The following is a 54,808-nucleotide window of genomic DNA, read 5'->3' on the forward strand; positions in this document are numbered from 1 at the left end:
TAATGTCGGCTGACGGATTTTTGGAAAGCTCCACCACCTGGGTCACGGCGGCAAGCATGGGCTCGCGATGCTTCTCCTGCCAGCGTTCGCACAACCTCGTCACCAGCATCATCAGCAAGTGCATGTAAACGTCGTACAGCTCGGAGGCGTGTTCCGCATCTAACCGGGTTGCCGAAGCGCCTTTACGGGGCGTGATGTCCACCAGATGCCAGCGCTCCAAGGTGTACAGGGCTTCCTTGACCGAAGCCCTGCTCACCTTCAGCTCGCCGGCAAGCCTGGCCTCCTGGATGCGCTCGCCCGGCCGAATTTGCCCGGTCATGATCCGCTCGGCCATGTAATTGGCTATCTGCTCGGCCAGGGTATTCGGCGCCTGAAAATCCATAAGGGCTCTCTAGCAAGGTACGTTCAAAAAAGGGGGCATCGGTGAGGGTGAGTCTACCACAGCCTCCTGTCACATGAGCCACAAGCCCCTGATCCGGCTGGGCTTTCGTGGGTGTGATCAAGAAATGGCCGAAAATGCATTGACGACTGATGTATTGTAGGACAATAATGCAGAAAACAAGAGGCGAATGACTCGTCGCCATGAAACAGTCGAAGGAGAGAGCCCAATGAATACCAGCCACCTGTCGATCAGCCGAGAGGCCACGCGCCGACGAATTCTGCTGACGCTGAAGAAGTACAGCTACCTGATCGCCATGCTTCCCCTCGCATTGCCGCCATTGCTGCTGGCGGCCGGGCAGGCTGCCAGCCTGGAGAACCTGTTCGCCTGGGGCGTGCCGGTGGTGGTGTTCGGGATCATCCCGGTGCTGGATCTGCTTTTGGGCAAAGACGCCCTGAACCCCGATGAAGAAGTGGATGTGCCGAAGATGAACAGCGAAGCCTTCTACCGGGTGATTACGCTCGGCTGGGTGGCCGGATATGCGGTGCTGCTGGTATGGAGCATGCTGGAGTTGGCCTCAGGCCAGTTCAGTGCTATCGGCGGCATCGGCTGGGTGATTTCCATCGGTATTGTCGGCGGCCTTGGCATCAACGTCGCCCACGAACTGATCCACAAAGACGGCAAACTGGAAACCCGGGCCGGCGGCTTCCTGCTGTCTCTGGTCTGCTACGCCGGCTTCAAGGTGGAGCACTTGCGCGGCCACCATGTGCATGTGTCCACGCCGGAGGATGCCTCGTCGTCCCGCTACAACCAGTCTCTGTACAATTTCCTGCCCCAGGCCTACCTGCGCAATTTCCTGAACGCCTGGAAACTGGAAGCCCAGCGCCTGGAGCGCAAAGGCGAAAAAGCCTTCAGCTGGCGCAACGAACTGATCTGGTGGTACAGCATCAGTGCCCTGGTATTCATTGCCTTCACTGTCGCATTCGGCTGGCTTGGTGCCGCCTTCTTCCTGGTCCAGAGCTTCATCGCGTTTACCCTGCTGGAAATCGTCAATTACCTTGAGCACTACGGCCTGCACCGCCGAAAATTGGATAACGGCCGCTACGAACGCACCACGCCTGAGCACAGCTGGAACAGCAATTACTTTCTAACCAATGTGTTCCTGTTCCACCTCCAGCGCCACAGCGACCACCACGCCTACGCCAAACGCCGCTACCAGGTACTGCGCCACCACGACATCGCTCCGCAACTGCCGGCCGGTTATGCCGCCATGATTGTGCTCGCGACCATCCCACCGCTGTGGAAGCGCATCATGAACCCTCGGGTTGAGGCTTATTATCGGGGGGAGGAGCATCAGTTGGCTTCTTGATTCTTTTGTTTTTTTGATTTGGGGGTGGGGCGGCGACCGGGGGTATTTTTCTCCAGAAGAATCGCAAACTCGCTGCGCTCAGACAGCGATTTTCTTCCGAAAAACACCCCCGATCCCCGCCCACGAACTGAACTAAAAGTTGCTCATTAAAAGAAAAATAAGTGGTTTTGATCGGCCAACAATGGAGTTATGCCAGCGGGGGTGTGGGGGTAGTTTCTGCAGGGAAAACCGGGTGTCTGAGCGCAGCGAGTTCCGGTTTCCCGGAAGAAACTACCCCCATACCCCTGCCAGCCACCCAAGCCGGACAATCTCCTCTCAGATTAATTTCCAGATCTCGGGCCACCCTTGAAATCCCTTTGAAACGCACACAGGTATATCCTCTGAATCCTGCGAATAACGAAGGGAAATACCATGCCCAAGCATTTCGAACAGGCCGCCGGCCTATATGAGGATCCCGTACCGGAAACCGAAGGTTACGTCTTCAACCAGACCATGATGCGCATCAAGGATCCGGAGCGCTCCCTGGATTTCTACACCCGAGTGATGGGCATGCGCCTCGTTCGCAAGCTGGATTTCCCGGAGATGAAATTCACGCTCTATTTCCTCGGGTATCTGGATGAGCGCCAGGCCAGTCAGGTACCGGCGGACGACGACCACCGAACCACGTTTACCTTCGGTCGTGAGGCCATGCTCGAGCTGACCCATAACTGGGGTACCGAGGACGACAACGATTTCTCCTACCACAGCGGCAACGAGGAGCCCCAGGGCTTTGGCCACATTGGTGTTGCGGTTCCGGATGTGTATTCCGCGTGTGAGCGTTTTGAAAAGCTGGATGTGGAGTTCGTCAAGAAGCCAGACGACGGCAAGATGAAGGGACTGGCCTTTATCAAAGACCCGGATGGCTACTGGATCGAGATCCTGCAGCCGAACATGCTGCAAAAGCAAAGCAAGAACAGCTGATCTCCATCAGCTCGCGGTATCGGCACCTTTCTCGGTGCCGGTGCCGGCTTTCCCTCCGTAGCGGGATGCCACGATCACCGCTGCCGTCAGAATGAACGCTCCGGCAATGCCGATGGGCCCCAAAATCTCGCCCAGAAATACCCACGCCAACAACGCCACGAACAGCGGTTCCAACGTCACGATGATGCTCGACAGCGTCGCCGGGGTGGTTTGCATACCGGCAAAGAAACTCACGTAACCGATGCAGGTGGGCACCACGCCCACGTACACCACCATTAGCCACTGATGAAAGGCCAGAGTATCCAGGCCTTCAAAGCCGCCGGACAGCCACACCACCGGGAACAGGATCAGGGCCGCGGTGAAAAAGCAGATGAACGCGGTTGTGAACACCGGTGTGCCTGCTGAGCTGTAGCGGCTGGTCAGGGTAAAACCTGTGTAAACCAGGGCGGCGAACAGGGCGATCAAAATGCCAGCGAGGCGCAGGGTGCCGGCGGTGTCCATGTCGCTCAGTACCAGCATTGAGGTGCCGAAGATGGCGGCGACCAGAGACAGCACAGTCAGTAGCCCCGGTTTTTCGCCGAGCAGCGGCGCGGCCAGCAAGGCAACGAACACCGGCGGCAGGCACAGGGCAATCAGGGTGGCGATACCGGCACCGGTGAGATCAACGGCCAGCAGGTAGCTGCCCTGGTAGAACGCCTGAAACAGGCCCAGCGCAGCCAGTGGGATCAGGGCTTTCTTGCCCAGGTGGCGCAGGGAGCTGCCAGGCACCCGGGCGCCAGGGTTGGCCCGTTCCAGTTTCCGCTGTTCCCGTCGCATCAGCAGCCAGAAAAACGGCAAGGCAACAGCCAAGCGAAGGAAGCCCAGGGTGATGGCCTCCAGCTCGGTACCGGTGAACAGGGATTTCGCGACAATGCCCGTGGTCGCCCAGAGCAGGGCTGCCAGGGCGATCAGTAGGGCGCCTCGAATCATTCAATAATCAACACAATCAATTTTTAGTGGCAGCGTTGTAAGCAAGGTGTGCTTTTTGCTCGCTGTTTTTTGATGGTCCGGAGACTAACAGGGCATTGGTTGGCGTGCCAGTTTTCGATGGGCTGCTTTAGATCGGAAGAGAAGGGAAGGCAGGTAGTCGTACATAGGCAGCGGTGAATACCGCTGCCTATGGCGCAAATTATTCCACGGTCAGGCGCGCTGCGTTCTTTTCAACCGTGCGTTCGCCAATACCTTTCACATTGGCCAGATCCTGCGGTGCGCTGAAAGGACCATTGGCCTCGCGATAGGCCACAATGGCTTCTGCCTTGCTCTGGCCAACGCCGGTCAGTTCGGCCAGGGTGGCGACATCGGCGGTGTTGATGTTGATTGCAGCGGGTTCAGCGTAAGCAAAACCGGTAACCAGGCTGAACAGCAGTACAAGGGTGGCGATAAAGGGAGTGCGTTTCATGGAAGAGTGTTCCTGATGCTGAGTTGTCGTCGTTATGGTTGTGTCGGGACGCAAACAGCCGGAACAAGTGCACGGTCAGGATCACACTCCTTGTGATCCCACGCCCGTGGCTGACCCCTGCCTGATCCTTCAGGCCATGTGCTCATCCTGAGCACGTCATCCGTGCGATCTTCCTTGCAAGCCCAATTCCTTCGGGCAACTCCAAATCCCTGGAGTTATCGTCCGTGAGCCAACGATCCTTGCTGGCTTGTCATCCCTGACGCTTCCCATTGTATCCAGGCCGGGTTCTGGCAGAACCGGACAATCACGCGAGGGCTTGTGCGATATCTCCTACGGTGGCGTAAGCGCTGGTAGGCTGGAAAGAAATGGTGCAGGCGTGCCGGTGAGGGGCGCACCAGAACAGGGCGAGCGCGCCAGGGCGGTGCCAGGAAAGAAGCATGTTGTTTACCACGGATGCGTCCGACTCGGTGTCGACTGAAAATATTAACTTGTTGTTTTAAATGAATTTAATAGGTGGATGAAAAGTAAGCGTGCACCAGCGGGGTGCGAAGGTGCACTGCAGGTATAGGTTTTGGTGCGTTCTGATGGGGCGTTAGTGGGCTTGGAAGCGCCTCGGTTTTTCATAGGCTTCTGAAAATAAAGGGGATATTTTGGTGCTGGAACAACTAATGCAGAGCAGGAGGTGCTTCAGACGAATTGCACAACCTCCCTAAGAACGAAAAGGACGACGAAATGAGCCTTAAAAAACACGTGAAACTGGGCCTCTCTGCACTGGCGCTATCCATCTCTTTTAACTCCGTTGCCGCCGAAGACCCGATCAAGGTCGGCATCCTGCATTCCCTGTCCGGCACCATGGCGATCAGTGAGTCCACCCTGAAAGACACCATGCTGATGCTGATTGAAAAGCAGAACGAAGCCGGCGGCGTGCTGGGCCGTCAGCTGGAGCCAGTCGTAGTTGATCCCGCATCCAACTGGCCGCTGTTTGCCGAGAAAGCCCGCGAGCTGCTGGCAAAAGAAGAAGTAGACGTTATCTTCGGCAACTGGACGTCCGTGTCTCGCAAATCGGTACTGCCGGTCGTGGAAGAGCTGAACGGCCTGCTGTTCTACCCGGTTCAGTACGAGGGTGAAGAATCCTCTGAGAACGTGTTCTACACCGGTGCTGCGCCCAACCAGCAGGCCATTCCGGCGGTGGACTACCTGATGAACGACATCGGCGTGGAGCGCTGGGTGCTCGCAGGCACCGACTACGTGTACCCGCGCACCACCAACAAGATCCTCGAGACCTACCTCAAGGATAAAGGCGTGGCCGCTGACGACATCATGATCAACTACACGCCGTTCGGTCACTCCAACTGGCAGGCCATCGTCTCCGACATCAAGAAATTCGGCAGCGCCGGCAAGAAGACCGCCGTGGTCTCCACCATCAACGGCGACGCCAACGTACCGTTCTACCGCGAACTGGGTAACCAGGGCATCGACGCCGCCGACATCCCGGTGGTCGCGTTTTCCGTGGGTGAGCAGGAACTGTCCGGTATCGACACCGGGCCGCTGGTTGGCCACCTGGCCGCCTGGAACTACTTCATGAGCGTGGACAACGACGCCAACTACGACTTCATCGACGCCTGGGTTGAGTACACCGGCAACGAAGACGCCGTCACCAACGACCCGATGGAAGCTCACTACATCGGCTTCAACATGTACATCGAAGCGGTCAAGAAAGCCGGCACCGCCGACGTGGATGCAGTAAAAGACGCCATCATCGGCGTGAGCGTGCCAAACCTGACCGGCGGCTACGCCACCATGATGCCGAACCACCACATCACCAAGCCGGTGCTGATTGGCGAAATCCAGGACAACGGCCAGTTCTCCGTGGTCTGGGAAACGCCGTCTACCGTGGCGGGTGACGCCTGGTCTGACTTCCTGCCGGGTTCCAAGGACCTGATCAGTGACTGGCGCAAGCCGCTGTTCTGCGGAAACTTCAACGTGGTTTCCGGTACCTGCGGTGGCAAGGCCCTGGCCGAGTAACGGTTAAGACGTTTTGCGGGCGGGGCTTGGTCCTCGCCCGCGTTTTACCCCCGTTTTCGTAACCCCCTATTTTCAAGAACAGGACGCAACCATGGGCATCTCCCGACTGCTCAGCCATCTGCTGCTCGCCTGCTGTGTGCTCTGGCCCGGCCATGCGCTGTCCCAGGTAGAAGACACCGAAGCACAACAGTTACTCACTGCGCTGGCCGATTCTTCCTTCGCCGAAAAGAAAGCGGTGGTTAACCGTATCGCCAGCAGTGGCGATGATCGTGCCCGGTACTGGCTGGAATCGTTCGGCGCTAACAAACTCGGGCGCCTCGAAGCCAGCGGCCAGTTCATCATCGTGCTGTCCAACCGTGGCCGTAACTGGACCGTGGAAGACGCACTGACCAGGGAAAACCTGGGCGAGATTTCCCGCCGCGATATCGACACCATTCGCGTCAACAACGCCCTGCGTAACGAACTCGAAGGCATCTTGTCGGTCATCGACCTGAAGAGCCCCGACGAAGACCAACGACTCACTGCCGCCCGCGCCCTCAAAGGCAGCGTGAGCGGCACCCTGGCTGAGCGCCTGCCAGAGCTGATCGAGGCCGAAGAAAGCGCCTCCGTATCTGAAGCGCTCACCGAAGCCCTGGCTATTTATAAGGTGGAAGAGCAGGGCGACATTGCCGCCGTGGCCACGCTCTCCGGCAGCCTCAACTCCGAAGCCCGCGCCGCCCTGCAGCAGGCCATGCGCAGCGACGATGTGGCGCTGGCCGCAGCCGCCGCCAAGGCCATGGACAGCATCGAACAGAAACTGAAACTGAACCGCGCCGCCGAAACCCTGTATTTCGGCCTGTCGCTCGGTTCGGTGCTGGTGCTGGCGGCCATCGGCCTGGCCATCACCTTCGGTGTGATGGGCGTGATCAACATGGCCCACGGCGAGCTGATCATGCTCGGCGCCTACACCACCTGGGGCATGCAGCAACTGTTGCCGGGCCAGCCCGGATTGGCGCTGCTGCTGTCGATCCCCGCCGGTTTCCTAGTGGCGGCGCTGGCAGGCATTGCCATTGAACGCTCGGTGATCCAGCACCTGAAAGGCCGCCCGCTGGAGACCCTGCTGGCCACCTTCGGGGTCAGCCTGATCCTGCAACAGCTGGTGCGCACCGTAATCTCCCCGCTCAACCGCACGGTGATTACCCCGGACTGGATGAGCGGCTCGCTGATGATCAACGAAGCCCTGTCCCTGACCCTGAATCGTCTGTACGTCATCGGCTTTGCCCTGGTGGTGTTCGCCGGGCTGATGCTGATCATGCGCAAGACCCGGTTGGGATTGGACGTGCGTGCGGTCACCCAGAACCGGGCCATGGCCCGCTCCATGGGCATCAAGGCCACCAAGGTGGACATCCTCACCTTCGGCCTGGGCTCCGGTGTCGCTGGCCTGGCCGGTGTTGCGCTGTCGCAGATCACCAACGTGGGCCCGAACCTCGGCCAGAGCTACATCATCGATTCGTTCATGGTGGTGGTGTTCGGCGGCGTGGGCAATCTGTGGGGCACACTGCTGGCGGGCCTGTCGCTCGGCACCATCAACCAGCTGCTGGAACCCTGGGCCGGCGCCGTGCTCGCCAAGATTCTGGTACTGGTACTGATCATCCTGTTCATTCAAAAACGCCCTCGGGGACTCTTCCCCCAGAAGGGCCGTGCGGCGGAGGGTTAAGCTATGTGGTTGACGCGACCTCTGCGTGAACGCTCCACGCAACTGTTCCTGGGCGTGCTGTTCGCCGCCCTGATTGTGGTCACCGCGCTGCACCTGCTGATGCCGCAGGACAGCGCCCTGTACGTGAGCTCCTACACCGTCACCCTGTTGGGCAAATACCTGTGCTACGCGCTGCTGGCGGTGGCGGTGGATCTGGTCTGGGGTTACCTCGGTATACTCAGCCTGGGCCACGGCGCCTTCTTTGCCCTCGGCGGCTACGCCATGGGCATGTACCTGATGCGTCAGATCGGTGATCGCGGCGTTTACGGCGATCCACTCCTGCCGGATTTCATGGTGTTCCTGAACTGGGACGCGCTGCCCTGGTACTGGCAGGGCTTCGACATGGCCTGGTTCGCTTTCATCATGGTGCTGCTGGCGCCGGGCCTGCTGGCACTGGTGTTCGGTTTCCTGGCCTTCCGCTCCCGGGTGACCGGCGTGTACCTCTCCATCATCACCCAGGCGCTGACCTTCGCGCTGATGCTGGCGTTCTTCCGCAACGAAATGGGCTTTGGCGGCAACAACGGCCTCACCGATTTCAAAGACCTGCTCGGCTTTGACCTGCGCACCGACGCCACCCGCCTCGGCCTGTTCCTGGCCACCGGCATCGCCCTGGCGATTGGCTACGTGGTGTGCCGCGGCATCGTTACCAGCAAGCTCGGCCGGGTCAGCGTGGCCTGCCGCGATGCCGAAGCCCGCACCCGCTTCCTGGGCTACCGGGTAGAGCGCGTGCAGCTGTTTGTGTTCGTGGTCTCCGCCATGCTCGCCGGGGTCGCCGGTGCGCTCTACGTGCCGCAAGTAGGCATCATCAACCCCAGCGAATTCTCGCCGCTGTTCTCCATCGAGATCGTGGTGTGGGTAGCCCTCGGTGGCCGCGCCACGCTCTATGGCGCCGTCATCGGCGCCATCCTGGTGAACTACGGCAAAACGGTGTTTACCGGCATCATGCCCGACGCCTGGCTGTTCGCCCTCGGCGGCCTGTTCGTGCTGGTCACCGTGTTCCTGCCCAAGGGCATTGCTGGCCTGCTGTTCGACCGTAAGAAAACCAAGGAAGAACCCGACACCCCAGCGCAGGAGGCCACTGCATGAGCATCTTTCAGCAACTGACCAACCGCGACCAGGTGTTCGATTTCCTGGCACCGGAAGTGTCACCGGTTGATGTGCGCCACGGCCCCATCCTGTACCTCGAGGACGTGAGCGTGAGCTTCGATGGCTTCAAGGCCATCAACAACCTCAACCTCACCATCGACGACGGCGAACTGCGCTGCATTATCGGCCCCAACGGCGCGGGCAAGACCACCATGATGGACATCATCACTGGCAAAACCCGCCCGGACACCGGCTCGGTGTGGTTCGGCAGCCGCCACAACCTGCTCACCAAGAGCGAGCCGGACATCGCCTCTTTGGGGATTGGCCGCAAGTTCCAGAAGCCCACGGTGTTTGAAGCCCTCACCGTGTTCGAAAACCTGGAACTGGCCATGGCCGCCGACAAGCGCGTGTTCCCGACCTTAACCGCAATCATGAAACCGGAATACCGGGACCGCATCGACGAAGTGGTGCAGATGATCGGCCTCAAGGACCTGCGCGGCGCCCCCGCCGGCATCCTGTCCCACGGCCAGAAGCAGTGGCTGGAAATCGGCATGCTGCTGATGCAACGGCCCCGGCTGCTGCTGGTGGACGAGCCGGTCGCGGGCATGACCGAACAGGAAATGGAACGCACCGCCGAACTGCTCACCAGCCTGGCCGGCAAACAGTCGGTAGTGGTGGTGGAGCACGACATGGGCTTCGTCCGTTCCATTGCCCGCAAAGTCACCGTGCTGCACCAGGGCAGCGTGCTGGCCGAAGGCACCATGGACCAGGTCTCCAACGACCCGGAAGTGATCAAGGTGTATCTGGGGGAGGAAGCCTGATGTCCATTCACAGCGAAAAGACGACTGACAACCTGATGTTGAAAGTCGACAAGCTCAACCAGTACTACGGCGAAAGCCACACCCTCTGGGACCTGGAACTGGACGTACCCCAGGGCCAGTGCACCTGCGTGATGGGTCGCAACGGCGTGGGCAAGACCACCCTGATGAAATGCATCATGGGCGAGGAAGACGTGAAAGACGGCTCCCTCGAGTTCGCCCAGGACGTGGAACTCACCCAGAAAAAAATCGAAGACCGCGCCCGCCTTGGCATCGGCTACGTGCCCCAGGGCCGGCAGATCTTCCCGTTGCTGACCGTAGAAGAGAACCTGCGCACCGGCCTGGCCGTGCGCAAAGACGGCAGCAAGAAAATTCCCGAGCGCATCTACGAGCTGTTCCCGGTACTGAAAGAAATGCGCCACCGCCGTGGCGGCGACCTCTCCGGCGGCCAGCAACAGCAACTGGCCATCGGCCGGGCCCTGGTGATCGAGCCGCGCCTGCTGATCCTGGACGAACCGGGCGAGGGCATCCAGCCCAACATCGTCGCCCAGATTGGCGAGGTCATCCGCAAGCTGATCAAAGAAGACGGCCTGACCGTGCTCTTGGTGGAACAGAAGCTGCCCTTCGCCCGCAAATACGCCGACCGCTTTGCCATCCTCGATCGCGGCCGCCGGGTGGCGGAAGGCGAAATCGCCGGGCTCACCGATGAACTCATCAAAAAGCACCTGACGGTATGACGGTCTTCGAGCGCATCGAGCCAACAGGGCGTAACACCCCGGATTCCGGCCACCGCTTCGACGCGGGCCGGCGCTGGGCCGCGTCCATCGAACTGGGCTTCCAGCTGCGCCCGGATGGCGACCACACCGCCACCCGCCTGACCGACATCAGCCATCAGGGGCCATTGAGAGTGCAGCGCCCGTTCTACCCGGAAGGCCGCAACGGCTGTTGCCACGTGTACCTACTGCACCCACCGGGCGGACTGGTCAGCGGCGATGCCTTGAGCATCGAAGCCCGGGTAGGCGAGGGCGCCCACACCCTGCTCACCACCCCGGCCGCCGCCAAACTCTACAAAGCCGACAGCCACGGCGTGGCCTGGGCCCAGCACACCAAACTCACCGTGGCAAAAGGTGGCATCCTCGAATACCTGCCCCAGGAAACCCTGGCCTTCGACGGCTCCCGGGGCGAACAGACCACCACCATCGAACTGGCAACCGGCGCCAAATGCCTGGGCTGGGAAATCCTCGCCCTCGGCCGCCCGGCCAGCAAACTGCCGTTCATCACCGGCCATCTGGAACAACGCTTCCGCCTGCTCATGGACGGCCGCCCCCTGTGGCTGGAACGCCAGCCCATGGACCCAGCCCACCCCCGGTTCAAAGGCCACTGGGGCCAGGGCGGCGCCACCGTTCAGGCCACCCTGTGGGTAGTCGGCCTGGACGACGAAGCCGGCGCCATCGAAGCACTCCGGGAAACCCTGCCGGAAAACCATCGCTGGGCCGTTACCCGACGCCGGGGTGTGCTGCTACTGCGCTACCTGGGGCAGGAACGCAACGAAGCCTGGGCCCTGTGTCAACAAGCCTGGGAATTGCTCCGGCCAAGACTCACCGGCCAGCCGGCCAGCGTGCCCAGAATCTGGCTGACCTGAATTCGATTAAGAACACCAACACAGAACAGACACAGAATAAGAGAGCCAACCGATGGAACTGACACCCAGAGACAAAGACAAGCTGCTGCTGTTCACCGCCGCACTGCTGGCCGAGCGCCGCAAAGCCAAGGGCCTGAAACTCAACTACCCCGAAGCCATCGCCCTGATCAGCGCCGAAATCATGGAAGGCGCCCGCGAAGGCCGCACCGTGGCCGAACTCATGACCGCCGGCACCAAGATACTCAGCCGAGAAGACGTCATGGACGGCATCGCCGACATGGTCGACGAAGTGCAGGTGGAAGCCACCTTCCCGGACGGCACCAAACTCGTCACCGTCCACAACCCCATCGTGTGAGGAGCGCGCCATGATCCCCGGTGAATACCAGCTAAAAGACGGCGACATCGAACTCTGCGAAGGCCGCGAGCGCATCGACCTGGACGTCTCCAACACTGGCGACCGCCCAGTCCAGATCGGCTCCCACTACCACTTCGCGGAAGCCAACCCGGCCCTGACTTTTGATCGGGATAAGGCAAAAGGCTACCGCCTGGACGTTGCTGCTGGAACGGCCATCCGCTTCGAGCCCGGCCAAACCCGCAACGTCACCCTGATTCCGTTCGCGGGCAAACGCGAAATCTACGGCTTCCGCGGTGAAGTCATGGGCAAACTGGACAAGAACTAACGCGAAAGGGAGCAGCGGGCGAGTTGAAGGCGGTGGTGAAGTCGGAGGGTCGGGCGGTTTGGCCCTTCCGGGAATGTGCGAAGCCATGGATGGCGAAGCTCAAGCGTCACATGGACGTGCCGAAGGAGCGTTTCCCGGAAGGGCTAAAGCGACCGGCCCAGACACCCAAGCTAAAGCGACCCGCGACTCAGGCACCCAAGCCCAATAACGAGGGATAGCATGAAGATAACAAGACAAGCCTACGCCGACATGTACGGCCCCACCGTAGGGGACCGAGTCCGCCTGGGCGACACCGAACTGTGGATCGAAGTCGAACAAGACCACACCCACTACGGCGACGAAGTAAAATTCGGCGGCGGCAAAGTCATCCGCGATGGCATGGGCCAAAGCCAGCTGGCGGACGACACCGTGATGGACACCGTCATCACCAACGCCCTGATCCTCGATTGGTGGGGCATCGTCAAAGCCGACGTTGGCATCCAGAAAGGCCGCATCGCCGCCATCGGTAAAGCCGGCAACCCCGACACCCAGCCAGACGTCACCATCGTCATCGGCCCGGGTACCGAAATCATCGCCGGCGAAGGCAAAATCCTCACCGCCGGTGGCATCGACCCCCACATCCACTTCATCTGCCCCCAGCAGGTCGAAGAAGCCCTGATGAGCGGCATCACCACCATGCTCGGCGGCGGCACCGGCCCGGCCACCGGCACCAACGCCACCACCTGCACCCCGGGACCGTGGCATATCGGCAAAATGCTCCAGGCCGTGGACTCCTTGCCCATGAACATCGGCTTCCTGGGCAAAGGCAACGCCAGCCTGCCCGAAGCACTGGAGCAGCAGGTAAAAGCCGGCGTTATCGGCCTCAAACTGCACGAAGACTGGGGCACCACGCCCGCGAGCATCGACAACTGCCTCACCGTGGCCGACCAGTACGACATCCAGGTGGCCATCCACACCGACACCCTGAACGAATCCGGCTTCGTGGAAGACACCCTGGCCGCATTCAAAGGCCGCTGCATCCATACCTTCCACACCGAAGGCGCCGGCGGCGGCCATGCCCCGGACATCATCACCGCCTGTTCCAAAGATTACGTGCTGCCGTCGTCCACCAACCCCACACGGCCCTACACCGTGAACACCGTGGACGAACACCTCGACATGCTGATGGTGTGCCACCACCTGGACCCGAACATCCCCGAGGACGTCGCCTTCGCCGACTCCCGCATCCGCCGCGAGACCATCGCCGCCGAAGACATCCTGCACGACATGGGCGTGATCTCCATGATCTCCTCCGACTCCCAGGCCATGGGCCGGGTCGGCGAAGTGATCTGCCGCACCTGGCAAACCGCCCACAAAATGAAAGTGCAGCGCGGCCTGCTGCCGGAAGACGAAGAGCGGGGCGCCGACAACCTGCGCGCCAAACGCTACATCGCCAAATACACCATCAACTCCGCCATCACCCACGGCATCGGCCACGAAGTCGGATCCGTGGAAGTGGGCAAACTGGCCGACCTGGTGCTCTGGAGCCCGGCCTTCTTCGGCGTAAAACCCGCCACTATTTTGAAAGGTGGCATGATCGCGGCGGCGCCCATGGGTGATCCCAATGCCTCCATCCCCACGCCCCAGCCGGTGCACTACCGCATGATGTTCGGTGCCTTTGGCAAAGCCGCCAGTGCCACCCGACTGACCTTCGTCAGCCAGGCCGCACTGGACGCCAACATTGGGGAAGAGCTGGGGCTGGACAGCCCGCTGTCCGCCTGCAAAGGCGTGCGGGACGTGCGCAAGGGCGACATGAAACTGAACGACGCCTGCCCACACCTGACCGTGGACCCACAAACCTACGAAGTGCACGCCGATGGCGAGCTGCTTACTTGCGAGCCGGCCACCGAATTGCCGTTGGCCCAGCGTTACCACCTTTTTTAAAGAGACAGCTCATGGCTGTTTTAGGAGCCCACATGCTTGAACTCACACAACGGGTCGGCCCGGTAGAGACCACCGAAATTCACGACCACCTCACGCTGCCGTTTGAACTGCGCATGCGCGGCCGCCTGCGGGCGAAAACCGACACCGGTTACGACGTGGGCCTGTTCCTCGATCGCGGCCCGGTGCTGCGCGAAGGCGCCTTCCTGCAGGCGGAAACCGGCGAGATCATTCGCATCCGCGCTGCCGATGAACCGGTAGTCACCGCCCGCATTGAACCCGGCCTGGGCCTGGCGCGGCTGTGCTACCACCTCGGCAACCGCCACGTGTCCTTGGCTATTGGCAGTGACGACAGCGCAACCGATGGTAAAACGGGCTGGGTCCGTTTTCCGCCCGATCATGTGCTGGAAGAACTGGCCGAACGCCTGGGGGCAACGCTGGAGCACCATCGTGCCCCGTTCGATCCTGAACCGGGTGCCTACGCTCAGGCAGGGCAAGGTCATAGCCACTCACACAGCCACTCGCATGACCATACCCATGAGCACGGCCACAGCCATGACCACTCTCATGCTCACTGACAGCAGCCAAACCGCCGTGGGCGATCTCGCTCTTCTAGGCCTGCTGCAACTGGTCAGCCCCGCGCTGCCCATCGGCGCCTTTGCCTGGTCTCAAGGCCTGGAAAGCGCCTTTGAGCTGGGCTGGGTGACCACAGAAGATGAGCTGGGTGATTGGCTGGAAGGCGTACTGGAAGACGGCCTGACCCAATGCGAACTGCCACTGCTGGTGCGCCTGCAACAGGCCTGGGCCAACCACGACGGCAACACCGTGGCCGACTGGAACGACTGGCTGCATGCCACCCGGGAAACCGCCGAACTGGTGGACGAAGACCTCCGTCTGGGCGCCGCCCTGGTGCGCCTGTTCGGCAGCCTGAAACTGCTGCCGGAGGAAGGCCTGCTGCCGGAAGAACCCGGCTACGTCACCCTGTTCGCCTGGGCCGCCCACGTGCGCAACGTGCCCGCCAGGCAAACCCTGCTCGGCTTTGCCTGGGCCTGGCTGGAAAACCAGCTGGCGGTGGCCTGCAAAGCCATGCCCCTGGGCCACACCGCCGCCCAGCGACTGACCGAACGGCTGCGCCCAAAACTGGTGATGGCCGTGGATAACGCCTTAAAGAAAGAAGACCACGAACTTGGCCCGGTACTACCCGGCCTGGCGCTCGGCAGCGCCCTGCACGAAACCCAGTATTCACGGCTTTTCAGAAGCTGAACAACAAACGCTGATTAGAACAGAAACGGAGAACACGCCATGAAACATTGTCTGAGAGTTGGAGTCGGCGGCCCGGTCGGTTCCGGTAAAACCGCCCTGTTGCGCCAACTGTGCAAGGCCCTGAAAGACCACTACGACATCGCGGTAGTCACCAACGACATCTACACAAGGGAAGACGCCGACTTCCTCCTGCGCCACGAAGCCTTGGACGCCGACCGCATCCTAGGTGTGGAAACCGGCGGCTGCCCGCACACGGCTATTCGTGAGGATGCCAGCATGAACCTGGCAGCCATCGACGACCTGCAAAGCCGCCACCCGAACCTGGAACTGGTGCTGGTGGAATCCGGCGGCGACAACCTCTCCGCCACCTTCAGCCCGGAACTGTCCGACCTTACCCTGTACGTGATCGACGTCTCCGCCGGCGACAAGATCCCCCGCAAGGGCGGCCCAGGCATCACCAAATCCGACCTGCTGATCATCAACAAGATCGACATCGCAGAACAGGTACACGCTTCCCTCGACATCATGGACCGGGACTCAAAGAAAATGCGCGGCGAGCGGCCCTTCGTGTTTACCAACCTGTACGACGGGGTAGGGCTGGAGACGATCATCAGCTTCATTTTGGAGCGCGGCATGTTGCCTGAGCGCCGGCCTGGGAAAGTGGCTGAAACTGCCTGAACGAATTAATTAAACGATTAACGCACTACGGAGATACAACCATGAAACTACGTAACCAACTCGCCCTGACTGCCAGCCTGATCCTCGCCTCTGGCGCTGCCTGGGGGCATCCGGGGCATGAGGCCGTTGGGGATGTTTTGCATATTGAGTATTTGGTGGCTGGGGCTAGCGCCGTCGCCGTTGGAATCTTCGCCTTGATGCGACGTAAGCGGGACGGGCAGGTCTAGCAATCGAATTCTAGGGGCCCTAGGCAGCCTAGTGTAGGGTAGACTTGGCAAGTAGCTTGCGGAAACAGAAAGCAACAGACGAAAGCTGCTTTTACGGAAACCGGAGCGGATTCAGAATTGTTCCCCTCCGGTTTCACGAGCTGGTCATCACTGAACGTCGTAAATCTCAATGATTGTTTCAGCTAGCTCCAGGTCGCTCTTGTTCGACAGTGCAAGCTGGTTCAGTGCCCGGATAGTGGTTTCTTTATGTGAGGCACTGATGCCCAGCAAGTGCACGATGGTGTCTACCTTCTCACCACCGCCGCTCGCTAACTGGTGGCGAAATTCTCCGCTAAACGCGATGATTATTTCCTTAATCTGGCGCGGCTTGGAGGTTGAGATCCCTGTGGGTGTGTCGGGCTTCAGCGTGACGAAGTACTGGTCAGGGGAATACTCGTGAATCGCCCCAGAGACGCCATCGGTGGTGGAGCCCACCAGCCCGCCAATTACGATGTTGCCGAAGAACCACGGATTGGTTGTGGTGGATAGTTGAGCGGTATAGGTTTTATAGCCTTCCTTCTCAAAGGTAAGGGACTGATTGGAGGCTCGGTCCACCGGTACGGTCAGCGGGGTTTTACCGAGCACCCGGCCGGAAACCGTAACGGTGGCTTCTTCAGGCTCGCTGTTGAAGGTAATTTTCTGATCGGTTCCAGTGACGACCGATGCGCAACCGGTAGATAGAAACGCGATGGCGGCCAGTGTTAGTAGTAGCGGAGACTTCATGGTGCTTCCTTGTCGTTGGTCTGATTTCCAGAAAACTTACTGTGCGAGGGAGATGTTGCCCGGCTGGATTTGCAGGTCGGAGAGTTTCTCAATGAGGCCCTGAATGTTGGCTTTTCCAGATCCTTCGTTAGCCAGTCTCAGGCGCTTGATGGCCGCAAAGGCGTCGCCAATGGTGGCGGTGTAGGGCGCGACAATCGTCTCGTTCAGTACAACGGCGCCATTGTTTTCACGGTCGGTCAGGATGTACTTAACGTGGGTGGTTACTTCGAAGTCCAGCCCGAACATGGGCTGATCCACTTCCAATAGCAATGCTTCCAACTGATAGCGACCACTGCCAGCGAGCAGGCCCTGTTTCTGTAGGGATTGTTTCAGCGCACCTGCAAAGGCGTCATTATCGATCTCGGAGGTCCATGCGGGGTTTGTTTTTTCACCGCCGGATACGTTGGTGACATCGACATTGTCTTCCAGGGCCGTGTCGTAAACCTTCACTGGTCCTTGGTACACCATGTTGCCCATTTGTGCGCCGGAGGCGCAGCCAGTGAGGTAGAGTAGCGCGGCCAGTACTGCCAGGATCCTTGCACTTTTCACAGTAGATTCCTTCTTACCTGATTGATTATTTTGATTTATTTCTGGCGATGGACCGAAGTTCATCGCGGTTCGCCATGATAACTGAGCATTGATGAGCTTGCTATGGAGCGGAGGAGGGGAGGAGTAAAACTTCGTCAAATTGGAGAAAACCGGGACAGATCTATTTCCCTTTTTTGAATTTCGCTTTGCAATTGCCACTCATGCACATTGCACCGTAGTGTTCACGGTCCTCGTGTTTTTTGCCCTCAGCGATCACAACGCCGCAGCCGTTGCAAAGAAGGACTCCAACGTCTCCTTTAAATTTCACGATGGCGTGTTCGTATTTCATAAGGCGGCTCTCCTCTCACGATTCTTTCATTACTACGAGGCCTGAGTCGGGCCAGACTGCCGGTAAGCGATCACCCAGGCAACAGAAACCCGGAACAGATTCATTTTTTGGATCCTATACTGAAGAGAGACTGAATGCTGCCAAGTGCGGCCAGTTACTGAATTCTCGTTAGCCGGGAGTTGTCGATGGGAGAAAGCTGGCAGGATTTGCTGGTGGCCGTTCAGGAAATAAGCGTGCTGGATGTCATCCCGCAGGCCGCGGTTCTGGTGGTTGCGGGGATGGCCGCGTTCTATTTGCATCATCTCATTGCCCGGCTTACCGCTGCCGAGTCTCTGGGCGTGCGACATCTTACCCAACGCACCCTCCAGCGCCTTGCCTTTCCCATCTCGATGCTGCTGGTGGTTCTGCTGGGCCGCTCGTTACTCGCTGCGCTGGATCAAGCCCACTGGGCGCTCGATCTCGCGGTCCCGCTGCTGATCTCATTCGCCCTGATTCGCACCCTGGTTTATATGTTGCGCAAGGGCATGCGAAGCGGGCCCTTGGTCAAGGCTTCGGAAAATGTCATCAGTACCCTCATCTGGCTGGTGGTGGGTTTGCATCTCGTGGGCTTGCTACCCGGGTTGCTTGAGGCCATGGATAGCCTGGCCTTCTCCGTGGGCGACCTACGCATATCCCTGCTGGCGGTCGTAAAGCTAATCTTGCTGATGGGCCTTGTGTTGGTGGTTGCCATTTGGCTCTCGGGCATTATCGATCGGCGACTGACACAGTTGCCGTATCTGAGCCCCGGCGCAGCCGTGGGTTTCTCCAAAGTCGCCAAGTTGGTGCTGATCACCGTTGCTGGGCTGTCGGTGCTAAATCTCGTCGGTATAGATCTCACTGCGCTCGCGGTGTTCGGCGGTGCCCTGGGTGTTGGCCTTGGCTTCGGTTTGCAGCGTATTGCCAGCAATTTTATCAGCGGTTTTATCCTTGTGTTCGACCGCTCGATTCGCCCCGGTGATGTGATCAGTATTGGTGAGAAGTTTGGCTGGGTGGTCGCACTGCATGCCCGTTATGTGGTGGTGCGCAACCGCGATGGTGTGGATACGCTCATTCCCAACGAAAACCTTATTACCACTGAGGTGATTAACTGGTCTTATTCGGACCCTAACGTGCGCCTGAAGATCCCGGTTTCGGTAAGCTACAGTGACGACGTGGAGCGTGCCATGGCCATCATGTTGGAGATCGCCCGGGACCACCCCCGGGTGATTTCAGAGCCAGAGCCTGTGTGCCGGTTAACGCAGTTCGGCGACCACGGCATTCATCTGGAAGCCCGGGTCTGGGTCGCAGACCCGCAAGCAGGTTTCGGCAGCGTAAGCTCTGACATCAATCTGGAAATCTGGCGCCGGTTCAAGGAAGAGGGCATCACCATCCCATTCCCGCAACAAGACCTTTACATCAAGGAAGTGCCGGCGAAATAGAACACCGGGACAGATCTATTTTCGCGGATCGTTTCTAGACCATCACACCCGATCAATAATCCCACACAACGCATCCAGCCCATCCGTCAGCGCCGCCGGGCCAGGCTGAAGAATCAGGGGTGACTTGATCTCGTGCAGGTGACCGTTTTTCACTGCTGGAATCTCACCCCACCCAGGCCGCTCGGCTACTTGCTCTGGCCGAAACTTCCGCCCGCACCAGGAGCCGATGATGATGTCCGGTTGGCGCTGGATGACGTCCTCGGGATTCTCAATGATGCGTTCCTTGGCGCCGGGCTCGGCGGCCCGTTCCGGGAAGATATCCTCACCGCCGGCAATGCCGATCAACTCCGACACCCAGCCGATGCCGGTGATCATCGGGTCGCCCCATTCTTCGAAGTAGACACGCGGGCGGCTTGCTCTCGCTCGTTCGGCCCGGATTCGCTCAATTCGGTCTGATAGTTCCTGCGCATAGGCGTCGGTGTGCTCAGCCAGGCCCAGCATGCCGCCGAGGGTGCGAATCATCGAGAGGATTCCGGGCACGGTGCGCTGGTTGAAGATGTGCACGGGCACGCCGCTGCGCACCAGTTCGGCGGCGATGTCTGCTTGCATGTCTGAGAAGCCCACCACCAGGTCTGGCTTCAGTTCCAGGATCTTCCCGATCTTGGCGGAGGTGAAGGCGGAGACTTTGGGCTTTTCCTTTCGGGCTCGCTCCGGCCTGACGGTGAACCCGGAGATGCCGACTATGCGGTCCTCGGCGCCGATGGCGTAGAGGGTCTCGGTGGTTTCTTCGGTGAGGCAGACAATGCGTTGGGGATATTTCATAGGGGCGCGGGCTCTAAATGATTGACGACACGGGACGCGAAGGATTTTACTAGGCTTTGCGGCACCATTTCTTTCAGGATCGGAGAACGCTATGGCAGGTGGATGGTCACGTGATGGAGCGGTTCAGGATCAAATTGACGCGAGCGTCGACGACGAAGTGCAACGCGCACGCAGCCAGCTGGGTAACGGCGAGAGCGCGGCGAATTGTGATGAGTGTGACCGAGCTATTCCCGAAGCTCGCCGCCAGGCCATTCCGGGCGTTCGACTGTGCGTTGCCTGCCAGTCTGCTCTTGAAAAGGAGGAAACGTCGTCACGTGGCATTAATCGACGTGGTAGCAAAGACAGCCAGCTGAGGTGAGCGCATTTCGCGCCAGCCCTGTTTTATCGAGATATCAAACGTAACAACAGGCTCTTATTATGCAGTTAGATAAAGCAAAGAAGCGTATTGCCAAGCAGGTTAAGAAGGGCTTTCACGGTTATCCGTTAGTTTCACTGGAGTACTTCGGTAACACGCCGGATTCAGCCACTGAGGTCGTTATCTCATTTACCGAGGAGGAGGGCGCAGAGCCGCAGAAGCAATCGTTTGTCAGTAGCGGTGATGCCCGGGAAGATGAAACGATTCAATCCACCCTTCTGAAAGTTATTGAGCGGGCGGGTGCCAAAACGGTAACTGAGGTAGACGGCGTTTCAATTTTCCCTTCTTGAACTTCGCTTCTGCGTACGGCAACGCCGCTACGCACGGTGAACCCGAGAGCGGATCTTTACTGGTTTTCCGTTCCAGGACGCAAGCAGGCTGGTACGCCAGCGTCGGCGAAACCAGCCAATCTACACCTAAGGTCATTCAGCGATGAGGGGAGCACAGCTTAATGGCTCGTGGACAGCTTTGGCAGCTTCACGTGGAAGAAGGATTTGATGCTGGCTTTCAGTGACGCCGCCATCTGCGCGATGTGCTCACTGCGCTGTTGCTTTGCAAGCTGGGTGTAGTAGTTCATGTCGATGGTGCCGTCTTCGTTCAGTTTCGGAGCTTGGTAACTCATAGTGTTGTGTCCTCAGTCGAGAATTGAATATTTATCGTACGGACAATGATAGTGAGTAGGACGCTATTGAAAAAGCGATCGTTTCTCAGCAGACTGTTGAATTAATCTCATCAGTCGAGAAATGTTATGCGCCACCTGCCACCCCTCAATGCGCTTCGGGTATTTGAGTCAGCCGCACGGAACCTCAGCTTTTCCGCAGCCGGCAAGGAACTGTTCGTGACGTCATCTGCGGTCAGTCATCAAATTAAGACGCTTGAAGAAAATTTGGGACTTGCACTCTTTGACCGAAGCAAGCGAACGGTGTCGTTGACCCCGGCAGGCGAGCAATACCTCTCATCTGTCAGGCACGCGTTCGACGAGATTGAGATGGCCACACAACGACTGACTGCGAACCAGGAATCCAACGTGGTCAAGATCAGCGTTGCCCCTAACTTCCTCACCCGCTGGCTGATGCCACGCATGGCGCGATTCCAGGCCCTGTACCCCGATATTGAACTGGAAATTAACGCGTCCATGGGGCTGCTGGATTTCGACCGCACCAGTACCGATATGGCGGTCTATTTCGGGAGTGGTGAATGGGACGACATTGAAGTGCATTTTCTGCGCAGAGTGATGCTGGTGCCAGTGTGTAGCCCGCAGCTGTTGGACGGTGAGTTACCGCTGGAAAAGCCTGAAGACTTGGCTAAACACACGTTGATCTATGTCAGCAAGCGGAAGTGGGAGTGGGAGAACTGGCTGCAACAGTCAGGCGTTGATTTTATATCCGCCCGGGGCAGCCTACAGATGTCCAGTGGGCAACTGGCCACGGCGGCGGCCCAGGAAGGCTTGGGAGTTGCGCTGGCTGATAGCACCCTGACGTCCCGTGAGATTAAATCGGGGCAGTTGGTGGTGCCGTTCGACATTCAGCTCGATACGAATCGGGCTTTCTATCTGGTCTATCGCAAACAACGTCCGCTGACCGTCGGGATGAAAGCCTTCAAGGAGTGGCTGATGAGCGAGATGTAGGGCAACCGAAAACTGGGGTTCAAAAACCGATACAGATTCAAATTCCACACAACGCCAGGGATCTGGCTTGCTGCTTGATTTCCAGCCATGTGCCCTGATTATTTCAACCATTCGACAACGAAAGGCCGACCAACCATGACCGACATCAAGCACCTGGTGTGCCCCCATTGCCACAAAACGAACCGGGTACCTGCCGACAAGCTGTCTGCCGGTGGTAACTGCGGTGCCTGCAAGCAACCGCTCTGGCCGGATCAAGTGCTGGAGTTGTCGGAGCAGAGCTTTGCGGCACACACCGGGCGCAGCGACGTGCCGGTGCTGGTGGATTTCTGGGCCAGCTGGTGCGGCCCCTGCAAGGCGATGGCGCCACAGTTCGAGCAGGCTTCAAAGGATTGGCGGGGCAATGTACGCTTTGCCAAGCTCAACACCGAAACCGCGCCTGGGCCGTCCGGCCAGTTTGGTATCCGCAGCATACCGACGATGATCCTGTTCCAGAATGGTCGAGAAATCGCCCGCCAGAGCGGCGCCATGAATCAGGCTCAGATTAGCCAGTGGCTGCAGTCACAGGGTGTTCGTTAGGGCGTCGTGTGTGGTTTTCGCAGCCTGTTCTAAACTTTAAAAACGACCATATGCTGTTGGCCGGGTTCATGGATTGTTTGATAACCAAACATCTCAGGCTGGCCCAGAATCATGCTCCAGAAGGGGCTTGAATCTCCGGGCGGGAGGGCACTGATGAAAAGGCATTCAACCATTGTTAAGCCGGGGGATTATGAGCGTGCGCTGAGTGTAGTAGGCACCGAGGTTACTGTTCTCGCCGCAAAGAATGTCACCCGCGGGCAAGAGTTTACATTTCAGCGAGGGGAGAAGGGCATGGGGCCTCCCCCGCACAGTCATGAGTGGGACGAAGCGTTTTTTGTCCTTGAGGGGAGCGTTGATTTCACTTGCGACGGTAAATTGGAAACCTGTGTTCCTGGCACCTTTGTTTTTGTGCCTGGCGGAACGGTGCACTCATTCGAGTATGGCCCAGATGGCGGCGAAATGTTGGAGGTGACGGGTGCCGGGAGTAAAGCGACCCAGATGTTTGCCGCTGTGGATAAGGAAATTCCTCCAGGCCCGCCGAACATTGAGACCATCACGGAAGTACTGAGTCAGAACGGCGTGACGCTGCACTTGTAGAGCGAAGTTGGGACGCATTTTCTTAAGATTTTATTGCCTGTGGGAAAACGGCGGAAAACCTGTTTCTCTGATGGACATAACACCATAGAATTGATTCACCGAATCAACGGGTTGTTCACCTGGGCCCCAGGTAACCATCTCAGAGCCCCCCATAGGTATCCTTTGTGAATAGGCATTTTTTGAACGGAATGGCGGCGCCGTTGCAGATCGCGCTCCTGATTGCAGTACTTGCTTTGCCCGGTGTTTCGCAAGGCAGCACCACACTGACTTTCGCGTTCAGCGAAAAATCAGCGCCGTACAGTTCGTTGCTTGACGGGAAGGCCGTCGGGCTGTTCCCGGATGTGGTGCAACTGGCCTTCAGTTTTATTCCCGACTACACCGCGGCAAGTTTGGTGACGCCCTGGGCGAGAGCGCAATACAACGTCAGACATGGCATCAACGATGGCTTCATGACCTACCCGTCGGAAAGCCGACAGGATTACGCAGTTTTTTCAGCGGAACCGCTCTTCACGCAGGACTTTGGTCATTTGGTGTACTCTGCTGATAACCCGAATATCGATGTGATCGAATCTGCAACCAGCTTTGCTGACTTGTCCGGTCTGAGGGTGATCGTCGAAAGTGGGTCCAAGTGGGAAGATAACAATATTCCCGGCTATCTGGAGCGTGTGCCGGGCCAGCACCTGGATGCGATGATGCATCTTCTGATGCTGCGTAAGGCCGGGGATTTTTTGGTTCAGCCAGCGGAAGACGCTCGACTCATTGCTCGGCAACTTGGCTATTCGCAGAAGCTGAAAGTTCGCAAGGTAGATTTTATCCCAAACTCCCAGATCCCTTTTCACATTGGCGTCTCGCGAAAGCTTCCAAATGCTAAAGAGGTGATCAATCAAATCGATGCGGTCATGCAGAGCCCCGAATTCCAGTCTCAATCGAGCACCCTGATGGAAGGGTATCGATAACACGACAATTCGGTTCTGATTACCAACAAAAAAGGCAGCCCAAGGCTGCCTTTTTTCATCACGTATCGGCTGTTATTTACAGGCCGATAACGTTCTCTGCCTGCGGGCCTTTTTGGCCTTCGGTCACGCTGAATTCCACTTCCTGACCTTCGGCCAGAGTTTTGAAGCCACTACCCTGAATAGAGCTGTAGTGAACAAAGACGTCTGCGCCGCCTTCACGAGTGATAAAACCAAAACCTTTTGCTTCGTTGAAGAACTTAACGTTACCGGTAATTGTAGACATAAATAGCTATCCTGAAATTAATCAATAAAGTGCCGCCAAAGGATCGTTGTGATCTTTGGTCAACGATGCGCGGGAAATAAAAAACGTGCGGGATCAAAAACAGGACAAAAGGTGTGGTAACACAAGAGGTCTTATTCGTGAAATGCTTTGCTAAATCTTTCCAACGACGAAGACGGTACGCTAATTAAGCGGCCCTGCATAGCAAAGCTTCGAATATAAGGAAAATACTTATGTCATGCTTCCTCCCTGCAGTCAGCACCACAGCTGGCTATAATGGCGCACCATTTACCGTCGCAGAGAATCCTATGCCAATCGAAAAGAATCAGGTGGTCTTGTTCCACTACAGCGTCCGCGATGAACAGGGCAACGAAGTTGAAAACTCCCGCGGTGGCGAGCCGAACGCCTATCTGCACGGCCACGGCGGCATTATCCAGGGCCTGGAAGAGGCCTTGGAAGGGCGCGAGCCCGGCGATACCTTCAGCGTTACCGTCGGCCCGGAGAAAGCCTATGGGCCGCGTAAAGCCGATGCCATTCAGCGAGTCCCGATCAAGCATTTGATGGGCGCCAAGCGCTGGAAGGCGGGCATGATCGCCCAGGTGAAAACTGAGCAGGGCCCGCGCCATGTGCTCGTTGCCAAGGTCGGCCACAAGTTCGCCGATGTCGACACCAACCACCCGATGGCCGGCAAAACCCTGACCTTCGATATCGAAGTCATCGAAGTCCGCGCCGCCGACCCGGAAGAGCTGGCGCACGGCCACGTGCACGGCCCGGGTGGACACCATCACTAACGCATTAGAGCGAGCCTAGGGAGGGCGATGGTGTCGATTGTGGATCCGGACAGCTGGACGCTGTTACAGAGTATTGTGGTGTTCGGTATCTGTGCCTTGGTGATTGCGATCGCGGGCACTCGCATCACCCGCGTGGTTGACCAGCTAGCCGACAGGACCGGGCTGGGTGAGGCGACAGCGGGAGCCGTGCTTCTGGGGGCAGCGACCTCCCTGAGTGGTTCAGTGCTCTCGGTAACAGCAGCCTACCGGGGGCACCCGGAGTTGGCTGTCAGTAATGCCCTTGGGGGCATCGCGGTGCAGACCTTTTTCCTGGCCATTGCCGACATGGTCTATCGCCGTGCGAACCTGGAACACGCGGCAGCCTCAGCCCCCAACATGATGCAGAACGGACTGCTGATCGCGCTTCTGGCGTTGATCCTTCTGGCTCCGAACTTGCCGGATGTGACCGTCTGGGGTATCCACCCGGTTACCCCGATACTGCTTGGCTTCTATTTCTACGGCACCCGGCTCATCCAGAGTGCTGGCAAAGACCCCATGTGGCGCCCCTCCATTACCGGTGAGACACGGCAGGATGAGCCGGAGAGCGAGAGCCAGCTGCCATCGTTGAGCCGTCTCTGGACAGAATTCGCGCTGCTGATGGCAACGCTTGGAGCGGCTGGCCTGGTACTCGAGCCCGCCGCCACGACAATCAGCTCGGAAGCCGGGTTGAGCCAGACAATTGTCGGTGTTCTTCTGACAGCGGTCAGTACGTCCATTCCGGAGCTGGTTACCTCAGTTGCCGCGGTAAGGCGGGGTGCGCTCACACTCGCGGTGGCAGGTATCATCGGCGGGAATGCTTTTGATACGCTTTTCATGGCTGCCTCGGACATCGCCTACCGGGATGGCTCGATTTACCACACGATGACGGCCGACTCGGAACGCTGGGTGGCACTGACCCTGCTGATGGCGGCCATCCTTATCATGGGGTTGATACGTCGGGAACGCTATGGCGTCGGACGAATCGGAGCAGAGAGCCTGGCAATCATGGTGCTCTACGGGCTTGGTGTGGTGTTGATGTTCACTGGCTGATTTGGGCGTTCAGCTGCAATTCTTTGAGGAGTAAAACTGCGATGAGCTGGGAAGGCAAAACTGCACCCGATTTCACACTGCAAGACCAGGCAGGCAAAGAACACACGCTGTCGGATTATCAGGGACAGAAGGTGTTGCTCTACTTTTACCCGCGTGATGCCACGCCGGGTTGTACCACGGAAGCCCAGCAGTTTCGGGATCGCTTGGAGGAGCTCAAGAGTCACGGAGTGCAGGTATTGGTGGGTGTAAGCCGGGACACGGTCAAGTCACACGAAAAGTTCGCCCTGAAAGAGTCGCTGAATTTCCCGATTCTGGCAGACCCTGAAGAAGTGGTGGTGAACCAGTACGAAGTGCTCAAGCAGAAGAATATGTACGGCAAACAGGTGATGTCCGTTAACCGGGAGTCCTTCTTGATTGATGAAAAAGGCGTGGTTGTGCGCCATTACGGCAAGGTAAAACCCGCCGAGCATGTGCAGGAAATTCTGGATGACCTAGCGTAGCGACCGCCCTCTGCACGTGGCCAAAGCCGGCCACGTGCATGCCAGGCTCAGCTCCGATCAAGTCACTCCTCTTCGCTCATAGACGACGATTCCATCTCATCCTTTTTCTTCATGCCTGACTGGACGCTCTTTTCCGAATCATCCAGGCCCGTTGTATCGGCTTTATTGTATTTGGACTTTTTGGCCTCTTGGTAAAGCTCAGAATCCTGCTTCCCGGGTTTGGCGTGGTTATCCATATCCTGTTCGCCCAGATCTTTATTCTCACTGCCGTGATGGGAGGCGAGCAGAGTGGTTGAACCCAAGGCTATAGCGGGTGTGATCAGGGCATAAAACGCGAGTGCATGTAGCTTTTTCATATTGTTCTCCTTCGGATACGATGTCTCGATTGTTTATTACGCTAGGCTGAGGACATTATGCCTATGATCAATTCTCTTCGAGTGGAATAACTGAGCTTAGACCAAACCATGAACATCGGCGTTATCGCAGACACCCACAGCAAAATGCGTCCCGAAGCCCTTGAGGTATTGAAAGGCTCGGAGCTGATCTTGCACGCCGGTTTGATCAGGCTGACGCTAGTCGAACTTGCGGTTCCATGATACCCATTTCGGGTATATTGTTACCCAAAATGGGTTTTGATAAGGCCTCATCAATATGACTGAAGTTACAACGTTAAATCGCACTGGCTTGGCGAATGCCCTGTTCTCAGCCACTCGGCAAAAGGTCTTGCGCTTGTTCTTCACACGACAGGGTAGGGACTTTTCGATTAAAGAGCTTATTGAGGCGGCCGAAGCAGGTTCGGGTGCTGTGCAGCGAGAGCTTCTGCGTCTGGTTGATAGCGGGTTGGTACAAGTCAACCTTCAGGGGCGGCAGAAGCGGTATAAAGCCAATCCGGACTCACCGGTTTATCCTGAGCTGTTTTCTCTTGTTACCAAGCTTCTCGGCCCGGAACAGCAGGTTGAAGACGCTCTCCGGCCAATTCGCCATAAAATTGATCTGGCCTTGATTTATGGTTCTGTCGCCAAAAGAACCGAGCATGCCGATAGCGATATTGACCTGATGTTGGTGTCAGATACTCTTACCCTGGAAGAAGTCTTTGAAGTGTTGGGGCCGGCAGAGAGCAATCTTTCGCGGACCATCAACCCAACCCTCTACAACAGCAATGAGTTTAAAAAACGTCGAGCCAATGAAAACCCTTTTTTGAAGAAAGTCCTGGAAGGACAGTACATATTGCTGAAAGGAAGCATCAATGAATCAAGAAGCACTGGAGAACCTGGTTCGGATACACAAACTCCACCATGAGGCGGCGGACTCGAACGAGGTCCAAGGACTCATTCAGTCTGGTAACGTTCGATTGAAGGATGCAGGCCTTGAAGCGCTAAGCCTGGAAAGCCGCTTCGATTTGTCTTACAACGCTGCGCACGCGCTTTCTTTGGCGGCACTTCGACACTCTGGCTATCGATCTGACAACCGATATTTGGTATTTCAGTGCTTGCAGCACACGCTTGATTTGTCTCCAGCTAAATGGAGGGTTCTTGATCAGGCCCACCGAAAGCGGAATCTGGCGGAATCTGGCGGAATATGAGGGCGAAATCGAGGTAGACGAGGCCTTGGTGACAAGTCTCATGGAAATAACAGAAGAAATCAGGCGGGCTGTGGTTGCGCTGACAGCTGGGTAGATCTTTGTAATGCCCTAATGCACAACTGCTAACTGGAGTGCTTAGATAATATTGGCTAGCGTGACGCATTCGGTAGCCATTGAAAGCAACCTGCTGCAAGATTGCGAACTCCCCTTCAAGGATCGAAGGAGCAACGGAGCAAAGGAATGACAAAGAGCATCGTATTATTGGGCGACCTAGGCACGGACCATGCCGGTTTCCCCCCAACACCGGTGATTGCCGGTTCCCCTGATGTATTGATCGACGGCAAACCCGTCGCCCGCGTTGGCGACCCCCTCGCGCCTCACACTAAGCCAAAGCATCCGACGCATTCCCGTACCATCGCTGCCGGTTCGTCCACGGTTCTGATCAACGGCATCCCCGCTGCCGTAACCGGCGGCGCGATTTCATGCGGCGGTGTCACCATCGGCAGTGGCAGCGTGGTCATTGGTGACACTCATTCGCCAGCCACGTTCACCGGTAATTCTCCGAGTCCGGCAAAGCCAGCTACACGGGCGAAAGCCTCCTTTGCGCGTGCTACTGATAGCAAAGCCCCGGAGCAGGTGCGTGCCGAGATGCCCAGCGGGCTAGTCGGAGATGGCGGCAGTGGCGTTGCAGCAAGCTCGGCTGTGCCAGGCTTGTTCGGTGGGAATTCCAGTAAACAAACCCAGAGCGTCAGCGTGGAGCCTGGTTTCCACGTAGCCCAACGCCCAATGAGCCGAAATGCCCTGTTGGCCTCGCTCTATGGTGACGCCTCGGCAAAGCCCGACAGCTTTGATCGATTGAATCCTGGCTTAGGCGACACGGTGCTGCCCGGTGAGATGATCGTTTTGGGTGACCCTGAAGCAACGGAATGCAGCGTTGAGGAAGCAGACCTGATGGCGGTGGCTGAGCAGGTGAATGCCCAGGTGCGGTCGCTCGACGAAGACGAAGCACTGTTTCTAATCAAGAACTACGACCTTCTGGAGGTCATCACCTCAACGAGTTCTGCCGGAGTTGGCGCTGGTTCAGTGATGGTTGGCAAGCAGCTTGATCACATCAAGCAAGTGTTGGTGGAGGTGGAGCGCCTGCATCAGGACAGCTACCGCAAGCATGGGCATCTCAATCATCAGGATTTCTTCGAGAAACGCCGGGCGCTGTTCAAGAAACTGGATTTTGCGTTGGGGAGTTTGGCCAAGCGTGGTATGTCATTGGACGATGATGCCAAGCTGAAGCGCGGGTTGGGGCTGTCGTCAAAAAGTATTGTTAGTCACTGGAAGAAGGCGGGCGTTGGAAGTATTCCCGGGTACGCGACGCACTACGGAAGATTGGCGACTGGGGCAAAGCAAGTGACAAGGATGGGTTATGCCGGGATTGCTCTGGACTCCTTCGCCTCTGGACGCAGTATTTATAAGGCGTGTACCGAGGGCAGTGATAAAGAGTGTGAGGTGGTGTCTTATCGGGAAGGTGGGAGGCTGACTGGTTCCGTGGGTGGCGGTACTATTGGCGCGGCTGCTTCGGGTGTGTGTGTTGCATTTGCAGTTACTTCTGTAGGAATCGGTGGTGTGGCCTGTGCAATTATCCTCAGTGGTTTTGGAGCGGCTGCAGGAGGCTATTCCGGCGGAGCAGCTGGCGAGGTTGTTGGTGAAAAGCTCAGGGAAATCATTCATGAATGAGGCGAGATTGACAGAGGTGGCGGCGATCATAGGAGCTACCTCCCTTGGGGTTGGCCTCATCCTGTTATTCCTCATGGTCACTCTTTTTTTCCGAAAAACTGTGGAGGTGGAGCGCCGCATTGCCACCCCTGGCAAACAATTAGACGGCATTCGGCTCGTCTGGGGTAATGGCCCTATCGGTCGCTGGATGAGGGTGATCCATGTGTACGCTTTCTTTGTTTTCCGCAACCTCCCTCGTATCGGATCGCGCATTGAGGCCAGAATGGGTGACGAACAAGAACCCCTGCCACTTTCTCTTAAGCTTTGGGTATTAGTGCCATTCACGGTGTACGCGTTTTTAATGTTCCTGTTTTTTCTTTCAGGTTGGTATCTTGAAACGTTCGACTAGCCAATACACGGGTCGTAAAAGCGGAGCATTGGTCATCAAAGGCCGAAAGAACCCTAGTTCCTGTTTTCTCGATCCGCTCTTGTGCCGAAGTGGCATAATTCAGCCCCCCACCACCGTCAACGGAGCGAGTTCATGTCTCTGGCTGAGAAAATCTGCCTTTCTGCGGCTTTTTTGTTTTTCATGACAGGGCTGATCACCGGCATCTGGAAGTATCGGCACATGGCACGCAGCGAAAACGCCACCGCGCCGGTGTATGTGGATATCGCTCACCGCAGTTCATTGCTTTATAGCTTTGCGGCGTTGCTGCTGACGGCGTTCAGCGCCCACAGCGTGTTCGCGGGTTGGGTGAATACTATCGCAGCGCTGGCTGCACTGGTGTTCTTCGCTCTTGCGATTGCCACCTACGTTATCCATGGCCTGCTGCAGGACACCGACAACCAATTGCGTCGTCCCCACCGTTTGGGCAAGCGGCTGCTTCCAGCCTGGGTGACCGGATTGTTCATGACGTTGCTGATCGCCGGGGAAGTGGGCGGTGCGCTTGTATTAGGCACAGGTGCGATGCTGGGGGTATGGAGCAGTTAGAGCGAAGCAAGGCTTGGGCAGGCTTTCTGGTATCATGCGCGTTTAAACGTCCTCACAGGAAAGCGTCATGTCTCAACTTCCGCCGTGCCCCCAATGCGGTTCTGAATACACCTACGAAGATGGCGAACAGATGGTGTGTCCCGAGTGCGCCCACGAGTGGAATAAAACTGAGACGGCCGCCGCAGAAGCCGCGAGCCTGATTCGCGATGCTAACGGCAACGAGCTTCAGGACGGTGACACCGTTACCGTAATCAAGGATCTGAAAGTCAAAGGGTCCAGTTCCGTGGTCAAGGTCGGCACCAAGGTAAAGAACATTCGCCTGGTAGACGGCGACCACGACATTGATTGCAAGATCGATGGTATCGGCGCCATGAAGTTGAAGTCGGAGTTTGTAAAAAAGGTTTGAAGAGACCTGTTCCAGGCATCTCTCCAATTATCTTTTCACTGCGAGCCTAGACACACGATCGCTGGCAAGGGGTCAGAGCCCCTTGTCAGCAACCTGTTTAATGGGGAGCCATTCGGTCTCGCCCTCGATACGACTTTTTGTGTCTCCAATTTTAATGGGGATTTGCCAGCGCTTGATTACGCCGGGCTCGGACGGGTTTTTCACCCGGTCGGAATAGCCTGCCCGCGGCTCGATCCAGCCGTAACTCTTGCCGCCTGACACCTGTGCCCAGCTTGCTTTCGCTGCGCCGTTGTTTTCGACAAACGAAGGAGCTCCGGCTGGGGCAACGCTGGCCCAGGTTTGGCTGTGGCGGTTCACGTCCACACCCTGTTGCGAGAAACGCAGGAAGGGCTCGCCTTGCTCGCCCATCAGGGTGAGCGGCGACTCGCCGTTATAGGACAGGAACAGGCCCGGGCGGGAGCTGCCGGGCATGGCGCGCACCAAAGCCTGGCCTTTCAATGCGCCGAGATCGGCCACTTTTGCCTGGATGATGCCTGCGGCATTGGGGCGATACTCGAAATGGCCGGAGATCACGCTTTCCGTATCTCCAAGCCTTACGGGAATCGACCATGCTCCAATGGATGCGGGTTCACCGCCGTCGACCACCTGGTGCGGGATATTAACTCCGTCGGTACGCAGCCGAAGATCGAACCAACCCCAGTTGGGGCTGGATTCAACTACGGCCCAGCGCGGGTTTTCAGACGCTTCTGCGGGAATCGCGCCGGGTGCCATGATGGTGTTGGTGCGGTGGAATTCAGCAGCGCCCAGATCGCCCTCGGCCTTGTCAGGGCCAATGCGCAAAAAGGGTCTGCCGTTTTCATCCTCTACAATCAGCATTTTGTCGGTTGGGTTGCCCACGAGTAGCTGCGGCGCGAGGGTTCGGCGTAATTGCACGCGCAGTTCCGACAGTTCCGGAGGTAATTGATCGAGTACCGCATGAACGCTGCCTTTTTCATCGCCAGAGCTTTCGCCATGACCATGAGCAAAGACTGTCCATAGCAAGGTGAGGGCAGTGGTTACCAGGACGACGTAGCGCCGGCCCCGAAGGGGCCGGCTAAGGTTAAGGCAACGCATTACTGGCCGTCGACTTGATTGGTGAAGTCAACCAGCAGGTTCTCCGTCACGCCCGGAATGCTGGCGATAGTGTCTCCAAGGACTGATGTGCCGCCTTCAACCGCAACACCAAGCTCGTTCAGCAGTTGTGGTGAGCCGTCCCGAAGCTGCCCCAGAGTCGGCACGGCGCTGGTGGCACCTGAACCCAGATCGAAGATCGGATCCAGTAGCGATCCGCCATTGTTGCCACTGTTCAGCAGGCCGCCGACCAGGCCACCAATCAAGCCGCTATCGTCGCCATCTCTTTCAGGAGCCGGCTCAAGCTGAGTGACAAGCGGGCTGCCTGAATCGCTGGGATTGGCAATTACGCTGACCGGTGTAGACGTCGAGGGCAAGCGCATACCATCTTCGGCTTCATAGCTGACAAACAGCATGTATTGTCCCGCCGGAAGCACCGCACGGTTGCCCGTCATCTTCACTCTTACCTTGTTGTTTCTGCGATCGACGATCGGCAGTTCAACGGCGCGTTGGTCGCCGTCAATGAGGTGAGTGGTTGCCTTGCGGCGGATGAGCATAACCTGGTCGATGTCTGACCGGTCTGTGCGGATGTCGAAAACACCGCCATTGGTCAGCAGCGCGACAGGCGCTTTCTCAATCACCGGACGATCGCCACGGGTTGCGTACGGGGGCGTGTAGATCTCGAATGACGGATCGCGCCCGGCATAGTCGGCAAAGCCCAACTCGTCGAGATTGATGAATGACGCGTAGGCGGTGTTGATAGGCGAGTGGCCGCCGATCAGCACACGTCCATCCGGCATCAGCACGGCGGTGTTGTGATAGGTGCGTTCACGGTTTGCTGAGGCCATTGGCTTCCAGGTTTCGGTTTCAATGTCGAAACGCTCGGATTGAATGATTGCGCCTTCCAGGCCGGTTACGGCCACACCATCACGCGTGCCACCAGAAAAGACCATAACGCTGTTGTCCGGCATCATGACGCCTGAGCCGTACCAGCGCGGCTGGTTGAGCGAACCCGTCAAGCGCGACTCATACGCCATGTCGTCACCGTTTGTGGCAACGGTATCGATGCGCGACGATGAGACCGGCAGATAGCCGCCCGGGCTGCCGGCTGCAACATAGGTTGGTACGCCGCCTGCAGTCAGGAATTCAGAGGTGTGGTAACCACCGTTCGCGTCCGGGCGCAGCGGAAGCTGGATCGAGAAGGTCGAGCCGCGCATCCCGGCGCCGATGGCGCGCTCAAGTGAGCGATCATCAACGGGGGTTTCGAGCAGTTGCCCGATGGCCGCGGTCGGATCGCTGAGGGTCTGACCAACCAGGTCGCCCAAAAGGTTCTGCACCTGTTCCGGATCCATATTCGTGGGGTTCAGAGTTGTGCTCAGCTCTGAAAGGCCCAGTTCGTTTACGCGAAGTGGCAGGCCGGCATAGCCCAGATCCGTCCACCGTTTGGTTTCAGGGTTATAGGTTCCGACGATGTTCCACAGTGCCTGATCGTAGGCCTGGCCGAATGGGTTAAAGGCTTGGCCGCCGGCGTTGTAATAAACATGGCCGTTAGGTAGCAAGTGCATCCGTGGGAAAAGTGGAAGCGAGCGTTGCGCCGCTGAACCGTTGTTGGTCCAGGTGCCGTTTTCGATGTCGTAAGTTTCAGTCTGTGCCACGTTGCGACCAGACTGAAGCGGGTCTTCCGGGTAAACCGGCTTGAGCAGCTTGGTGACACCACTGGCGACAAAAATGTCGCTGTTGGCCAGGCTTACCAGGCTCGGGTACCAGCGACCAAATTCCATGTCGCCACTCTGGGACCAGGTGTTGGTCGCAGGGTCGAAAATGCGAGAGGCTTTAAGGCCTTCGAGTTCTACAACACCCACAGGCAGGCCATCAATGCCCGGCTCGGAGTAGTAGTCGGTACCGCCTACGGCCATCATTCTGCCATCCGGAAGAAACACCACGTCCGCGCAGAAAAGCGCGCCGTCGTTGATGTCGGTATTGTCAGCGGTGTCCAGCAGACCACCGGTCAGTGTGGTGCTGTCGTTTCCGTCGGGGTTGGCGCCGCCGTCAATGGGGGAGGGCTTTACCCAGCTGGCCTGATCGTTGCCATCCAGAGTCATAACGCGGGACTGGTCGTTGACAGAGACCTCGCCGAACTGGGCGATAACTGCCAGCTCTGCGTTCTCTGTTCCTTCCAGTGCATTCAGGTAAAGGAAGCGGCCGTCGCCAAGCACGGCAATGGTGCCTGCTGCCGGTTTGCATTGAAGGCTTCCGCTGGCATCCACAATGCACCGGTCACTTGTCGCAATCTGGGTGCCATCCACCTGAATGGTGGGCTCTGCAAAAGGATCGCTGAAGAAGCCAACGTTGCCGCTGGTTTCAGATGGCCGTCCATCGCCGGCACTGCTGCCGTCACCTCCCAGTAAACCGCCTAGAAGTCCGGCATGGGCCGGCATTGTTCCTGCGATGACAAGTGTGATTGCCGATGTTAAAGCTGCTCTCTTATAAGTTTTGTTGAGTCGCATACTGCTTGCTCCAGGCAGAGGCCGTTTTTGACGGTTCCGCCTTTTTGTTGTGTTTGTCGTTACGCTGACTAGCCGTAACGCCCAACTCGACTACGGATCACGATGCTGAAAAGTTGCACAGCCATGATCTTTTTTGCATTTATTTTAAATACCCCGCGGTCATGGGTATGGCTCCATGACCGCGCATCGTTTTGAGATGCTCGGACAGGGTGCCCGGCCTCGTAAGTGAAGATCAAACCTGCTGTCCAATACTGGCCCAAATTGAATGTCGCTTTCGTGGACTGATCAGGCCGTCAGTTGAGCCGCCAAAAGGCGGGGTGGGTGGCGGCCTCCAGTGAGGAGGAACGAGGTTTCTATGGCGGATTAGTATTGGTTGGGGACGTGGGCGGGGCGCTCGTGCTGGGAACGGGTGCGATGCTGGGGATCTGGGGCAGTTAGGGCGGAGCTCTTGGCTCCGCCCGACTGTTGTTATTCGCGCACGAGCAGGTCGGCGTTGATTTCGCTGATCGACTTGGCGCCTGTGAGTACCATGGCAACGCGCATTTCCTTCTCGATCAGATCCAGCAGGTTGCTGACACCGGCCTGGCCGTCGACCGCCAGAGCGTATATAAAGGCGCGGCCTAGCAAGGTGCAGTCGGCACCCAGCGCCAGCATGCGCACCACATCAAGGCCGTTGCGGATGCCGGAATCCACCAGGATTTTCAGGTCGCCTTTGACCGCATCGGCAATGGCCGGTAACGCGCGGGCGCTGGACGGAACGCCGTCGAGCTGACGACCGCCGTGGTTCGACACCACGATGCCGTCGGCCCCGAAGCGAACGGCATCGCGGGCATCTTCCGCATCCAGAATGCCCTTAATGACCATCGGACCATCCCAGAACTCGCGAATCCACTCCAGATCTTTCCAGGAGATGGACGGATCGAAGTTGTTGCCCAGCCAGCCTATGTAATCTTCCAGGCCGGTGGTTTTGCCGCGATAGGTGGAGATGTTTCCCAGATCGTGCGGCTTGCCGCGCAGACCCACGTCATAGGCCCAGCGCGGGTGCATCATCGACTGCAGGTAACGGCGCATGGCCGCATTGGGGCCGCTCATGCCGGAGTGCGCGTCCCGGTAGCGGGCGCCGGGGGTCGGCATGTCGACGGTAAACACCAGGGTGGTGACGCCGGCGGCCTTGGCGCGCTCTAGGGCGTTTTTCATGAATCCGCGATCTTTCAATACATAGAGCTGGAACCACATCGGGCGGTTGATTGCCGGCGCAACTTCTTCAATCGGGCAAACTGAAACCGTGGACAGGGTAAAGGGAATGCCTTTTTCATCCGCTGCGCGCGCCGCCTGCACCTCGCCCCGGCGAGCGCACATGCCGGTCAGGCCGACCGGCGCAAGGGCCACCGGCATGCTCAGGGTCTCGTCGAACAGCTTGGTTTCCAGGCTCAGGTCTTCCATGTTTTTAAGCACCCGCTGACGCAGGCCGATGTCAGCCAGGTCCGAGACGTTGCGCTTGAGCGTGTGCTCGGCGTAAGCGCCGCCATCGACATAGTGGAACAGGAAGGGCGGCAGGCGGCGCTGGGCGGCGGCGCGGTAGTCGGTCGAGGCTGAAATGATCAACGCGGATTCCTCATGAGTTCTTGAGCGTGCCATGGTTAGCAGGTGCAAATTGGTATTACCAATTTACAGGGGTTAGTCGAATAGGTTAGAAAAGCATCAATGCTATGTCAAACATCGAAGATGGCGAGTTTAGTTCAGAATCTGATATTTTTATTGATCGAAAGAAAGCCAGTGGTTACCCTTTTTGTAAATTGGTAAGACCAAAGGCTCGGCAATGGAAATAGGGCAGATTCGCCAACACCGACTCTCCGACAACATCGTCGAGGAGCTGGAGACCATGATTCTGGAAGGCACATTGCAGCCGGGTCAGCGTTTGCCGGCCGAGCGTGCGCTGGCGGAGCGGTTCGGCGTGTCGCGGCCGTCGGTACGGGAGGCGGTGCAAAAACTGGTGGCCAGGGGGCTGCTGATCAGCCGTCAGGGTGGCGGTAACTATGTCAGCGACTCGCTGGGTTCGAGCTTCAGTGATCCGCTGCTGGCCCTGATTGAAAGCCGCCCCGAAGCCCAGCATGACTTGCTGGAGTTTCGTCATACCCTGGAAGCCGACTGCGCCTATTACGCTGCCCGGCGCGCCACCGACCTTGACCGCTCCCAGCTGCAGAACGCCTTTGACGAACTGCAGGCCTGCTATGCTCGTGAGGGCAAGGCAACGCGCGCTGAAGAAGGCGCCGCCGATGCGCGGTTTCACTTGGCGATTGCTGAGGCCAGCCACAACTTCGTGCTGCTGCACACCATTCGCGGCCTGTTCGACCTGCTCAAACGAAGTACGGTGACCAATATCGGTGGCATGTATGAGCTGCGCAGCGAGACCCGAGACTCGCTGGTGGCGCAGCACCAGACTTTGTTCGACGCCATCATGGAAGGCCGCGCCGATGATGCCCGGCGCATCGCCGGAGAGCACATCAGTTATGTGCAGGGCATGCTGGAAGAGCGCGAGGAAGAAAGCCGCCGGCTGGCCCGCGCCCAGCGGCGCGAGCGGCCGGGCAGGGGTTGATCACTGCACCATGACTGCTTCGTTTACCTTACGGCCTTACCAGCAGGAAGCGGTTGATGCCACGTTGAGGCATTTCCGGAAATCGGATGATTCGGCCGTTATCGTGCTGCCGACCGGTGCGGGGAAGAGCTTGGTCATAGCCGAGTTGGCCCGGCTCGCCAAACGCAAAATCCTGGTGCTGACCCACGTCAAAGAGCTGGTGGAGCAGAACCACGCCAAATACCAGAGCTATGGGTTAGAGGGCGGCGTCTTCTCCGCCGGGCTGAAACGCAAGGAAAACCGGCATCAGGTGACCTTTGCGAGCGTGCAGTCGGTATCGGCCAACCTGGACCAGTTCCGTGATGAATATTCACTGGTCATCATCGATGAGTGCCATCGGGTCAGTGGAGAGGAGACCAGCCAGTACCAGCGGATTATCGAGCTGCTGCGGCAACAGAATGACGCCCTGAAAGTGCTCGGGCTGACCGCCACGCCTTATCGGTTAGCCATGGGCTGGATCTATCGCTATCACTACCGGGGCTTTATCCGCAACGGAGAGGATAAGCCCTTCCAACACTGCATTTATGAACTGCCCCTCAGCTACATGATCAGTCGCGGGTATCTCACCAAACCCGAGCTGGTGAACGCGGCGGTGGCGCAATACGATTTTTCCGCGCTGTCTCAGGATCGCTTTGGCGAATACGCGGAAAAAGAGGTTAACCAGCTTCTGAGCAAGCATCAGCGGGTGACCCGGGCCATTATTGAGCAGGTGATGGAGCTGGCCGCCGAGCGCCAGGGGGTGATGATCTTTGCGGCCACTGTGGATCATGCGCGCGAGATCACCGGCTATCTGCCGGAACATCAAACCGCCCTGATTACGGGTGCTACCGACCTGAGTGAACGGGATGTGCTGATCCAGCGCTTTAAACAGCGGCAGTTAAAGTATCTGGTGAATGTGTCCGTGCTCACCACGGGCTTTGATGCACCCCACGTCGATTTCATCGCCATTCTTCGGCCTACTCAGTCGGTCAGCCTGTATCAGCAAATCGTGGGCCGTGGCCTTCGCCTGGACGAAGGCAAAGAGGATTGTCTGGTGATTGATTACGCCGGCAACCATGTGAATCTGCATCACCCGGAGGTGGGGGAACCGAAACCGAATCCCGACAGTGAGCCGGTGCAGGTATTCTGCCCGGGCTGTGGTTTTGCCAATATTTTCTGGGGCAAAACAGACAGTGACGGCCGCGTGATCGAGCACTACGGGCGCCGGTGTCAGGGGGGGATGGAGCCTGCGGTAGAGGGTGAGTCTGAGGCGCAAACCAGACGCCCGGAACAGTGCGATTACCGTTTTCGATTCAAGGAGTGCCCACATTGCGGTGGCGAGAATGATATCGCGGCCCGCAAGTGTCACCAGTGTCAGCAAGCCATTATCGACCCGGATGATCAGCTCAAAGATGCCTTGAAACTGAAGGATGCCATGGTGATTCGTTGTGCCGGGATCACGTTAAGTGCTGCTAATAGCAACAGCGAGAGCAAACTGAAGATCACCTATCACGGTGAAGATGGGGAAGAACTCAGCGAATCGTTTGATTTCAGCAAGCCGGCGCAGCGCCATGTGTTTAACAGACTGTTCGGGCGTCGTTTCGCGAACAGCCAGGCGCCGAAGGAGTTCAAAGGGGCTGAAGAGGTGCTTGAGATGCAGGCCCTATTGCCGGCACCGGACTTCGTCATTGCACGCCATCAGAAGCACTACTGGCAGGTGCAGGAGCGGATTTTTGATTATCGGGGCAACTATCGGAAGGCGTATTAAGTGCAAGGCTGATCAACGGTAGGCCTGTACGCCTTTTCTGGCGGAAATCAACCACCTGCTGTCGGCGGGACTGAGGCGGATACTAATTAAACAATTTTATCTTATTTAGGATACTATGGATGCCTGAGGTTGGTGAATAAGCCAGCAAATAACGAGGAGAGCATAATGAGCAAGAAAGCCGAAAAAGCGACATTAACGTCAGCCACCATTGAAGAGCAGACTGCTGCTTTCCTCAAAGCTGGCGGTTCCGTTGAACAGATAGGCAAAGGCGAGAGTGGACAGCTTTCCTACTCTGCGTCAAAGCAGGCAAACCAGAAGAAGTAACAGGCGCAGGTTGATCCAGCCCCGATTTTGAAAGTGCTTAGACTCAACGGTTTGTTCCCTTGAACGGCAACAGAGTGATGAGAGATGAGTGATAGGAACAGCGATGAAAATCGCCGCTAAATCTCTTCTTTGCTCGTTTGGGTTATTGGCGTTTTCTCCTGCGTGGTCAGAAAGCCAGACTGAGAGATCTCTCACAGTCTCGATTGCTGCACCGGCCTATTGGTGTCTTTACGCCTGTAATTCGGCTGGCTCACGTTTGGGATTCACCGTTGATATCGCTCGTGCGGCGCTGGAGTCCGAGGGGGTCAGGGTTGTGTACAAAAACCTGCCCTTCGACCGGGCGCTGTTCGAGACAAAGAGCGGTCGGATCGACGCCGTAATACCTGCGTTCAAGGACGAGGCCCCCAATTTTATCTTTCCCCCATTTGCAGTGTCGTTGACCGAATACTGCTTCTACGTTCCCAAGAACGAATCCCGTCGTTATGAGGGCATGGCTTCACTCAAGAGCATGCATTTTGTGGCCACGTCAGGCTACAGCTACGGCAAAGAAATGGATGCTTACATTTCTGACAATGAGGGTGGGCGCGTAACTCTGATCGGGGGAGATGACGTACCTAATCGCCTCCGAGAGCTGGTGAGACTGGAGCGCGTTGATGCGCTTCTCGATGATCGGCTCCTGTTCGAATCCAGTCGCAATCGCGTAGACCTGGTGAATGCCGGTTGTCTCAACGAACGCCATGCCGGTTACCTGGCACTCTCCCCGAAAAATTCTGACCGATCCTACGCGATTGCCCGGGCGTTCTCGCGCGGCTTTGAGCATATTCGAGAGAGTGGGCAGCTTTGCAAGATTCTGGACAGCTACGGATTAGGCACCGACGTTGTGCCCGGCCTGAACGCCGGGCATTGCCGATCAGATGCTCCAAGTCTGAACTGATCTGGACCCACTTGGTTTTATCCCCCTTCCCGCAATAACACCGCCGGGTTCAGTCGCATGGCCTTCAGTGTGGGTAACAAACCACCGAGCAGCGCCAGTGAGCTGACGATGCCGGCCACCATCGCACCCAGCCACCAGAGATCGCCAGCCGGCAGTTTCAGCGCAAGATCCGCTAGGGGCAGGGCGATTAGTGCCCCAAGTGCGGTGGCGAAGACGGTCGCAAGGAAAGTCAGCAGCCCGGTTTCGAGGAGCATGGATTGCCGAATGGCTTGGTGCCTGGCTCCAAGACAGTGCAACAGGTTGGCTTCGTAGAGTTGCCGCCGGCGGCTCACACTGACCACGCTCGATAGCACCAAAAGGCTTGCCAGTAAGCTGACGGTAGCCACGGCTGCGAGACCCGCCGCGGCCTTGTTGAGCAGGTTGCCGGCGGTTTGCAGCCAGTCGGCGGTGCGCAGGGTGATCACGTTGGGGATGTTCTGGGCCAGCCACTGTTGGGACGTCTTTGCAGCAGGGTCACTTTGATAAGCCGCGCCAACATACCGGCTGATCAGGTTGTCCAGAGCGCCGTCTTGCAGAATGCCTTCGAACCAGAACCGGGTCTGAAGACCTTTCTGTCGGTAGATGGCCCTGATCTCTGCGGTAATCGACTGGCCTTGAGCGGTGAATTGCACCTGATCCCCAGCCGACAATCCCAGCTCGTTAGCTTCCCGATCTTCCATGGCCATGAAGACTGGCGCGCCCTTTGGCGCGGGAGACGTCCACCATTGTCCGGATACCAGTTCCAGGCCTTCCGGGTTGCCGGAAAGGTAGCTGAGCTTGTATTCGTCGCCCATGGCCTCGCGCCTGGCCTGTGAGTCGTTGGCGAGTAGCTCCGCAATGGGTTGCTCGTTGACCTTGGCAAGTCGAGCGCGAACCAGCGGCAGCAGCTCGGTGCTGCTGGAAGCGTCCAGGGAGGTCAGGCCGCGCTCCACCTCTTCCATCTGGTCCGGAAACACGTCATAGAGGATCAGCGCGGGGGATTCGGCCGGTATGGTGGTTTCCAGTGCCCTGAGCAGCGTGGTGACCAGAAGAGTACAGGCAACCACGAGTGTCAGCGCCGTACCCAGGGATAAGAGGGTGGCCCGCAGCGGTGAACCGGGCCGGTGGAGATTCGCCAGGGCCAGCCGGCGGGCAAAGTTGCCGCCGGCAAAGCCGCTGTTCTCCAGTGTTTTTGCGCCATGGCGCAGGCCTTTTATCAGCCCTTCCAGCAGGCCCCACAGTACGATCACCGCTAATAAAAACAGGAGACCCAGCTCGGGGGAAGGTAGCCCCAGGAGTGTGGCGCCGATATACACAGCCAACAGCAGATAGCTGGCGATACGCCATTTGCGTGGCTCATGGCTGGCGGGTTGAACCTGGCCCCTGAACAGACCCGCCGGTGGTGCGGCCAAGGCCTTGGCCAGGGAAGGCAGCGCGAAGACATAAGCGGTCAGCACTGCAAATAGCCAGCTAAGCAGTAGCGGCAGCAGCCAGAGTTGCAGCCAAGAGGATGCGCCCTCCGGTCCCGCCAGTGCAAAGGCATCGCCGGCCACACCGATGGCGACCGCGGCAAGCCCCAAACCTATGGCGCCGCCGATCAGACCCGCCAGACTGCCCATGAGACCAATCTGCAGCAGATAGATGCCCACCAGTGGTCGGCGTCTCAGTCCCAGAGTCTGCAGGGTGGCGATGGTGCCGAGTTTTTCATCCAGGTAAGCGCGAATGCTGTTGGCAACCCCGAGGCCGCCAATAAACAGGGTGGTGAAGGCAATCAGAATCAGCGCGGTGGCGATCTGGTCCAGCCGTTCGGCGATGCGTTCGCTGCGTTCGGCGAAGGTGGTGATGTCCCAGCGGGTGTCAGGGAAGGCCCGTTCGAATTCTTCCAGCCACAGGTCCAGGTCCCGCTCTGTCTGTATCCGGTACTCGTAGTCAACGCGGCTGCCGGGGCGAATTAATTGAGTGGCATCCACCGCCTGCTCGGAGATCATCACGGGTAGGCCGCGCCAGTTGGCATTCAGGCTTCGGTCAGGCTGCTTCTCGATCAGCCCAGTGATGCGGAAGGTGGCGGCACCGATCTGGAGCTCATCTCCGACTGTCTGTTCCAGGCGCTCGGCCAGCAAAGGATCGATAACCGCGCCCCAGAACTCCCCCTGCTTTGCCGTCAAGTCTTCACGGGATTGGTTCGGTGCCAGCTTCAGCTCGCCGTACAGAGGGTAGGCAGCATCTGGAACCAGTATCTCGGCCCGGAAAAAGCCATCGCCCGATTCACTGCTAACGATGGTGTCGAACTCGCGTACCAGCGAGATGCGGCCGGTTTGGCGAATCCATTCGAGTACCTCATTCGGCAGGGGCTCGTTAGTATCCAGTTCAACATCGCCCCCCAGTATGGCCCGGGTGTCGGCCAGCAGGTTCTGCTCGATAACCCGGTACAGGCTGGCGGTGGCCGCCACCAGGGTGACGCCCAGAATCAGGCAAGCCAAAAAGACTTTCAGTGCGGAAATTCGCGAACGCAGATCGGTGATTGCGAATCTCAGCATCCATAGGATACGGGTGGAGGATGCGCTGGTAGAGGCTTTACGCTTCATACAAACGCCCGCCATCCATTCGCACGCGATGCTGGCAGCGTTGAGCAACGCGCTCGTCGTGGGTTACCAGCACCAGGGTGGAGTTGCTCTGCTCGTGCAGATCGAACAGCAAAGACAGCACCTTTTCACCGGTTTCCTGATCCAGGTTGCCGGTGGGCTCATCTCCCAGCAGCAGGCTTGGCTGGTGCACCAGCGCCCGGGCAATGGCCACCCGTTGTTGTTCGCCGCCGGAGAGCTGCTCCGGGTAATGCTGCAGCCGGTGGCTCAGGCCTACAGATTCCAACATCGCCAAGGCTTGTTCCCGGGCCTTCGGCTGGCCGGCGATTTCCAGTGGCAGGCTGACATTGCCGAGTGCAGTCAGCCCCGGCAGCAGGTGGAAGGACTGAAAGATGATGCCGAGATGCTCACTGCGCCAGTCCGCCAGCGTGTTGGAGTCCATCTCACTGAGCCGTTGGTCGCCCACCAGTATTTCACCGCTGGTAGGGCGCTGAAGACCAGACAGCAGCAGTAGCAGGGAGGTTTTGCCACTGCCAGACGGCCCGGTGATCGCCAGTGTGTCGCCCGGCGGCACCGTGAGTGAGGCGTTTTTAAGCACCGATACGGCCCCTGAGTCTGTGGGGTAGCTCAGATTAATGTCGCTGATCTGCACACTGGTGGACACAAAAGCACCTTTTTCAAGAAGTTCGAATCGAAACTTACGAAGCTTAGTCGGAACTGGTGCATCGGAAAAAGAACCGGCTACTCGTTAGAGTTAATTAGTTGCATTGGCCGACAAACGGAAGGGCGAAAGTTTTGAGCGGCTCGAATAAGCTCTGGAGTAAGGTGAAACGTAGATGTCAGTATGCTAAACACAGCCTGACACATGAGTACTCATGCAGTGCGCATCTCTTTTTATTTTCAGGACGACTTTCTATGGTAGGCGTTTTTAACTTGGTAACCCCTACGGAGATCGTGTTTGGGCGGGGGAGCATAGCCCAACTGAACGACCGGGCGACCAAACTGGGTACGCGAATACTGATGGTGCACGGAAGCAACCCTGGCCGGCTCGCTGGGGTGTTCGAGTCATTGGCCTCGGTAGATATCGTGCAAACTTTGTCCGTTGAAAAAGAGCCGGATTTGAATGCTCTGACGGCTGCGGTCGATGAGGGTAAAAAGCTGGGAGTTGATCTGGTGATCGGCATTGGCGGTGGCTCGGTCATGGATTCGGCCAAGGTGTTGGCGGCCATGCTGCCCAGTGAAACGGCCTTGATGAGTCATCTGGAAGTTGTGGGAGACGGCTTGCCCCTGTCCGCCAAGCGCTTGCCGCTGATTTTGGTGCCAACCACGTCGGGCACCGGCGCCGAGGTCACTCGCAACGCGGTGATCGATATTCCGGACGCCCAGCGCAAGGTGAGCCTGCGGGACAACCAGTTGCTTCCGGACCTAGCCCTGATCGACCCGGCACTGACCGACAGTTGCCCGCGGCACGTCAGTCTGCATTCGGGGCTGGACGCCATCACTCAGGTGATCGAGCCTTACCTTTCGTCCCGCGCCAACCTGTTTACGGATATGTTGTGCAAAGAGGCGATTCCCAAGGGCCTTGCCGCGTTAAAGCAACTGATGAACGGGGAATCCCCAGAGGCGCGGGACGCTCTGGCGCAGGTCAGTCTGTTCGGTGGTCTGGCGCTAGCCAACTCGGGGCTGGGTGTCGTGCATGGTCTTGCGGGGCCGTTGGGCGGATTGTGCGGTGCGCCCCACGGCGCCATCTGTGGCGCGCTGTTACCGGCGGGCATTGCGGCCAATCGTGACGCTGTGACTGAAGCGGAACACAAGGCCCGTATCGATCAGGTGATCGGTTGGATTGCCGAGGTCTTTGAAACCAGCTCGGACCAGGCATTGCCGCGCTTCCATGAATGGATTATCCAAAGCGGCCTGCCCGGGCTTGAGTCGATTGGGGTGAGCGAAGAGCACATCATTGCAGCCTCGAAAGCGGCTGCCAGTTCTTCCTCCATGAAGGCGAATCCCGTGGTGTTGCCAGCGGCAACCATTGAACACATCATGCGCCAGTCGTTTTGATCAACCACGGTTTGCCTGGGACAAATGATGATTAAACCTAGCTGCTACAGCTGTAGGAAGCGGTTTGAGCCTGCTGAGCTCAGGCTTTCGTACTCTAAGAATTACTGTCAGCAATGCGGTGTGGGACTGTTTGGAGAAGAGTACTTTGATTTTCCTGAAAAGCCTTCCCCAACTACCCGAGCCAACCTGGCTATGCATTTGTCCGTGATTGTTCTGGGGGCTGCCGGGTTTTGGTTATTCGCGCATTTTCTGTGGTGATGTAAGTCATTGGAAACATTGCCCCGGGGGTGTGCCTTGTGCGAGTCTGGCTCCTTCCCTTGTCTTTAAACCGTCCGGGAGAAAAGAAGAATGAATACCAAGCTTAAGAAGTCTGTCGTTATTTCTGTAGTCGCTGGGTTTTCAATGCAGCTGGTCGCCTGTGGCACCATCCTTTACCCGGAGAGAAAGGGGCAGGCCTCCGGCCATCTGGACCCCGCGGTTGTTATCCTGGATGGCATTGGTCTGCTGTTTTTCCTGGTACCTGGGGTAATCGCGTTCGCGGTTGATTTCAGTAATGGCACCATCTACCTGCCTGGCGGCGTGGCGTCTGTCGACTCAGAAAAAGTAAATGCCATTCAAATCTCGGGTGAGGTCACCAACGAGAAGATTGAGCAGGCCATCTTCGAGCAGACCGGAGAGAAAGTGCGCCTGGACGACGAGGCTGTTCAGTCGCGGGAGGGGACCACAACTCTCAGTGCGTTGAATAGGGAAGTGCGGTTCCTGTGAAGTGAAACCGTCGCAATGAAAAACCGGGGCAAGGTCTAGAAATAGATGTGTCCCGGTTTTTTTGTTTTTAATAGCTGACTCCTTCCGACGTCAGTTCTTCAAGTCTTGGCGAAGCTGCTGGACAGCGCGCAGTATTAAGGCCTCCTCGGCGCTACTGGGCCTCATGCCCTGAGTCTTTTCGAGCAGGGCCAAGGCCGACTGTTTGCCATCCTCATCATCTACCTTCAAACGTGCTCGGGCGTATTCGTGGTACACAGCTGGGTATTGCGGCGCCAGATTGAGGGCTTTGTCGAAAAGCGTTTCCATGGCGGATTCCTGCGCGCCGTAGGTCAGCCGTGCTATCAGGCTGCCCGCTTTTTCGATAATGCCCGCCTGAACGCCGGCGTACAGGGTCAGGGCGTAGATGTTGTCCGGATCTTCATTCAGTAATTCGGTAAGGGTGTCCTTAACCTCCGAAGTATACCCGGTGGCAATCGCCTCAGAGGCGGACAGCTGCTCGAGAATCCGGGCCTTTCCGTACGCATTGCCGAAGCGGATCATCGGATGGTCTGGCGCCACCGGCATGATTTTGCGGGTGCGCGCGATGACCTCTTCCAGCAAGGTCCGGCGAGTGTCTTCGTCAGCCTCCACCAGGGTGGCCTGGAGCGCCTGCGCATACAAAGCCGGGAAGTAGCCCGCTGGCCCCAGAGCTAGCCCTAGCTCGCGGGCCTCCTGGAAACTGCCATTGAAGAGCAGGCTCCAGGTTCGTCTCAGCAGGGCGGCGTAGTCCTCGAAGTGGTCACTGGGCTCGCCCTCGGCGAGAAAGGCGAGTTCCGGATGGGTGGTTGAGATAGACCGCAGGTGCTTGCGAGTGAGTTCGTACAGCTCCGGCCACTTTTGGGCATCAGCCTTTAGGGTTTCTGCCGTGGGCAGCGGGCCGCGAAAGCCTCCGGTCAGGTTTTGCCAATGCTGGCCGAGTGTGTCCTGGGAGTAGTCGAAGGACGCCAGGTGGTCCGGGTAAGGCCGCCAGTTCTCGGTGGCCAGCGAAGGGCCGCTGACGAACAGTGTAAGGGCCAGAAAGAGCGGCAGCTTTAGCATGAAGGGGTATCCCGTTTTTTATAGAGCATTAAAACGCACCGGCCTGGTCGTCCGTGGAGAGCATCAGAGGCTGTTGGCCATCAGAGGTCAGGAGGGGCAGGGCAACCTCGCCGCTAACACTGACGGCCGTTGCCGCCAGGTCACGGGAGAAGGCGCCCAGAAACGTGGGGTGTTGCCCGTAGAGCATCAGGACTAGCTTGTCCCCGTTACTCAAACGCTCCGCAACTCCGGTCATCTCGAAAGTGTGCTGGCCAAAGCCGCGAACCGGCTGTACCTGCTCGTCAATCAGCTCGGGAAGGCCTGCTCCGCCCTTGATGACCCCCACCCCGACAAACAGGATGGCGTCGCAGGTTCCGGTTGCAAATATCGGGTCGGACTCATCCAGGCATCGAGCATCGAGGTCTGATAAGGGGCTGCCTACGTTCAGTGTGGCTGTGGGTATACCGGCAATCACGCCGTCACTGTCCAGAGTGGTCAGCGGCACCATGGTGGGTAACAAACCAGACACGCCGGTGAATGCCGTCACCTGGACATCGTTCCCGACAAGGTCGTATCGGATAGGAAAGCTCTCACCGCCAACTGTTACGTCTGGCGTGGAAACGGCATCGCCCGGGGCAAGGGTGTAGCAAATCTGGTTGCCGGTGGTAATGACATTGTCCGCATTGCCGCGATTCAGAAGCTTTTCATTGAACCAGGCCACTGCCGCCTGATTGGCACTGATGTCGCCACAGTTGGCGAGGGTGTTAAGTCCGGCTTTGGGAATATCAGGCAGCGCCTCGCCATAGAAGCCGAGGTTCGCCAGGGTTTCCTGAATCAGGCCAGCGTTTGGTGAAAGGTAGTGGTGACTGAAAGGGTAGGTGAGCAGGCGCACGTCACCGCCGGCGGCCTTCAGCTCTTTGTAGTTCTCCCAGGCATCGTTGAAGGGAAACAGGCTGTCCCGCATGCCCTGGAACATGAGCACGTCTACCGGGTAGGGATCCGTTTGCGGAGTTTTGATGACGTAACGGCCGTCACTGGTGACAGGAATGCGGCCGGTGACGGGGTCCAGCAGATACTCCTGGCTGTTGCCGCTGTCCAGCAGCTTGAGTCCGCGTTCGTTCTGCCAGAAATAGCTGGGGCTGTGGTAATGAAGGAAGTCCAGGGCCACGTCGGGAACGTGGTTCTGAACAATTCCATTGATCAGTGTTGAGCGCAGGTAGGGGTCCATGGAGCCTCCGGTAGCGCCATCGCCAGCCAGCGACAGGAAGGCCAGCCAGTAGTTTTTGGTGACGTTGCCCGGGTTAAGGCTGTAGGTCAGGTCGTGCCAGGTAATGTGCGGCACCATGGCATCCATGCGCTGATCGGGGTCTACGTTATAGAGCAAGTATTGGAAGCCGCCTCCGTAGCTGCCACCGATCCCGCCCAGTAACAGGTTGTCGTCACGGTATTTCAGGTAATCCAGGTGGCTCTCGGCCCAGTCAACAATCTGGACCAGGTCTTCTCCCTCAAAGTCCGGGTCCATAACCCGGATGGTTCCACCGCTTTCACCATGCCCTCGCTGATCGATGCTGATGACGGCAAACCCCGCCGCGACCAGTGGTGCGATGGGGGCCAAAGGATCGTCATCCGCTTCGGTGGAGCGAGAGCCACTGAATCCGTGGCCCTGGAGAATCAGGGGGTGCTCGGTTTTGCAATCAAACTGGGCGGGTTCGAAAACCTGAAACACAATTGCGGCACCATCAAGTCGGGAAGGCATTTCCACCCGATAACTGCGGTTACCGGTCAGATCACTGCCTTGCTCGCAGGAGGCATGGGCCAACTCGCTGGTGCTTTCTGTTAGTGGGCGTGAAATGGCTCGGTCTGCGGGGGTGCTGTCGCTGGCTTGCTCGGTGCCGTTCGAGCTGACTTCAGTGGAAGAGACAGTGCTGCCACTTTCTCCACCGCATGCGCCCAGCATGACAGCGGTAGCGCTTATTAACAGAGCGTTGATTAGGTTGTTCATGATTCCGCCTTTGTGTTTTTTGTTGCGACGCGTGCAAATGATGAGGGTCACATTAGGGCGGAGGAGTGTCTTGGGCGATGGCCAGATTGCCCTTATCGTAGGACTCGCGGGTCAATCCGGGAGGTCTGTGAATTACCTGAACGTGCATCGGACGTGTGGTTTGATCTACGAATCTTTTTCACAAGGAAGGTGTTGGAAATGGTTTCAGTGCTCGAAACGAACGGCTTGTTGCAGATTCTTTTGCTGACGTTGATGGCCGGTCTTGCCATGCCCATTGGGGCAGCCATTGCTTCTGTCGAACGGATTCATCCCCGCTGGCTGGAAACCGAGGTTCGCCACAGTGTGATCGCCTTCGGCGGTGGCGTTAGGGGCGACGTTTTCGGTTTCCAGTGAGGGCGGGTTTTCTGCTTGGCGTGATAGGAAAGGTCGCGCGCTCGCACTAAGTGTCTGTCAGCCTCGACCTCAGCAGTTCCTGCAACATGCTATAACTCAACCCCCAAATGCAGTAATTCTGATATCGGCAGCAGGGCATGTTTAAGGTGCCAAGAGGCGTGCGCCAGGGCAGTCTGCCCTGGTTTTCTTTGTCTGCCAGGTAAGCGAGGGGCACCCACACCACCCGCTGCACTTCATGGTTCAGCGATACGTTTTTGGGCCCCTGCCATTCATAGACATAGGGCGTGACAACCATGGGGCGCCAGCGGCTGTGGTGGCGGGTAAGCAGGTCCGACAGCCTGGCCTGGAAGGCGCCATGGCGGTTCAGGTCGACGCCAGTTTCCTCAAGGGTTTCCCGTTCGGCGGCCGCCCGGGTTGTGGCATCCTCGGTCTGCAGTCGGCCTCCGGGGAAAGCCATATCGCCGGACCAGGGGTCGCCTTCTCGGCGGGCCCGCTGGATGAACAACAGCTCCGTTCTACCGCTCTCAGTCGTGCGATAGATCAACGCCACGGAGGCGCGGGTCAGGCGCCGCCGGAACGGTAGCTTCTTGGGGCGCAGGTTGCTGGCCCAGCGACTGAGTGACACAGAGTGCTGTCCTTGGGAGTCGAAGAGCTATCAGACTATCCAATCACTAAGCAGGCGTCCAAAGAGTCTGCAATTGTCCGAGCAGCGACGAGCCCACTCCCTGTTCACCCAGGAAGCCCAGCACGATCGGCAGGAATTGCTGGATCATGGCGGGGTCCATGCCCAGGGCTGAGAAGGCCGATTGCATCCCGCTCATGGAGGAAATGTTGGAAAGCAGGCCCTTGCTCAGGCCGCTGCCGCCGCCCAGGAGGCTGGACAGACCGGTGGCTTTGCCACTCAGGGTGCTCATGGTGTCGGCGCCGAGCTGATTCTTGGCGAGCTGCAACATGGCTCCGGTACCGCCGACGGCTTGCGCTTGGGAAACACCAAGCTGGCTCTGCAGTTGGCCGACCAGCTGCTGCGCTTCGCCTTTAACTTGCGTTGCTGAGGACAGGGCTGCTGTGCCCTTGGTCAGGCTGTCGTTCAGGCTGAAGGCATCAACGGCTGGGGTGAATAGGTAGATGCTTGAAACCAGGAGGAATTGCTTGAGAATGGAGTTCATTGAAAGTCCCTTAATGAATGTTTCAAGGTTAGCACCCTACATATTGGGGCGTAAAAGGAAATAAAAAGAGCCGCAAATAGAGATAGGTATATTTGGGGTCGACTAGAAGTTCTAGAACCAATGGGGAGGGCGCTGAGGCCCTCCGCAGGTACTCAGGCGAAGTCGTACTCGCCACCTTTTTCAAGGGCTGCCTGATAAGCCGGCCGGGCGTGCACGCGTTCCACCCAGGCGGTGATGTGAGGCCGGTTCTTGCCGACGATTCCCCGTGCCACTGAGGCCTCCAGCGGAAAGCTCATTTGAATATCCGCCGCACTGAGGTTATCCCCCAGGAACCAGGTGTTTTTCGCCAGGTGGTCTTCGACAAAGTCCAGGTGTGTCTTGATCATCGGGCCGATGAAGATTTCATTGGTTTTGTCTGAAATGCCTTTGGCTACCGGCTTGATGAAGAAGGGCATCGGGCTGGTTTTCACTTTTTCAAATACCAGTCGCATCACCAGTGGCGGCATCAGGGAGCCTTCGGCGTAGTGCAACCAGTAGGTGTAATCCAACCACGCCTGGCCGCCGGCCTCCGGCAGCATGGTGTCTTTGCCGTAGGTGTGGGCCAGGTATTCGATGATGGCGCCTGATTCCGCCACCACCAGATCGCCGTCGGTGATCACCGGGGATTTGCCCAGCGGGTGTACCTTCTTGAGGCTAGCTGGCGCCAGCATGGTCTTGGGATCACGCTGGTAACGCTTGATCTCGTAGGGCACGCCTAGCTCCTCCAGCATCCAGAGAATGCGCTGTGAGCGAGAATTGTTCAGGTGATGCACTGTAATCATTCAAAAACTCCGTTTTTTAGATTAAACCCGACCTTATCATGTCGAAGGTGTCCAGAATCCGGGCTACATACTGGTCTTTCGGGCGAAAGCTGCTTTGGGTGCTGAGCGACACGTCCCGCTCCAGGTGGTCCAGCAGCTTGTGCAGGCGCCGGCGATGTAAGCCGATGGCGGCCTGGATCGGATCGGAAATCACACCAGACAACGCCGCAAAGGCTGCCAGGGCTGCCATAACGGCGACCATCACGCTGGCTGTTGTCGTCAGCGAAGGCTCTGGTGGGAATACGCTGTAATACCAGCCACCGATCGTTTCACCGAGAATAAAGTCCCGGGCGGCCAAGGTCTTGGCCAGCATGGATGCGAGCACCACTCCGAGGCCGATACCACCCGGGGTAAACTTCTGGAACGCAAACGCGCCCAGCACGGTACAGGAGATGCTGTTGGTGATATCGGCTGACGCGGTCCGGGTTATCCGGTACTGGCTGAGCGCGTCGGCGACCACAGGCTCGATCAGTTTGATGAACTGCTGGTGATCGACCGGCTCCGAGCTATGGCGGGCGTAGACGGCTTCCAGGGCTTCAATCAGGTAGCTCTCGAGCAGATTGCCCTCACGCAGGCTCGTAGCCTGGCCGTTGTTCAGAAGATCTCTCTGAATAAGGCTTGTGATGTGCTCTTGCACCCGGGTGGTAAACCCCGCGGGCACACGATCCGCCAGATTATGCAGCCACTTCAGGCCTGCTCGGTTGCGAACCAGTATTTTCACCAGGCACGCCAGGGCGTACACCGGTGCCCACAGCAGATTAATTGGGGCCCGAAGCATGTCCCAGCCCAGTGCCATCCGGTTGGTGGCCATAGCCCCGGGGTAATGGAAATGGCGGTCAATAAACGCCGGAACCCGCGCCCGGCAGTCGGCAAAGTAGCGCGCTATGCCTGAGCGGATGGCCTGTTCTATCTCGGCTTCGGAGACAGGGCCTTCGGACGATGTGGCTGTGGTCATGGCGAAATTCGGCACAGAGGTTTTGCGAACCGCCATGGTATCAGGGATTTTCGGTGGTCAGGCAGCTCAGTGAAAAATCCTTCTCCAGCCGGTAGGTGTCGAAATCCCGCGCCAGAAAGAGCTTGCCCTGGTAGTGCTGCAGGGCCTCAGCGGCCAGTTGGTTGATGTTGGGTGTACCGCACGGCCCGGATTGGTAGCGCGAGCTGAAATGGGTCAGCACCAGGTTGGGAAGCTGGGCCTGCTGGGCAAACTTGGCCACCTGTTCGGCGGAGCTGTGCTGTGGCCAGGGGCCAACGCGCTCGGACACGTTCTGGGTATAGGTCGCCTCGTGAATCAACAGGTGGCTGCCCAGGCAGGCCTCGGCCAGCAGGGTCGGGTCGTCATTGTCACCGGCGACAATCAGGCGGCGGGCCACGCGGGGAATCTCCGTGTACTCGTCACTTCTGAGTAAGCGGCCATCCTCCAGTGTGACGTCGTGGCCTTTCTGCAACTCGCCCCAGCTGGGCCCGGGTTCAACCCCATCGTTGCGCAGTTTGTCCTGCCGCAGCTGCCTTTCCAGATTGCGCTCCGTAAACACGTAGGCCCGGCAGGGTACCCGATGAGACAGGGCCACTGCCGTGACCGCGAAATGGTCATCCTGCCAGTAGAAATCCGGTGCCTCGGAATCGATGAAATTCAGGGGGTAGCTCAGGCTGGAGTCGCTGTTGTCGAGCGTGGTGGTGATAAAGCGGTGGGTCTGAACCGGAGCAATGATGTCCAGTGGTTCCGTGCGCCCGAGCATGGAGGCACTGGTGAGCAACCCAGGCAGGCCGAAGGTGTGGTCGCCGTGAATGTGGGTGATGAAAATCGCCCGCAGCTGCATCACGGAATAATGCGCCCGCAGCAGTTGGTGCTGGGTGCCTTCGCCACAGTCCACCAGATACCAGGGCTTATGGCCGGAGTGTGACAGCGCCAGGGCGGTGACGTTGCGTGCCCGTGTTGGGGTACCGGCGGAGGTGCCGAGAAAGGTGAAGTCCATGGTTCCTCGTTGATTGTTCAGGGTTGCAAGGTCAAAGAATCCTGGGAAACAACACGGTTGCGTCCAGCTGCCTTGCCGGCATAGAGCGCCTCGTCGGCTCTCTTCATCAGCGAAGCGTACGAGCTGTCTTCTGTTGAGAAGGAGGCAACCCCCATGGTGACGGTCACATGGAAGGAGTGGTGGTCCACCTTGAACTCCTTGCGTTCAACCAATTGGCGGATACGCTCGGCAAACGCCATGGCACTCTGCAACTGAGTGTTGGGCAGGATGATGGCAAACTCCTCCCCACCGATACGGCATCCGACATCCAGCGGACGTAGTTCCCTCTGAATTATCTTCGCGGTATCGATCAGTACGAGGTCGCCGCCCGCATGGCCGTACTGATCATTGATGGTCTTGAAGTGATCGAAATCAAACATGATGACGGACGCGGGTAGCCCCGAGCGAATAAAACCAGAGTGCTGGGCCTCCAGCTGAGTCTTGAAATGTTTCCGGTTGTAGAAACCGGTCATTTCGTCCGTCCGGGATTCCATCGTCAGCCTGTCTTCCAGCTCCCTCTGATAGGTGACGTCCCTGACCAGTGCCATGGCTACCCGAACTCCGTCCATGCAGATGGTGTTGATCATGATATCGACCGGTATTTCCGTGCCATCGGCACGCATACCGGTGAATCGTTTGTCCTCTCCCATGGGACGGGTAACCGGGTTCTGGAAATAGCCATTTACATGCTGCCGGTGCGCGGCCCGATGACGGTCGGGGATGATCATCGACAAATCCGAGCCTTTCAGGCTATCTGCCGGATAACCAAACATATTTTCAGCTTGAGAGTTGATTAGTGCGATCTTGTGGTCGGTATTCACAATGACGACTGCATCAGGTAGGGACTCAATAAACGGCAAAAGAGCGCCGGAAGTGGTAACGAGTTTATCGCTGTTTGTCTTGGCGGGCATGGCCAGGAGAACCCCGAAAGTTAAGCCTTGAGCATCGATTAACGACTATAGGTGG

Annotated in this window: 60 protein-coding genes (1 of these 60 only partly in view); 37 read left to right on the forward strand and 23 right to left on the reverse strand. The window is 58.0% G+C overall.

All coding sequences use genetic code 11. The features are described 5' to 3' along the window. Positions 1–382 carry the 5' portion of a GntR family transcriptional regulator gene (locus FGO67_RS06095; RefSeq protein WP_203299773.1) on the reverse strand. It extends 284 nt beyond the left edge of the window, so only the first 382 of its 666 coding nucleotides appear in the window; the start codon lies at positions 380–382; its stop codon lies beyond the left edge, outside the window. 226 nt (positions 383–608) lie between these two features. On the opposite strand from FGO67_RS06095, the gene FGO67_RS06100 reads away from it, so the two are divergent. Both FGO67_RS06100 and gloA read left to right on the forward strand, forming a co-directional pair. Beyond that, positions 609–1,748 carry an alkane 1-monooxygenase gene (locus FGO67_RS06100; protein ID WP_203299774.1) on the forward strand — a complete coding sequence of 380 codons (1,140 nt, stop codon included), beginning with the start codon at positions 609–611 and terminating at the stop codon, positions 1,746–1,748. Positions 1,749–2,159: 411 nt separating this feature from the next. After that, on the forward strand, positions 2,160–2,708 hold the full coding sequence (gene gloA / locus FGO67_RS06105) for a lactoylglutathione lyase (protein ID WP_203299775.1): 549 nt from the start codon (positions 2,160–2,162) through the stop codon (positions 2,706–2,708). 6 nt (positions 2,709–2,714) lie between these two features. Here gloA and FGO67_RS06110 read toward each other — a convergent pair whose 3' ends face one another. After that, positions 2,715–3,677, reverse strand: a complete 963-nt coding sequence (locus FGO67_RS06110; protein ID WP_203299776.1) for a DMT family transporter — start codon at positions 3,675–3,677, stop codon at positions 2,715–2,717. Positions 3,678–3,876: 199 nt separating this feature from the next. Continuing rightward, positions 3,877–4,146, reverse strand: a complete 270-nt coding sequence (locus FGO67_RS06115; RefSeq protein ID WP_203299777.1) for a ComEA family DNA-binding protein — start codon at positions 4,144–4,146, stop codon at positions 3,877–3,879. A gap of 732 nt (positions 4,147–4,878) precedes the next feature. On the opposite strand from FGO67_RS06115, the gene urtA reads away from it, so the two are divergent. The 13 genes from urtA to FGO67_RS06180 all read left to right on the forward strand — a co-directional run bounded on the left by urtA (position 4,879) and on the right by FGO67_RS06180 (position 16,220). After that, positions 4,879–6,171, forward strand: a complete 1,293-nt coding sequence (urtA, locus tag FGO67_RS06120) for an urea ABC transporter substrate-binding protein (RefSeq protein ID WP_203299778.1) — start codon at positions 4,879–4,881, stop codon at positions 6,169–6,171. Between the two features lie 91 nt (positions 6,172–6,262). Then, the gene (urtB, locus tag FGO67_RS06125; RefSeq protein WP_203299779.1) at positions 6,263–7,867 is read left to right on the forward strand and encodes an urea ABC transporter permease subunit UrtB; all 1,605 of its coding nucleotides are present in this window, start codon (positions 6,263–6,265) and stop codon (positions 7,865–7,867) included. 3 nt (positions 7,868–7,870) lie between these two features. Then, positions 7,871–8,992, forward strand: coding sequence for an urea ABC transporter permease subunit UrtC (gene urtC, locus FGO67_RS06130; RefSeq protein WP_203299780.1), 1,122 nt, complete (start codon positions 7,871–7,873; stop codon positions 8,990–8,992). Then, on the forward strand, positions 8,989–9,813 hold the full coding sequence (gene urtD, locus FGO67_RS06135) for an urea ABC transporter ATP-binding protein UrtD (protein WP_203299781.1): 825 nt from the start codon (positions 8,989–8,991) through the stop codon (positions 9,811–9,813). The genes urtC and urtD overlap by 4 nt, the downstream gene beginning before the upstream one ends. Positions 9,814–9,848: 35 nt before the next feature. Then, positions 9,849–10,547, forward strand: a complete 699-nt coding sequence (gene urtE / locus FGO67_RS06140) for an urea ABC transporter ATP-binding subunit UrtE (RefSeq protein WP_203299986.1) — start codon at positions 9,849–9,851, stop codon at positions 10,545–10,547. After that, complete coding sequence (locus FGO67_RS06145) at positions 10,544–11,452, forward strand: urease accessory protein UreD (RefSeq protein WP_203299782.1); 909 nt, start codon at positions 10,544–10,546, stop codon at positions 11,450–11,452. The genes urtE and FGO67_RS06145 overlap by 4 nt, the downstream gene beginning before the upstream one ends. A gap of 52 nt (positions 11,453–11,504) precedes the next feature. Beyond that, a complete protein-coding gene (gene ureA / locus FGO67_RS06150; protein WP_203299783.1) occupies positions 11,505–11,807 on the forward strand; it encodes an urease subunit gamma in 303 nt (100 codons plus the stop codon). Between the two features lie 10 nt (positions 11,808–11,817). After that, complete coding sequence (locus tag FGO67_RS06155; RefSeq protein ID WP_203299784.1) at positions 11,818–12,132, forward strand: urease subunit beta; 315 nt, start codon at positions 11,818–11,820, stop codon at positions 12,130–12,132. 219 nt (positions 12,133–12,351) lie between these two features. Next, positions 12,352–14,055, forward strand: coding sequence for an urease subunit alpha (gene ureC, locus FGO67_RS06160; RefSeq protein ID WP_203299785.1), 1,704 nt, complete (start codon positions 12,352–12,354; stop codon positions 14,053–14,055). Positions 14,056–14,087: 32 nt separating this feature from the next. Beyond that, entirely contained in the window at positions 14,088–14,630 is a 543-nt protein-coding gene (ureE, locus tag FGO67_RS06165) for an urease accessory protein UreE (RefSeq protein ID WP_203299786.1), read from the forward strand. After that, positions 14,620–15,315 carry an urease accessory protein UreF gene (locus tag FGO67_RS06170; RefSeq protein ID WP_203299987.1) on the forward strand — a complete coding sequence of 232 codons (696 nt, stop codon included), beginning with the start codon at positions 14,620–14,622 and terminating at the stop codon, positions 15,313–15,315. Before ureE ends, FGO67_RS06170 begins: the two co-directional genes overlap by 11 nt. Positions 15,316–15,354: 39 nt before the next feature. Then, positions 15,355–15,993, forward strand: coding sequence for an urease accessory protein UreG (gene ureG, locus FGO67_RS06175; RefSeq protein ID WP_203299787.1), 639 nt, complete (start codon positions 15,355–15,357; stop codon positions 15,991–15,993). Between the two features lie 41 nt (positions 15,994–16,034). Next, positions 16,035–16,220, forward strand: coding sequence for a hypothetical protein (locus tag FGO67_RS06180; protein ID WP_203299788.1), 186 nt, complete (start codon positions 16,035–16,037; stop codon positions 16,218–16,220). 147 nt (positions 16,221–16,367) lie between these two features. Here the strand turns inward: FGO67_RS06180 and FGO67_RS06185 are convergent, their stop codons facing one another. The 3 genes from FGO67_RS06185 to FGO67_RS06195 all read right to left on the reverse strand — a co-directional run bounded on the left by FGO67_RS06185 (position 16,368) and on the right by FGO67_RS06195 (position 17,898). Next, positions 16,368–16,982 carry a PEGA domain-containing protein gene (locus tag FGO67_RS06185; protein ID WP_203299789.1) on the reverse strand — a complete coding sequence of 205 codons (615 nt, stop codon included), beginning with the start codon at positions 16,980–16,982 and terminating at the stop codon, positions 16,368–16,370. A gap of 36 nt (positions 16,983–17,018) precedes the next feature. Further along, entirely contained in the window at positions 17,019–17,570 is a 552-nt protein-coding gene (locus FGO67_RS06190; RefSeq protein WP_203299790.1) for a hypothetical protein, read from the reverse strand. A gap of 160 nt (positions 17,571–17,730) precedes the next feature. Further along, on the reverse strand, positions 17,731–17,898 hold the full coding sequence (locus FGO67_RS06195) for a hypothetical protein (protein WP_203299791.1): 168 nt from the start codon (positions 17,896–17,898) through the stop codon (positions 17,731–17,733). A gap of 185 nt (positions 17,899–18,083) precedes the next feature. Here FGO67_RS06195 and FGO67_RS06200 point away from each other — a divergent pair, with 185 nt between their 5' ends. Then, a complete protein-coding gene (locus tag FGO67_RS06200; protein ID WP_203299792.1) occupies positions 18,084–19,355 on the forward strand; it encodes a mechanosensitive ion channel family protein in 1,272 nt (423 codons plus the stop codon). A gap of 42 nt (positions 19,356–19,397) precedes the next feature. Here the strand turns inward: FGO67_RS06200 and FGO67_RS06205 are convergent, their stop codons facing one another. Continuing rightward, positions 19,398–20,177: a cobalamin-binding protein gene (locus tag FGO67_RS06205; protein WP_203299793.1), complete on the reverse strand. Its 780-nt coding sequence runs from the start codon at positions 20,175–20,177 to the stop codon at positions 19,398–19,400. A 91-nt stretch (positions 20,178–20,268) separates the two neighbouring features. Between FGO67_RS06205 and FGO67_RS06210 the strand changes: the two genes are divergently transcribed. Next, entirely contained in the window at positions 20,269–20,535 is a 267-nt protein-coding gene (locus FGO67_RS06210; RefSeq protein ID WP_203299794.1) for a DksA/TraR family C4-type zinc finger protein, read from the forward strand. Between the two features lie 59 nt (positions 20,536–20,594). Then, entirely contained in the window at positions 20,595–20,882 is a 288-nt protein-coding gene (locus FGO67_RS06215; protein WP_203299795.1) for a hypothetical protein, read from the forward strand. Positions 20,883–21,040: 158 nt separating this feature from the next. Here the strand turns inward: FGO67_RS06215 and FGO67_RS06220 are convergent, their stop codons facing one another. After that, on the reverse strand, positions 21,041–21,214 hold the full coding sequence (locus tag FGO67_RS06220; RefSeq protein WP_203299796.1) for an RSP_7527 family protein: 174 nt from the start codon (positions 21,212–21,214) through the stop codon (positions 21,041–21,043). A gap of 126 nt (positions 21,215–21,340) precedes the next feature. On the opposite strand from FGO67_RS06220, the gene gcvA reads away from it, so the two are divergent. The 4 genes from gcvA (at position 21,341) to FGO67_RS06240 (ending at position 24,348) form a co-directional block, all read left to right on the forward strand. Continuing rightward, the gene (gene gcvA / locus FGO67_RS06225) at positions 21,341–22,219 is read left to right on the forward strand and encodes a transcriptional regulator GcvA (RefSeq protein WP_203299797.1); all 879 of its coding nucleotides are present in this window, start codon (positions 21,341–21,343) and stop codon (positions 22,217–22,219) included. A 135-nt stretch (positions 22,220–22,354) separates the two neighbouring features. After that, positions 22,355–22,795 (forward strand): thioredoxin TrxC, encoded by a 441-nt coding sequence (gene trxC / locus FGO67_RS06230; protein ID WP_203299798.1) that lies wholly within the window; start codon positions 22,355–22,357, stop codon positions 22,793–22,795. A 153-nt stretch (positions 22,796–22,948) separates the two neighbouring features. Continuing rightward, the gene (locus FGO67_RS06235; protein WP_203299799.1) at positions 22,949–23,392 is read left to right on the forward strand and encodes a cupin domain-containing protein; all 444 of its coding nucleotides are present in this window, start codon (positions 22,949–22,951) and stop codon (positions 23,390–23,392) included. Between the two features lie 164 nt (positions 23,393–23,556). After that, complete coding sequence (locus FGO67_RS06240; protein WP_203299800.1) at positions 23,557–24,348, forward strand: substrate-binding periplasmic protein; 792 nt, start codon at positions 23,557–23,559, stop codon at positions 24,346–24,348. Between the two features lie 76 nt (positions 24,349–24,424). Here FGO67_RS06240 and FGO67_RS06245 read toward each other — a convergent pair whose 3' ends face one another. Further along, positions 24,425–24,631, reverse strand: a complete 207-nt coding sequence (locus tag FGO67_RS06245) for a cold-shock protein (protein WP_012136625.1) — start codon at positions 24,629–24,631, stop codon at positions 24,425–24,427. 305 nt (positions 24,632–24,936) lie between these two features. Between FGO67_RS06245 and FGO67_RS06250 the strand changes: the two genes are divergently transcribed. From FGO67_RS06250 to bcp, 3 genes are read left to right on the forward strand one after another with little or no spacing between them, the layout of a single operon-like run. Then, entirely contained in the window at positions 24,937–25,419 is a 483-nt protein-coding gene (locus FGO67_RS06250) for an FKBP-type peptidyl-prolyl cis-trans isomerase (RefSeq protein WP_203299801.1), read from the forward strand. A gap of 27 nt (positions 25,420–25,446) precedes the next feature. After that, positions 25,447–26,487, forward strand: coding sequence for a sodium:calcium antiporter (locus FGO67_RS06255; RefSeq protein ID WP_203299802.1), 1,041 nt, complete (start codon positions 25,447–25,449; stop codon positions 26,485–26,487). Between the two features lie 41 nt (positions 26,488–26,528). After that, positions 26,529–26,987 carry a thioredoxin-dependent thiol peroxidase gene (gene bcp, locus FGO67_RS06260; RefSeq protein ID WP_203299803.1) on the forward strand — a complete coding sequence of 153 codons (459 nt, stop codon included), beginning with the start codon at positions 26,529–26,531 and terminating at the stop codon, positions 26,985–26,987. A 62-nt stretch (positions 26,988–27,049) separates the two neighbouring features. Here the strand turns inward: bcp and FGO67_RS06265 are convergent, their stop codons facing one another. Next, positions 27,050–27,343 carry a hypothetical protein gene (locus FGO67_RS06265; RefSeq protein ID WP_203299804.1) on the reverse strand — a complete coding sequence of 98 codons (294 nt, stop codon included), beginning with the start codon at positions 27,341–27,343 and terminating at the stop codon, positions 27,050–27,052. A 295-nt stretch (positions 27,344–27,638) separates the two neighbouring features. On the opposite strand from FGO67_RS06265, the gene FGO67_RS06270 reads away from it, so the two are divergent. The 5 genes from FGO67_RS06270 (at position 27,639) to FGO67_RS06290 (ending at position 31,673) form a co-directional block, all read left to right on the forward strand. Continuing rightward, complete coding sequence (locus FGO67_RS06270; RefSeq protein WP_203299805.1) at positions 27,639–28,286, forward strand: transcriptional regulator; 648 nt, start codon at positions 27,639–27,641, stop codon at positions 28,284–28,286. A 523-nt stretch (positions 28,287–28,809) separates the two neighbouring features. Beyond that, positions 28,810–30,297 carry a type VI secretion system PAAR protein gene (locus FGO67_RS06275; protein ID WP_203299806.1) on the forward strand — a complete coding sequence of 496 codons (1,488 nt, stop codon included), beginning with the start codon at positions 28,810–28,812 and terminating at the stop codon, positions 30,295–30,297. After that, positions 30,290–30,685, forward strand: a complete 396-nt coding sequence (locus FGO67_RS06280) for a hypothetical protein (protein WP_203299807.1) — start codon at positions 30,290–30,292, stop codon at positions 30,683–30,685. Before FGO67_RS06275 ends, FGO67_RS06280 begins: the two co-directional genes overlap by 8 nt. A gap of 132 nt (positions 30,686–30,817) precedes the next feature. Next, a complete protein-coding gene (locus FGO67_RS06285; protein ID WP_203299808.1) occupies positions 30,818–31,267 on the forward strand; it encodes a hypothetical protein in 450 nt (149 codons plus the stop codon). A gap of 67 nt (positions 31,268–31,334) precedes the next feature. Beyond that, positions 31,335–31,673 carry a zinc ribbon domain-containing protein YjdM gene (locus FGO67_RS06290; RefSeq protein ID WP_041339467.1) on the forward strand — a complete coding sequence of 113 codons (339 nt, stop codon included), beginning with the start codon at positions 31,335–31,337 and terminating at the stop codon, positions 31,671–31,673. Between the two features lie 72 nt (positions 31,674–31,745). Here the strand turns inward: FGO67_RS06290 and FGO67_RS06295 are convergent, their stop codons facing one another. The 3 genes from FGO67_RS06295 to lldD form a co-directional block, all read right to left on the reverse strand. Further along, complete coding sequence (locus tag FGO67_RS06295) at positions 31,746–32,786, reverse strand: hypothetical protein (protein ID WP_238942182.1); 1,041 nt, start codon at positions 32,784–32,786, stop codon at positions 31,746–31,748. Beyond that, entirely contained in the window at positions 32,786–35,290 is a 2,505-nt protein-coding gene (locus FGO67_RS06300; protein ID WP_203299809.1) for a galactose oxidase early set domain-containing protein, read from the reverse strand. The genes FGO67_RS06295 and FGO67_RS06300 overlap by 1 nt, the downstream gene beginning before the upstream one ends. A 468-nt stretch (positions 35,291–35,758) precedes the next feature. Then, on the reverse strand, positions 35,759–36,895 hold the full coding sequence (lldD, locus tag FGO67_RS06305; protein ID WP_203299810.1) for an FMN-dependent L-lactate dehydrogenase LldD: 1,137 nt from the start codon (positions 36,893–36,895) through the stop codon (positions 35,759–35,761). A 214-nt stretch (positions 36,896–37,109) separates the two neighbouring features. On the opposite strand from lldD, the gene FGO67_RS06310 reads away from it, so the two are divergent. The 4 genes from FGO67_RS06310 (at position 37,110) to FGO67_RS06325 (ending at position 40,930) form a co-directional block, all read left to right on the forward strand. Further along, entirely contained in the window at positions 37,110–37,886 is a 777-nt protein-coding gene (locus FGO67_RS06310) for a GntR family transcriptional regulator (protein ID WP_203299811.1), read from the forward strand. Positions 37,887–37,896: 10 nt separating this feature from the next. Beyond that, the gene (radD, locus tag FGO67_RS06315) at positions 37,897–39,672 is read left to right on the forward strand and encodes a DNA repair helicase RadD (protein ID WP_203299812.1); all 1,776 of its coding nucleotides are present in this window, start codon (positions 37,897–37,899) and stop codon (positions 39,670–39,672) included. A 165-nt stretch (positions 39,673–39,837) separates the two neighbouring features. Beyond that, positions 39,838–39,996 carry a hypothetical protein gene (locus FGO67_RS06320; protein WP_169745956.1) on the forward strand — a complete coding sequence of 53 codons (159 nt, stop codon included), beginning with the start codon at positions 39,838–39,840 and terminating at the stop codon, positions 39,994–39,996. 103 nt (positions 39,997–40,099) lie between these two features. Beyond that, positions 40,100–40,930 carry a substrate-binding periplasmic protein gene (locus FGO67_RS06325; RefSeq protein ID WP_203299813.1) on the forward strand — a complete coding sequence of 277 codons (831 nt, stop codon included), beginning with the start codon at positions 40,100–40,102 and terminating at the stop codon, positions 40,928–40,930. A gap of 17 nt (positions 40,931–40,947) precedes the next feature. On the opposite strand, the gene FGO67_RS06330 is transcribed toward FGO67_RS06325, so the two are convergent. Continuing rightward, positions 40,948–43,533 (reverse strand): ABC transporter permease, encoded by a 2,586-nt coding sequence (locus tag FGO67_RS06330; protein ID WP_238942183.1) that lies wholly within the window; start codon positions 43,531–43,533, stop codon positions 40,948–40,950. Beyond that, positions 43,523–44,194, reverse strand: a complete 672-nt coding sequence (locus FGO67_RS06335) for an ATP-binding cassette domain-containing protein (RefSeq protein ID WP_203299814.1) — start codon at positions 44,192–44,194, stop codon at positions 43,523–43,525. Before FGO67_RS06335 ends, FGO67_RS06330 begins: the two co-directional genes overlap by 11 nt. A gap of 251 nt (positions 44,195–44,445) precedes the next feature. Here FGO67_RS06335 and FGO67_RS06340 point away from each other — a divergent pair, with 251 nt between their 5' ends. Then, positions 44,446–45,588 carry an iron-containing alcohol dehydrogenase gene (locus FGO67_RS06340; RefSeq protein WP_203299815.1) on the forward strand — a complete coding sequence of 381 codons (1,143 nt, stop codon included), beginning with the start codon at positions 44,446–44,448 and terminating at the stop codon, positions 45,586–45,588. 348 nt (positions 45,589–45,936) lie between these two features. Beyond that, the gene (locus tag FGO67_RS06345) at positions 45,937–46,353 is read left to right on the forward strand and encodes a polyribonucleotide nucleotidyltransferase (protein ID WP_203299816.1); all 417 of its coding nucleotides are present in this window, start codon (positions 45,937–45,939) and stop codon (positions 46,351–46,353) included. A 90-nt stretch (positions 46,354–46,443) separates the two neighbouring features. On the opposite strand, the gene FGO67_RS06350 is transcribed toward FGO67_RS06345, so the two are convergent. Together FGO67_RS06350 and FGO67_RS06355 are read right to left on the reverse strand one after the other, a co-directional pair. Next, the gene (locus FGO67_RS06350; protein WP_203299817.1) at positions 46,444–47,430 is read right to left on the reverse strand and encodes a tetratricopeptide repeat protein; all 987 of its coding nucleotides are present in this window, start codon (positions 47,428–47,430) and stop codon (positions 46,444–46,446) included. A 28-nt stretch (positions 47,431–47,458) separates the two neighbouring features. Continuing rightward, positions 47,459–49,411: an alpha/beta hydrolase gene (locus tag FGO67_RS06355; RefSeq protein ID WP_203299818.1), complete on the reverse strand. Its 1,953-nt coding sequence runs from the start codon at positions 49,409–49,411 to the stop codon at positions 47,459–47,461. Positions 49,412–49,618: 207 nt separating this feature from the next. Here FGO67_RS06355 and FGO67_RS06360 point away from each other — a divergent pair, with 207 nt between their 5' ends. After that, positions 49,619–49,804, forward strand: coding sequence for a hypothetical protein (locus tag FGO67_RS06360; protein ID WP_238942184.1), 186 nt, complete (start codon positions 49,619–49,621; stop codon positions 49,802–49,804). Between the two features lie 46 nt (positions 49,805–49,850). Here the strand turns inward: FGO67_RS06360 and FGO67_RS06365 are convergent, their stop codons facing one another. From FGO67_RS06365 to FGO67_RS06390, 6 genes are all read right to left on the reverse strand, one after another. Then, complete coding sequence (locus FGO67_RS06365; RefSeq protein WP_203299819.1) at positions 49,851–50,429, reverse strand: NUDIX domain-containing protein; 579 nt, start codon at positions 50,427–50,429, stop codon at positions 49,851–49,853. A gap of 46 nt (positions 50,430–50,475) precedes the next feature. Further along, positions 50,476–50,970: a DUF2780 domain-containing protein gene (locus tag FGO67_RS06370; protein ID WP_203299820.1), complete on the reverse strand. Its 495-nt coding sequence runs from the start codon at positions 50,968–50,970 to the stop codon at positions 50,476–50,478. Positions 50,971–51,122: 152 nt separating this feature from the next. Then, the gene (locus FGO67_RS06375; protein ID WP_203299821.1) at positions 51,123–51,791 is read right to left on the reverse strand and encodes a glutathione S-transferase family protein; all 669 of its coding nucleotides are present in this window, start codon (positions 51,789–51,791) and stop codon (positions 51,123–51,125) included. A gap of 16 nt (positions 51,792–51,807) precedes the next feature. After that, positions 51,808–52,785 carry a DUF6635 family protein gene (locus FGO67_RS06380; protein WP_203299822.1) on the reverse strand — a complete coding sequence of 326 codons (978 nt, stop codon included), beginning with the start codon at positions 52,783–52,785 and terminating at the stop codon, positions 51,808–51,810. A 40-nt stretch (positions 52,786–52,825) separates the two neighbouring features. Continuing rightward, complete coding sequence (locus tag FGO67_RS06385) at positions 52,826–53,803, reverse strand: ribonuclease Z (RefSeq protein WP_203299823.1); 978 nt, start codon at positions 53,801–53,803, stop codon at positions 52,826–52,828. Positions 53,804–53,820: 17 nt separating this feature from the next. Further along, positions 53,821–54,753, reverse strand: a complete 933-nt coding sequence (locus FGO67_RS06390; RefSeq protein WP_203299824.1) for a sensor domain-containing diguanylate cyclase — start codon at positions 54,751–54,753, stop codon at positions 53,821–53,823. Positions 54,754–54,808 lie beyond the last annotated feature (55 nt).

It is taken from the genome of Marinobacter sediminum (genome assembly GCF_016820575.1).
GTDB lineage: Bacteria > Pseudomonadota > Gammaproteobacteria > Pseudomonadales > Oleiphilaceae > Marinobacter > Marinobacter sediminum.

Bases quoted from the DNA above. Each gene is read 5' to 3' on its own strand.
- FGO67_RS06100 (WP_203299774.1), top strand. From the start codon at position 609: ATGAATACCAGCCACCTGTCGATCAGCCGAGAGGCCACGCGCCGACGA.
- gloA (WP_203299775.1), top strand. From the start codon at position 2,160: ATGCCCAAGCATTTCGAACAGGCCGCCGGCCTATATGAGGATCCCGTA.
- FGO67_RS06110 (WP_203299776.1), bottom strand. From the start codon at position 3,677: ATGATTCGAGGCGCCCTACTGATCGCCCTGGCAGCCCTGCTCTGGGCG.
- FGO67_RS06115 (WP_203299777.1), bottom strand. From the start codon at position 4,146: ATGAAACGCACTCCCTTTATCGCCACCCTTGTACTGCTGTTCAGCCTG.
- urtA (WP_203299778.1), top strand. From the start codon at position 4,879: ATGAGCCTTAAAAAACACGTGAAACTGGGCCTCTCTGCACTGGCGCTA.
- urtB (WP_203299779.1), top strand. From the start codon at position 6,263: ATGGGCATCTCCCGACTGCTCAGCCATCTGCTGCTCGCCTGCTGTGTG.
- urtC (WP_203299780.1), top strand. From the start codon at position 7,871: ATGTGGTTGACGCGACCTCTGCGTGAACGCTCCACGCAACTGTTCCTG.
- urtD (WP_203299781.1), top strand. From the start codon at position 8,989: ATGAGCATCTTTCAGCAACTGACCAACCGCGACCAGGTGTTCGATTTC.
- urtE (WP_203299986.1), top strand. From the start codon at position 9,849: ATGTTGAAAGTCGACAAGCTCAACCAGTACTACGGCGAAAGCCACACC.
- FGO67_RS06145 (WP_203299782.1), top strand. From the start codon at position 10,544: ATGACGGTCTTCGAGCGCATCGAGCCAACAGGGCGTAACACCCCGGAT.
- ureA (WP_203299783.1), top strand. From the start codon at position 11,505: ATGGAACTGACACCCAGAGACAAAGACAAGCTGCTGCTGTTCACCGCC.
- FGO67_RS06155 (WP_203299784.1), top strand. From the start codon at position 11,818: ATGATCCCCGGTGAATACCAGCTAAAAGACGGCGACATCGAACTCTGC.
- ureC (WP_203299785.1), top strand. From the start codon at position 12,352: ATGAAGATAACAAGACAAGCCTACGCCGACATGTACGGCCCCACCGTA.
- ureE (WP_203299786.1), top strand. From the start codon at position 14,088: ATGCTTGAACTCACACAACGGGTCGGCCCGGTAGAGACCACCGAAATT.
- FGO67_RS06170 (WP_203299987.1), top strand. From the start codon at position 14,620: ATGCTCACTGACAGCAGCCAAACCGCCGTGGGCGATCTCGCTCTTCTA.
- ureG (WP_203299787.1), top strand. From the start codon at position 15,355: ATGAAACATTGTCTGAGAGTTGGAGTCGGCGGCCCGGTCGGTTCCGGT.
- FGO67_RS06180 (WP_203299788.1), top strand. From the start codon at position 16,035: ATGAAACTACGTAACCAACTCGCCCTGACTGCCAGCCTGATCCTCGCC.
- FGO67_RS06185 (WP_203299789.1), bottom strand. From the start codon at position 16,982: ATGAAGTCTCCGCTACTACTAACACTGGCCGCCATCGCGTTTCTATCT.
- FGO67_RS06195 (WP_203299791.1), bottom strand. From the start codon at position 17,898: ATGAAATACGAACACGCCATCGTGAAATTTAAAGGAGACGTTGGAGTC.
- FGO67_RS06200 (WP_203299792.1), top strand. From the start codon at position 18,084: ATGGGAGAAAGCTGGCAGGATTTGCTGGTGGCCGTTCAGGAAATAAGC.
- FGO67_RS06205 (WP_203299793.1), bottom strand. From the start codon at position 20,177: ATGAAATATCCCCAACGCATTGTCTGCCTCACCGAAGAAACCACCGAG.
- FGO67_RS06210 (WP_203299794.1), top strand. From the start codon at position 20,269: ATGGCAGGTGGATGGTCACGTGATGGAGCGGTTCAGGATCAAATTGAC.
- FGO67_RS06215 (WP_203299795.1), top strand. From the start codon at position 20,595: ATGCAGTTAGATAAAGCAAAGAAGCGTATTGCCAAGCAGGTTAAGAAG.
- FGO67_RS06220 (WP_203299796.1), bottom strand. From the start codon at position 21,214: ATGAGTTACCAAGCTCCGAAACTGAACGAAGACGGCACCATCGACATG.
- gcvA (WP_203299797.1), top strand. From the start codon at position 21,341: ATGCGCCACCTGCCACCCCTCAATGCGCTTCGGGTATTTGAGTCAGCC.
- trxC (WP_203299798.1), top strand. From the start codon at position 22,355: ATGACCGACATCAAGCACCTGGTGTGCCCCCATTGCCACAAAACGAAC.
- FGO67_RS06235 (WP_203299799.1), top strand. From the start codon at position 22,949: ATGAAAAGGCATTCAACCATTGTTAAGCCGGGGGATTATGAGCGTGCG.
- FGO67_RS06245 (WP_012136625.1), bottom strand. From the start codon at position 24,631: ATGTCTACAATTACCGGTAACGTTAAGTTCTTCAACGAAGCAAAAGGT.
- FGO67_RS06250 (WP_203299801.1), top strand. From the start codon at position 24,937: ATGCCAATCGAAAAGAATCAGGTGGTCTTGTTCCACTACAGCGTCCGC.
- FGO67_RS06255 (WP_203299802.1), top strand. From the start codon at position 25,447: ATGGTGTCGATTGTGGATCCGGACAGCTGGACGCTGTTACAGAGTATT.
- bcp (WP_203299803.1), top strand. From the start codon at position 26,529: ATGAGCTGGGAAGGCAAAACTGCACCCGATTTCACACTGCAAGACCAG.
- FGO67_RS06265 (WP_203299804.1), bottom strand. From the start codon at position 27,343: ATGAAAAAGCTACATGCACTCGCGTTTTATGCCCTGATCACACCCGCT.
- FGO67_RS06270 (WP_203299805.1), top strand. From the start codon at position 27,639: ATGACTGAAGTTACAACGTTAAATCGCACTGGCTTGGCGAATGCCCTG.
- FGO67_RS06275 (WP_203299806.1), top strand. From the start codon at position 28,810: ATGACAAAGAGCATCGTATTATTGGGCGACCTAGGCACGGACCATGCC.
- FGO67_RS06280 (WP_203299807.1), top strand. From the start codon at position 30,290: ATGAATGAGGCGAGATTGACAGAGGTGGCGGCGATCATAGGAGCTACC.
- FGO67_RS06285 (WP_203299808.1), top strand. From the start codon at position 30,818: ATGTCTCTGGCTGAGAAAATCTGCCTTTCTGCGGCTTTTTTGTTTTTC.
- FGO67_RS06290 (WP_041339467.1), top strand. From the start codon at position 31,335: ATGTCTCAACTTCCGCCGTGCCCCCAATGCGGTTCTGAATACACCTAC.
- FGO67_RS06295 (WP_238942182.1), bottom strand. From the start codon at position 32,786: ATGCGTTGCCTTAACCTTAGCCGGCCCCTTCGGGGCCGGCGCTACGTC.
- FGO67_RS06300 (WP_203299809.1), bottom strand. From the start codon at position 35,290: ATGCGACTCAACAAAACTTATAAGAGAGCAGCTTTAACATCGGCAATC.
- FGO67_RS06310 (WP_203299811.1), top strand. From the start codon at position 37,110: ATGGAAATAGGGCAGATTCGCCAACACCGACTCTCCGACAACATCGTC.
- radD (WP_203299812.1), top strand. From the start codon at position 37,897: ATGACTGCTTCGTTTACCTTACGGCCTTACCAGCAGGAAGCGGTTGAT.
- FGO67_RS06320 (WP_169745956.1), top strand. From the start codon at position 39,838: ATGAGCAAGAAAGCCGAAAAAGCGACATTAACGTCAGCCACCATTGAA.
- FGO67_RS06325 (WP_203299813.1), top strand. From the start codon at position 40,100: ATGAAAATCGCCGCTAAATCTCTTCTTTGCTCGTTTGGGTTATTGGCG.
- FGO67_RS06330 (WP_238942183.1), bottom strand. From the start codon at position 43,533: ATGAAGCGTAAAGCCTCTACCAGCGCATCCTCCACCCGTATCCTATGG.
- FGO67_RS06340 (WP_203299815.1), top strand. From the start codon at position 44,446: ATGGTAGGCGTTTTTAACTTGGTAACCCCTACGGAGATCGTGTTTGGG.
- FGO67_RS06345 (WP_203299816.1), top strand. From the start codon at position 45,937: ATGAATACCAAGCTTAAGAAGTCTGTCGTTATTTCTGTAGTCGCTGGG.
- FGO67_RS06350 (WP_203299817.1), bottom strand. From the start codon at position 47,430: ATGCTAAAGCTGCCGCTCTTTCTGGCCCTTACACTGTTCGTCAGCGGC.
- FGO67_RS06355 (WP_203299818.1), bottom strand. From the start codon at position 49,411: ATGAACAACCTAATCAACGCTCTGTTAATAAGCGCTACCGCTGTCATG.
- FGO67_RS06370 (WP_203299820.1), bottom strand. From the start codon at position 50,970: ATGAACTCCATTCTCAAGCAATTCCTCCTGGTTTCAAGCATCTACCTA.
- FGO67_RS06375 (WP_203299821.1), bottom strand. From the start codon at position 51,791: ATGATTACAGTGCATCACCTGAACAATTCTCGCTCACAGCGCATTCTC.
- FGO67_RS06380 (WP_203299822.1), bottom strand. From the start codon at position 52,785: ATGACCACAGCCACATCGTCCGAAGGCCCTGTCTCCGAAGCCGAGATA.
- FGO67_RS06385 (WP_203299823.1), bottom strand. From the start codon at position 53,803: ATGGACTTCACCTTTCTCGGCACCTCCGCCGGTACCCCAACACGGGCA.
- FGO67_RS06390 (WP_203299824.1), bottom strand. From the start codon at position 54,753: ATGCCCGCCAAGACAAACAGCGATAAACTCGTTACCACTTCCGGCGCT.